Annotated in this window: 51 protein-coding genes (1 of these 51 only partly in view); 26 read left to right on the forward strand and 25 right to left on the reverse strand. The window is 73.9% G+C overall.

What is annotated here, in order from left to right; all coding sequences use genetic code 11:
* On the forward strand, positions 1-295 hold a 295-nt coding region (locus Ae505Ps2_RS32975; RefSeq protein WP_283160286.1), incomplete at its 5' end, for a transposase family protein.
* Between the two features lie 554 nt (positions 296-849).
* Here the strand turns inward: Ae505Ps2_RS32975 and Ae505Ps2_RS00075 are convergent.
* A complete protein-coding gene (locus Ae505Ps2_RS00075; protein WP_075310816.1) occupies positions 850-1626 on the reverse strand; it encodes a hypothetical protein in 777 nt (258 codons plus the stop codon).
* A gap of 157 nt (positions 1627-1783) precedes the next feature.
* Positions 1784-2152 (reverse strand): DUF4870 domain-containing protein, encoded by a 369-nt coding sequence (locus tag Ae505Ps2_RS00080; RefSeq protein WP_020627182.1) that lies wholly within the window; start codon positions 2150-2152, stop codon positions 1784-1786.
* A gap of 237 nt (positions 2153-2389) precedes the next feature.
* Between Ae505Ps2_RS00080 and Ae505Ps2_RS00085 the strand changes: the two genes are divergently transcribed.
* On the forward strand, positions 2390-3649 hold the full coding sequence (locus tag Ae505Ps2_RS00085; RefSeq protein ID WP_212567596.1) for an acyl-CoA dehydrogenase family protein: 1260 nt from the start codon (positions 2390-2392) through the stop codon (positions 3647-3649).
* 32 nt (positions 3650-3681) lie between these two features.
* On the opposite strand, the gene nhaA is transcribed toward Ae505Ps2_RS00085, so the two are convergent.
* Positions 3682-5022 (reverse strand): Na+/H+ antiporter NhaA, encoded by a 1341-nt coding sequence (gene nhaA, locus Ae505Ps2_RS00090; protein WP_075553300.1) that lies wholly within the window; start codon positions 5020-5022, stop codon positions 3682-3684.
* Between nhaA and Ae505Ps2_RS00095 the strand changes: the two genes are divergently transcribed.
* Together Ae505Ps2_RS00095 and Ae505Ps2_RS00100 are read left to right on the forward strand one after the other, a co-directional pair.
* Positions 5023-5589: a DsbA family protein gene (locus tag Ae505Ps2_RS00095; protein ID WP_020627179.1), complete on the forward strand. Its 567-nt coding sequence runs from the start codon at positions 5023-5025 to the stop codon at positions 5587-5589.
* 95 nt (positions 5590-5684) lie between these two features.
* On the forward strand, positions 5685-6329 hold the full coding sequence (locus Ae505Ps2_RS00100) for a TetR/AcrR family transcriptional regulator (RefSeq protein WP_075553301.1): 645 nt from the start codon (positions 5685-5687) through the stop codon (positions 6327-6329).
* 94 nt (positions 6330-6423) lie between these two features.
* On the opposite strand, the gene Ae505Ps2_RS00105 is transcribed toward Ae505Ps2_RS00100, so the two are convergent.
* Together Ae505Ps2_RS00105 and Ae505Ps2_RS30075 are read right to left on the reverse strand one after the other, a co-directional pair.
* Entirely contained in the window at positions 6424-8100 is a 1677-nt protein-coding gene (locus Ae505Ps2_RS00105) for a cholesterol oxidase substrate-binding domain-containing protein (protein ID WP_083695181.1), read from the reverse strand.
* An 85-nt stretch (positions 8101-8185) separates the two neighbouring features.
* On the reverse strand, positions 8186-8581 hold the full coding sequence (locus tag Ae505Ps2_RS30075; RefSeq protein ID WP_139320102.1) for a hypothetical protein: 396 nt from the start codon (positions 8579-8581) through the stop codon (positions 8186-8188).
* A 275-nt stretch (positions 8582-8856) separates the two neighbouring features.
* Between Ae505Ps2_RS30075 and Ae505Ps2_RS00110 the strand changes: the two genes are divergently transcribed.
* Positions 8857-10401 (forward strand): sugar transferase, encoded by a 1545-nt coding sequence (locus Ae505Ps2_RS00110; RefSeq protein WP_075310810.1) that lies wholly within the window; start codon positions 8857-8859, stop codon positions 10399-10401.
* The gene (locus tag Ae505Ps2_RS00115; protein WP_139318956.1) at positions 10398-11162 is read left to right on the forward strand and encodes a class I SAM-dependent methyltransferase; all 765 of its coding nucleotides are present in this window, start codon (positions 10398-10400) and stop codon (positions 11160-11162) included. The genes Ae505Ps2_RS00110 and Ae505Ps2_RS00115 overlap by 4 nt, the downstream gene beginning before the upstream one ends.
* 28 nt (positions 11163-11190) lie before the next feature.
* Here Ae505Ps2_RS00115 and Ae505Ps2_RS00120 read toward each other — a convergent pair whose 3' ends face one another.
* The 4 genes from Ae505Ps2_RS00120 to Ae505Ps2_RS30770 are packed head-to-tail and all read right to left on the reverse strand — an operon-like array spanning position 11191 to position 15567.
* Positions 11191-12138 carry a GNAT family N-acetyltransferase gene (locus tag Ae505Ps2_RS00120; protein ID WP_075333765.1) on the reverse strand — a complete coding sequence of 316 codons (948 nt, stop codon included), beginning with the start codon at positions 12136-12138 and terminating at the stop codon, positions 11191-11193.
* Complete coding sequence (locus tag Ae505Ps2_RS00125; RefSeq protein WP_020627172.1) at positions 12135-12917, reverse strand: FkbM family methyltransferase; 783 nt, start codon at positions 12915-12917, stop codon at positions 12135-12137. Before Ae505Ps2_RS00125 ends, Ae505Ps2_RS00120 begins: the two co-directional genes overlap by 4 nt.
* A complete protein-coding gene (locus tag Ae505Ps2_RS00130; protein ID WP_075553302.1) occupies positions 12914-14884 on the reverse strand; it encodes a glycosyltransferase in 1971 nt (656 codons plus the stop codon). The genes Ae505Ps2_RS00125 and Ae505Ps2_RS00130 overlap by 4 nt, the downstream gene beginning before the upstream one ends.
* Complete coding sequence (locus Ae505Ps2_RS30770; protein ID WP_075310802.1) at positions 14881-15567, reverse strand: hypothetical protein; 687 nt, start codon at positions 15565-15567, stop codon at positions 14881-14883. Before Ae505Ps2_RS30770 ends, Ae505Ps2_RS00130 begins: the two co-directional genes overlap by 4 nt.
* Before the next feature lie 279 nt (positions 15568-15846).
* On the opposite strand from Ae505Ps2_RS30770, the gene Ae505Ps2_RS00140 reads away from it, so the two are divergent.
* From Ae505Ps2_RS00140 to Ae505Ps2_RS00180, 9 genes are read left to right on the forward strand one after another with little or no spacing between them, the layout of a single operon-like run.
* On the forward strand, positions 15847-17112 hold the full coding sequence (locus tag Ae505Ps2_RS00140; protein ID WP_043281494.1) for a glycosyltransferase family 4 protein: 1266 nt from the start codon (positions 15847-15849) through the stop codon (positions 17110-17112).
* Positions 17109-18383: a hypothetical protein gene (locus tag Ae505Ps2_RS00145; protein ID WP_139318955.1), complete on the forward strand. Its 1275-nt coding sequence runs from the start codon at positions 17109-17111 to the stop codon at positions 18381-18383. Before Ae505Ps2_RS00140 ends, Ae505Ps2_RS00145 begins: the two co-directional genes overlap by 4 nt.
* Complete coding sequence (locus Ae505Ps2_RS00150) at positions 18380-19345, forward strand: FkbM family methyltransferase (protein ID WP_075553303.1); 966 nt, start codon at positions 18380-18382, stop codon at positions 19343-19345. The genes Ae505Ps2_RS00145 and Ae505Ps2_RS00150 overlap by 4 nt, the downstream gene beginning before the upstream one ends.
* A complete protein-coding gene (locus Ae505Ps2_RS00155; RefSeq protein ID WP_075553304.1) occupies positions 19342-20610 on the forward strand; it encodes an O-antigen ligase family protein in 1269 nt (422 codons plus the stop codon). Before Ae505Ps2_RS00150 ends, Ae505Ps2_RS00155 begins: the two co-directional genes overlap by 4 nt.
* Positions 20607-21683 carry a Wzz/FepE/Etk N-terminal domain-containing protein gene (locus tag Ae505Ps2_RS00160; protein ID WP_075553305.1) on the forward strand — a complete coding sequence of 359 codons (1077 nt, stop codon included), beginning with the start codon at positions 20607-20609 and terminating at the stop codon, positions 21681-21683. Before Ae505Ps2_RS00155 ends, Ae505Ps2_RS00160 begins: the two co-directional genes overlap by 4 nt.
* Positions 21655-22017, forward strand: coding sequence for a hypothetical protein (locus Ae505Ps2_RS00165; RefSeq protein ID WP_075553306.1), 363 nt, complete (start codon positions 21655-21657; stop codon positions 22015-22017). The genes Ae505Ps2_RS00160 and Ae505Ps2_RS00165 overlap by 29 nt, the downstream gene beginning before the upstream one ends.
* Entirely contained in the window at positions 22014-22781 is a 768-nt protein-coding gene (locus Ae505Ps2_RS00170; protein WP_020627165.1) for a methyltransferase domain-containing protein, read from the forward strand. The genes Ae505Ps2_RS00165 and Ae505Ps2_RS00170 overlap by 4 nt, the downstream gene beginning before the upstream one ends.
* 17 nt (positions 22782-22798) lie before the next feature.
* Positions 22799-23824, forward strand: a complete 1026-nt coding sequence (gene gmd, locus Ae505Ps2_RS00175) for a GDP-mannose 4,6-dehydratase (protein ID WP_075310796.1) — start codon at positions 22799-22801, stop codon at positions 23822-23824.
* On the forward strand, positions 23811-24743 hold the full coding sequence (locus Ae505Ps2_RS00180; protein ID WP_075310794.1) for a GDP-L-fucose synthase: 933 nt from the start codon (positions 23811-23813) through the stop codon (positions 24741-24743). The genes gmd and Ae505Ps2_RS00180 overlap by 14 nt, the downstream gene beginning before the upstream one ends.
* A gap of 25 nt (positions 24744-24768) precedes the next feature.
* Here the strand turns inward: Ae505Ps2_RS00180 and Ae505Ps2_RS00185 are convergent, their stop codons facing one another.
* Positions 24769-25464, reverse strand: coding sequence for a TetR/AcrR family transcriptional regulator (locus tag Ae505Ps2_RS00185; RefSeq protein ID WP_158071522.1), 696 nt, complete (start codon positions 25462-25464; stop codon positions 24769-24771).
* A gap of 141 nt (positions 25465-25605) precedes the next feature.
* On the opposite strand from Ae505Ps2_RS00185, the gene Ae505Ps2_RS00190 reads away from it, so the two are divergent.
* A complete protein-coding gene (locus Ae505Ps2_RS00190; RefSeq protein ID WP_083695190.1) occupies positions 25606-26457 on the forward strand; it encodes a hypothetical protein in 852 nt (283 codons plus the stop codon).
* Positions 26458-26485: 28 nt separating this feature from the next.
* On the opposite strand, the gene Ae505Ps2_RS00195 is transcribed toward Ae505Ps2_RS00190, so the two are convergent.
* Complete coding sequence (locus Ae505Ps2_RS00195) at positions 26486-27343, reverse strand: universal stress protein (protein ID WP_075553307.1); 858 nt, start codon at positions 27341-27343, stop codon at positions 26486-26488.
* A 178-nt stretch (positions 27344-27521) separates the two neighbouring features.
* On the opposite strand from Ae505Ps2_RS00195, the gene Ae505Ps2_RS00200 reads away from it, so the two are divergent.
* Entirely contained in the window at positions 27522-28970 is a 1449-nt protein-coding gene (locus Ae505Ps2_RS00200) for an NAD(P)/FAD-dependent oxidoreductase (RefSeq protein ID WP_075310792.1), read from the forward strand.
* Between the two features lie 71 nt (positions 28971-29041).
* Here Ae505Ps2_RS00200 and Ae505Ps2_RS00205 read toward each other — a convergent pair whose 3' ends face one another.
* Positions 29042-29329 (reverse strand): hypothetical protein, encoded by a 288-nt coding sequence (locus Ae505Ps2_RS00205; RefSeq protein WP_020627158.1) that lies wholly within the window; start codon positions 29327-29329, stop codon positions 29042-29044.
* Positions 29330-29763: 434 nt separating this feature from the next.
* Between Ae505Ps2_RS00205 and Ae505Ps2_RS00210 the strand changes: the two genes are divergently transcribed.
* Complete coding sequence (locus Ae505Ps2_RS00210; RefSeq protein ID WP_075310790.1) at positions 29764-30468, forward strand: MerR family transcriptional regulator; 705 nt, start codon at positions 29764-29766, stop codon at positions 30466-30468.
* Between the two features lie 25 nt (positions 30469-30493).
* Here the strand turns inward: Ae505Ps2_RS00210 and Ae505Ps2_RS00215 are convergent, their stop codons facing one another.
* Positions 30494-31399, reverse strand: coding sequence for a LysR family transcriptional regulator (locus Ae505Ps2_RS00215; protein ID WP_075310788.1), 906 nt, complete (start codon positions 31397-31399; stop codon positions 30494-30496).
* 131 nt (positions 31400-31530) lie between these two features.
* Between Ae505Ps2_RS00215 and Ae505Ps2_RS00220 the strand changes: the two genes are divergently transcribed.
* From Ae505Ps2_RS00220 to Ae505Ps2_RS00230, 3 genes are read left to right on the forward strand one after another with little or no spacing between them, the layout of a single operon-like run.
* The gene (locus Ae505Ps2_RS00220; protein ID WP_084786172.1) at positions 31531-32853 is read left to right on the forward strand and encodes an MFS transporter; all 1323 of its coding nucleotides are present in this window, start codon (positions 31531-31533) and stop codon (positions 32851-32853) included.
* Positions 32850-34349: an AMP-binding protein gene (locus tag Ae505Ps2_RS00225; RefSeq protein ID WP_083695193.1), complete on the forward strand. Its 1500-nt coding sequence runs from the start codon at positions 32850-32852 to the stop codon at positions 34347-34349. The genes Ae505Ps2_RS00220 and Ae505Ps2_RS00225 overlap by 4 nt, the downstream gene beginning before the upstream one ends.
* A gap of 5 nt (positions 34350-34354) precedes the next feature.
* Positions 34355-35008, forward strand: coding sequence for an RraA family protein (locus Ae505Ps2_RS00230; protein ID WP_020626095.1), 654 nt, complete (start codon positions 34355-34357; stop codon positions 35006-35008).
* Positions 35009-35017: 9 nt separating this feature from the next.
* Here the strand turns inward: Ae505Ps2_RS00230 and Ae505Ps2_RS31695 are convergent, their stop codons facing one another.
* The 4 genes from Ae505Ps2_RS31695 to Ae505Ps2_RS00245 all read right to left on the reverse strand — a co-directional run bounded on the left by Ae505Ps2_RS31695 (position 35018) and on the right by Ae505Ps2_RS00245 (position 37330).
* A complete protein-coding gene (locus tag Ae505Ps2_RS31695; protein ID WP_158071523.1) occupies positions 35018-35170 on the reverse strand; it encodes a hypothetical protein in 153 nt (50 codons plus the stop codon).
* Positions 35171-35215: 45 nt separating this feature from the next.
* The gene (locus Ae505Ps2_RS00235; RefSeq protein WP_198932332.1) at positions 35216-35956 is read right to left on the reverse strand and encodes an HAD-IIA family hydrolase; all 741 of its coding nucleotides are present in this window, start codon (positions 35954-35956) and stop codon (positions 35216-35218) included.
* Positions 35957-36018: 62 nt separating this feature from the next.
* Positions 36019-36834: a DNA-formamidopyrimidine glycosylase family protein gene (locus Ae505Ps2_RS00240; protein WP_020626092.1), complete on the reverse strand. Its 816-nt coding sequence runs from the start codon at positions 36832-36834 to the stop codon at positions 36019-36021.
* A gap of 25 nt (positions 36835-36859) precedes the next feature.
* Positions 36860-37330: a ribose-5-phosphate isomerase gene (locus Ae505Ps2_RS00245; RefSeq protein ID WP_020626091.1), complete on the reverse strand. Its 471-nt coding sequence runs from the start codon at positions 37328-37330 to the stop codon at positions 36860-36862.
* An 18-nt stretch (positions 37331-37348) separates the two neighbouring features.
* Between Ae505Ps2_RS00245 and Ae505Ps2_RS00250 the strand changes: the two genes are divergently transcribed.
* Together Ae505Ps2_RS00250 and Ae505Ps2_RS00255 are read left to right on the forward strand one after the other, a co-directional pair.
* The gene (locus Ae505Ps2_RS00250) at positions 37349-38023 is read left to right on the forward strand and encodes a DUF429 domain-containing protein (RefSeq protein WP_075310780.1); all 675 of its coding nucleotides are present in this window, start codon (positions 37349-37351) and stop codon (positions 38021-38023) included.
* 16 nt (positions 38024-38039) lie between these two features.
* Positions 38040-38888: an MBL fold metallo-hydrolase gene (locus tag Ae505Ps2_RS00255; protein WP_075553309.1), complete on the forward strand. Its 849-nt coding sequence runs from the start codon at positions 38040-38042 to the stop codon at positions 38886-38888.
* 318 nt (positions 38889-39206) lie between these two features.
* Here Ae505Ps2_RS00255 and Ae505Ps2_RS00260 read toward each other — a convergent pair whose 3' ends face one another.
* On the reverse strand, positions 39207-40793 hold the full coding sequence (locus tag Ae505Ps2_RS00260; RefSeq protein ID WP_075553310.1) for an MFS transporter: 1587 nt from the start codon (positions 40791-40793) through the stop codon (positions 39207-39209).
* A gap of 169 nt (positions 40794-40962) precedes the next feature.
* On the opposite strand from Ae505Ps2_RS00260, the gene Ae505Ps2_RS00265 reads away from it, so the two are divergent.
* Complete coding sequence (locus tag Ae505Ps2_RS00265; RefSeq protein WP_075553311.1) at positions 40963-43548, forward strand: carboxylate--amine ligase/circularly permuted type 2 ATP-grasp protein; 2586 nt, start codon at positions 40963-40965, stop codon at positions 43546-43548.
* 7 nt (positions 43549-43555) lie between these two features.
* Here Ae505Ps2_RS00265 and Ae505Ps2_RS00270 read toward each other — a convergent pair whose 3' ends face one another.
* Entirely contained in the window at positions 43556-44728 is a 1173-nt protein-coding gene (locus Ae505Ps2_RS00270) for an ROK family protein (protein ID WP_170917000.1), read from the reverse strand.
* Positions 44729-44733: 5 nt separating this feature from the next.
* Positions 44734-45903, reverse strand: a complete 1170-nt coding sequence (gene xylA, locus Ae505Ps2_RS00275) for a xylose isomerase (protein WP_075310770.1) — start codon at positions 45901-45903, stop codon at positions 44734-44736.
* Positions 45904-46159: 256 nt separating this feature from the next.
* Between xylA and Ae505Ps2_RS00280 the strand changes: the two genes are divergently transcribed.
* The gene (locus tag Ae505Ps2_RS00280; protein ID WP_075553313.1) at positions 46160-48019 is read left to right on the forward strand and encodes a prolyl oligopeptidase family serine peptidase; all 1860 of its coding nucleotides are present in this window, start codon (positions 46160-46162) and stop codon (positions 48017-48019) included.
* Positions 48020-48046: 27 nt separating this feature from the next.
* On the opposite strand, the gene Ae505Ps2_RS00285 is transcribed toward Ae505Ps2_RS00280, so the two are convergent.
* From Ae505Ps2_RS00285 to Ae505Ps2_RS00300, 3 genes are all read right to left on the reverse strand, one after another.
* Positions 48047-49609 carry a serine/threonine-protein kinase gene (locus Ae505Ps2_RS00285; protein WP_075310766.1) on the reverse strand — a complete coding sequence of 521 codons (1563 nt, stop codon included), beginning with the start codon at positions 49607-49609 and terminating at the stop codon, positions 48047-48049.
* Between the two features lie 139 nt (positions 49610-49748).
* A complete protein-coding gene (locus tag Ae505Ps2_RS30085) occupies positions 49749-50849 on the reverse strand; it encodes a transglycosylase family protein (RefSeq protein ID WP_170917001.1) in 1101 nt (366 codons plus the stop codon).
* 159 nt (positions 50850-51008) lie between these two features.
* Positions 51009-51635, reverse strand: coding sequence for a DsbA family protein (locus tag Ae505Ps2_RS00300; protein ID WP_043281316.1), 627 nt, complete (start codon positions 51633-51635; stop codon positions 51009-51011).
* Positions 51636-51734: 99 nt separating this feature from the next.
* Here Ae505Ps2_RS00300 and pepN point away from each other — a divergent pair, with 99 nt between their 5' ends.
* The gene (pepN, locus tag Ae505Ps2_RS00305; RefSeq protein WP_075553314.1) at positions 51735-54341 is read left to right on the forward strand and encodes an aminopeptidase N; all 2607 of its coding nucleotides are present in this window, start codon (positions 51735-51737) and stop codon (positions 54339-54341) included.
* A gap of 63 nt (positions 54342-54404) precedes the next feature.
* Here pepN and Ae505Ps2_RS00310 read toward each other — a convergent pair whose 3' ends face one another.
* The gene (locus Ae505Ps2_RS00310) at positions 54405-54728 is read right to left on the reverse strand and encodes a hypothetical protein (protein WP_075310761.1); all 324 of its coding nucleotides are present in this window, start codon (positions 54726-54728) and stop codon (positions 54405-54407) included.
* A 167-nt stretch (positions 54729-54895) separates the two neighbouring features.
* On the reverse strand, positions 54896-56119 hold the 3' portion of the coding sequence (locus Ae505Ps2_RS00315; protein ID WP_075553315.1) for a HAMP domain-containing sensor histidine kinase. Its footprint extends 339 nt past the window's final position; only the last 1224 of its 1563 coding nucleotides appear in the window; the start codon falls outside the window, past its right edge — the gene reads right to left on this strand; its stop codon occupies positions 54896-54898.

Below are 56119 nucleotides of genomic sequence, written 5' to 3' on the forward strand. Positions count from 1 at the left end.
CCTGGCCGCGTTCACCGACGACACCCACGCCGCGCTGGGCGACCTCGGCTACGAAGGCGAAGCCGACCGGCTCACCGTGCCCATCAAACTCGCCCCCGGCCGCGGGCAGACGGTCAACCAGCGCACCGTCAACACCCTGCACTCAGCCCTTCGTGCTCTGGCCGAACGCGGAAACGCCCTGCTCAAGACCACCTTCGCCGCGTTGCGGCGAGTCACGCTATGTCCCTGGCGCACCGGCGCGATCACCGCAGCTGCGCTCGTACTACTCCACACCGAGTACGACCGCACGACATGATCAACCCGCTACTGAGAACACCTCAGTACATCGCAATGCGGGCAGAATTCACCCTGCCCATGGAGCCAGAAGAGCTCACAATCATGTTCCGTGCGTCGTGCCTCAGGCATAGATGTGCCGATCCAGAATGAAGAATTGTCAGGGGTTGCAATTCTGCCCGCATGGGCGCGCGAAGCGCAGCCGGAGCGGCCGCGCCTGCAGAACGATCACATAGACGCCCGAACGGTCCGGGCCCATGACTGTGGCGTGATACACCATGCCTTCTGTGTTATAAACGAGTATCGCGCGGGATTATGTGGTTCCGCACCGCATGAAGACATCCTACGATACCGAGCAGATGCGTCAAGAGGTTCCACGGACTGCAGTCGCACGCATAGTGCGCTCCGAAATTTGCTGGATAGGGATCCCTTTTTAACGTGGTGGTCGTGAGATAAACGCCGGGCGACAAGCCCTGCTCGCTGTACTTCCAGCGGCGTTGTCGACGCCGTCGCAGGTGTGTAGCCAGCTCGGTGGTGCTCGGTCTGCCCCATGAGGGCGACCAGCTGATCCGGCCGTCAGGTGACCGCGGGCGGCCAGTCGCTCCCGCCCCGGCGGTCCCGGGCGGCGGTCGCGGCGGCGTAGAGCTGAATGTCACGCAGGCCGACGCCGACGCCGGCCCGGCGGAGGTGGTGCACCAGAGGTGTCACCTCGTCCGCCCACCAGCGCTCGGCGAGTGCCCGGCGGTCCGGCAGGGGCGCCCCGCGCAGGGTCTCGCGGAAGGCCCATGCCTCTGCCGCGTCGGCCAACCGCATCCAGTCGGCGGTGCGGTCGAGCCAGAGCTCGGTCCGGATCGGGTCGGGCAGCGGGATGCGGGTGAGGAACTCACGCTCGGCGGCCTTGCTGGGCAGGTGCATCGCGCGCAGGCAGGCCATCGCATAGGCCACGGTGCAGACCCACCGCACCCGGGCCGGGAGGGCGACGACACCGCGCGCACGGGCGACCGAGACACGGTGGTGCCCGTCGACGACGAAGTACATCTCCCCCAGCCGCATCAGCTCGACCCGCGGGACCATCTGGCCGGGCCGGGCCATCAGCTCGGCGACCGCATCCCATCGCGCACGCAACTGCGGGTTGCGGAGCTGGAACTCGGCGTCGAAGTCGTCGGCCCGCCCGACGGTGCCGACGATCCGTTCGACGCGGACGTCGTCGGGATACTCCATCATGTCGCCGTCGCGACCGAGAGCGCGCACGGCGTCGGCGTACGGAACCAGCCGGGCCTCCGCGGTGCCGGGCCGCGACGGAGGGAGCCGCAGCCGGTCGCGTACGGCGTCGAGGGGGTTCCGTGCCTTCATGTGTGCCGCCCGGGGCGAGGTCGACGGTGGACGTCACAGAAGAGTATTCCGGAGGTCGACATCGGGACGTGTGATCGTTCCGACGGGTGGATCGACCTCTTTCTCGGGGTGCCGCGGCGTCACAGCGCCCGACGCCGCTGACCCGCGCAACCCGGACTCAGGACAGCACGCGCAGCTGGAACGGGTAGTCGTAGGCCCGGTTGTTCGACGCCCGCACCGCGCCCTTGATGTGGCACCACGCGGAGACGACGAACAGCGCGATCATGAGGGGGATCGCCACGAGGATCCCCACCACGGTGAAGATCAGGATCCAGCTGACGATGAACAGCACCCAGAACGACAGGTTGAAGTTGAACGCCCCGGCTGCGGCCCGCCGCGCGAACGGGTCGTCCTTCTTGACCAGCCACACCAGCAGCGGGCCGACCAGGCTCAGCAGCCCGGCGCTCAGGATCGCGGCGATCGGCGCCGAGAGGTGGGCGAGGATCGCGGCGATCCGGCTGGATTCGGCGGGGTACGGCTGCGACATCGAGGTCCTTTCGGGTCCGGCCGGCTCGGTACCGGTGGGCCGACCACCCTGCCAGTCCTGGAGCCGGCCGGCCGGAACCGGGCGACACACCGGTGCCCGACCACCCGGACGGGTGCTCGGGACCCCGATCACGAGCCCGCCGCGCGGGCGGCGCGGACCGGGGCGCGTCGAGACACACACCACTAACAGTCAGCAATGACTGTTAGTGTGCGCCTGTCGACCGAGGAGGGACGTTCCGTGACGATCGCCGAGCAGGGACGGGGCACCGAGACCCAGGTGCCGCGCACGCAGGACCGCATGGCCCACGACGTCTGGCTGCCCGACGAGATCGTCGCGGTCCGCGCGACGGCCCGCGCCGCCGTCGAGAAGCGGCTCGCCCCGCACGCCCGCGACATCGGCACCCGTGAGGAGTCCGCCGACAGCTTCCCGTGGGAGGCGTTCCGCGGCCTCGCCGAGGAGGGCCTGTTCGAGGTGCCGTTCGGCGCCGACTTCGGCGCGGGGCTGGCGCACCCGATGCTCGCCACCTGCACGGTCACCGAGGAGATCGCCTACCACTCGAGCTCGATGGCGGGCGTCTACGACGGCCAGTGCATCCTCGTCCCGCAGACGCTCACCTACGCCTCCGACGAGCTGCGCGCCCGGCTGATCCCCGAGCTGACCAGCGGCCGCGCCGCGTTCTCCTTCGCCACGACCGAGCCGGAGACCAGCTCGGACCTCACCGCGGAGCGGATGCAGACCGTCGCCGAGCCGACCGCCGACGGCGACTACCTGCTCAACGGGCGCAAGCGCTGGATCACCAACAGCGTCGTCGCCGGCTGGGTGTCGGTGCTCGTGCGCGCCGGGGCGGGCAGCGACCGGGCCGCCATGTTCCTCGTCGACCTGTCCACCCCCGGGGTCCGGATCGGTGCCCCCGACCTGAAGATGGGCCACCGGGGCCAGATCACCGCCGACATCGTGTTCGACGACGTCCGGGTCCCCGCCGGGAACCTGCTCGGTCAGTGGGGTGCGGGGCTGGGTGTCGCCCTGTCCGCGCTCGTCCGGGGCCGGATCGGGATCGGCGCGGCGGGCGTCGGCGTCGCCCAGGCCGCACTGGACCTGGCCGTGCAGCGGCTGCGCACGCGGCAGGTCTTCGGCGGACCGCTCGGCGCGATGCAGCACTGGCAGTTCACGATGGCCCAGCGCGCGACCGAGATCGAGTGCGCCCGCACGCTCTACCAGAAGGCCGCGACCCTGCTCGACCGCGGCGACCGGTCGGCCGAGCCCGAGGCCGCCATGGCCAAGGCCTACGGCACCCGGCTGGCCAACGACCTCGTCCGCGAGGCGATCCAGATCCACGGCGCACTCGGCTTCGCCCGCCAGGTGTCGGAGTCCGGCGAGTCGGTCCGCCTGGAGGAGATGTACCGGGACGCGAAGATTCTGGAGATCTTCGAGGGCGCCAACGAGCTCCAGCAGTGGATCGTGGCCCGGCAGCTGATCGGGCGCGACGTCACCGGCTGACCCCGTCGTCGCACGCGGGCCGTGGCGGCCGGTCAGTCCACCGGCCGCCACGGACGCGGCGGCAGCATCGGCAGCCCGCTCGGCGCGCACTGCCCACCGCGCTCGCCGGCCAGCCGGAACACCAGCCAGCCCGACAGCGCCGCCAGCACCGACCCGGTGAGGATCCCGATCTTCGCCTCGGCGATGAGCAGCTCGTCGGTGAGCGCGAGCTCGGTGACGAACAGCGCCACGGTGAACCCGATGCCCGACAGCGCCGAGCCGCCGAGCAGCTGCCCCCAGCGCAGCGTGTCCGGCACCCGTCCCAGCCCGGTGCGCAGCGCGACCCACGTCCCGACGGCGACACCGATCGGCTTGCCCATCACCAGCCCGAGCACGATGCCCCAGGTCAGCAGCGAGGTCGCCGCGGCGGACAGGGTCTCCGACGAGAGCACCACGCCGGCGTTGGCGAGCACGAACAGCGGCACGATGACGTAGCTGCTCCACGGCTGGATCGCCTGCTGCAGCCGCTCGTTCGGCGAGACGGCGGCGACCGCGACCGCACGGGCGGTGCGAGCCCGCTCCGGGGTCGGGTCGAGCAGGAAGTTCTTGCCGATCCGCACCGCCTCGACCATCTCCGTGCGGCGGGGTGCGTAGGCGTTGACCAGCAGCCCGAGCGCGACGCCGACGACGCTCGGGTGCACCCCCGAGCGCAGCACCGCGACCCAGCACAGGATCCCGACGACGGCGTAGAACGGCGTCCGCCAGAACCGCACCCAGCGCAGCGCGAGCAGCCCGGCGAGCAGCACGACGGCGACGAACAGCGCGAGCAGGTCGATCTCGTCGGTGTAGAACAGCGCGATCGCCAGCACCGCGCCGATGTCGTCGACGATGGCCAGCGCCAGCAGGAACACCCGCAGCTGGTCCGGGCAGCGCGGCCCGAGCAGCGCCAATACCCCGAGCATCACCGCGGTGTCGGTGGAGATCGCGATGCCCCAGGCGCCCGCTGCCTCACCACCGGCGTTGAGCGCGAGGAAGAACAACGCGGGGACGACGAGGCCACCCAGCGCGGCCGCGGCCGGTGCGGCCAGGGCGCGGAACCCGCGCAGCTCCCCCAGCGTCGTCTCGCGGGCGATCTCCAGCCCGACCGAGAGGAAGAACAGGACCATCAGGCCGTCGTTGACCCAGTGCCTCAGGTCGAGGTCGAGTGCGGCGTCGCCGAAGGAGACGGCCAGGCCGGTGTGCCAGAACGACTCGTACCCGGCCCCCAGGTTGGCCCACACCAGGGCCACGACGGCCGCCCCGACCAGCAGGACCGCCGATCCGGACTCGGTCCCGAGGAAGCGCCTCGCGGCATCGGAGAGGTCGCCGCGCTCGGCTAGGGTCACCACCGCCATGTGCTGATCCTGCCCTGCGCGGGTCACGACGAGGAGGCCGCCATCAGTCTGGACCCACCCGTCGGACCGTACGACCACGTCCTGGGCCCACCCGAGGCCGAGCTGACGCTGGTGGAGTACGGCGACTTCGAGTGCCCGTACTGCCGGGATGCGGCGCCGGTCCTGGAGCAGGTCCGCGCCCGCTTCGGGGACCGGCTGCGGTTCGTGTTCCGGCACTTCCCGCTGCACGAGGTGCATCCGCACGCCATCGCGGCGGCGCTCGCCGCGGAGATGGCCGGCTTCGAGGGCCGGTTCTGGGAGATGCACGACACGCTGTTCGCCCCCGGCCCGCCCAGGCTGCGCCAGGACGACCTGCGGGAACACGCCGTCGCCGCGGGGGTGCGTCCGGACCGGGTCGTCTGGCCGGCGACGCAGCTGGCGGAGGACCGGGTGGAGGCCGGGTTCAACGCGGCCGTGCGTTCCGGGGTCCGCGGCACGCCGACACTGTTCGTGAACGGGGAGCGCTACCGCGGCCAGGTCGGCGTCGCGGAGCTCTCCGCCGCACTGGACCCCGCGCTCACCTCGTAGCGGACGGAGCGGTCGGCGTCACCGGCCAGCCGGCGCGCCGGGCCGGATCACCTGCGCACGACAGACGCTTGACCTACACGATGTAACCTTGACGAATGGCAGCTGGAGACGATCGGCCGGGCGAGGCTCATCCCCAGGACGTCCAGGGCTTCCGTCACGGCCGGGTCCCTCGGGCGGTACGCGCGCAACAGCTCCTGGACTGCGCGGAGGCGTTGTTCGTCGAGCACGGACTGGACGGTGTGTCGGTCGAGGACATCTGCCGGGCGGCCGAGGTGAGCCGACCGGTCTTCTACGACCACTTCGGCTCGCGGACCGGCGCCTACATCGCCTGCGTACGCCGCATCCGGCAGGAGTTCCAGGAGGGACTGCTCGGACTCATGCGCGCGGCGGAGCCGGCCGACCTGGCGACCGTGTTCCGGGTCGCGGGCGAGGCGTTCTTCACCCTCATCGAGCAGGCCCCGCATCGCTGGGCGATGCTCTACCCGGCCATGGGTCTGTCCCGTGAGTCGGCCGACCAGCTGGAGTCCCTGCGCGAGGAGACCGTGCAGACCCTGGTGGTGCTCATCCGGACACGCCTCCCGGAGTTCAGCACGACCGACGCCATGGTGGCCGCCCAGATGATCTCCGGCGGCGGCGAGCAGCTGGGCCGTTGGTGGCTCCGACACCGTGACGAGGCATCTCGCGACGAGGTCATCGACGCCTACCAGCGCTACGCCACCGCCGCACTGCTCGGGATGTGACGCACCGGCCCCCTTCCGGCCGCACCGACACCGTGTGACCCGCGGGACGCGGACGTGCACGGCGTCCCGCCGCCGGGTGGTGGAACGGTCCCGCTCAGATTCCGAGCGTGTCGTGCAGGTCCGCGGTGACGACCCGGTGCGGGTCGAACGCCGCGAAGGCGTCGCGCGCGGCGGCCCACCCCGGGAAGACCTGCGGCATCGAACCGATCACCTGGGAGTCGGTCCACGGGCCGCTCGCGGTCGTCGCCCACCGCTTGGCCCACTCCGGCCGCACGGTGGCGTACCCGCGGAACGCCGACCGCACGAACGCCTCCATCTCGGCGAAGAACTCGTACTCGTGCGGAGTACCGGGCAGGCCGAGGGCGTCGAGCCAGACGACGGTGTCGCGGTCGGGGTGGCCGGGCACCGGCTGCGATGCCGACAACGCCGGGACCACCGCCCCCGGGACCTCGCAGTCGGCCGGGTCGTCGACACCGGTCACCCGGATCTCCACGCAGGAGTTGAGCGGATAGCGCCCCTGCGCGGCGTACCGGGCCAGGGCCCCGGTGATGAACGAGCTGAACTCGTGCACGACCCGCTGTGCGTCGGCCCGCGCGACGACGACGGCGTGGCTGCCGGCGCTGACCCGCAGCGTCGTCGGCTTCACGAAGTGGATGGAGTCCTTCGCCGGCCCCCACATGTCGCGGGCGCCGACGGCGGTCAGTCCGGCGACGGTGGCGCCGTACACGGTCTTGCCGAACAGCGGCGCCACCTCCGGGTGACCGGACACGATCGCCGACAGCGGCTGCTCGACGACTGCGGGGACGTTGTCGGCGAAGGGGTAGTTGTACGGCCCGAGCGTGGGCCGCGACAGCAGCGGCCGCCGCGGGGTGACCGTCCACTCCTGGATCCACGGGTGGTCGGAGAAGGTGTACCAGATGGCGCCGACCCGCCCGGACCGGTCGAGCATCGACGACATCGACCGGGCGGTGGTGCGCCCCGGGGCCGCGAAGAACTCGGTGGCCGGGATGTCGGTGTGGTTCCGGCAGCGCAGGTCGTAGGCGGGCTGTACCCGCAGCCGGACCTCGGTGAGCACGATGCGCCCCAGCCCGGTGAGCAACGCGGCACACCCGGGGTCCGACCGGTCGAAGGTCCGCTCGGCGAAGCCGCCCCGCGCCGCGTCCCAGACCACGGCGGTCACCGCGGTCACGAGGTTGGACACGGAACCGAAGCTCTGCCCGCGCACCCGTCGCTCACCGGCCGCGGGCACCGAGGACCCGTGTCCCCCGACGGCCAGCACGCCGGCGACCGTCACGTCGCCCGGAGCGGGGGCGTTCGTGATCGACGCACCGTTGCGGTGCAGGAACGAGAGCAACCGGTCCATCCGGGCACCGGCCTGGACCCGCACCTCGCCCGGGGCGGTCATCGTCATACCGGTCAGCCCCTGGGTGAGGTCGGCGACGAGGATCTTCGCCCCCTCGTTCTGCCCCCGTGAGACGGCCAGCGGGGACCAGTTGTGGCGGTAGCCGCGCGGCCGCACCCGGTACCCGGATCGGTGCGCCCAGTCGAGCACCGCGACCACGTCGGCCGGCGTACGCGGAACGCAGGTCCACAACGGATCGGTCGTGATCACCCCGTCCCAGTTCTCGAAGACCTCCCGGTGCACCGGGACGCCGGCGGGGAAGTCGGGCAGGGACGTACCCATCTGGGCGGGCGTCCGGACACCGACGAGGACCGCCGTTCCGGCCAGTGCCGCACCACGCAGGACCGCCCGGCGTGTCAGTTCTCGCATGTTCGCTCTCCTCGATGTCGCGGCCGGCCGACCACCCGGCCCCGCCCGAGGCGGACGGGGCCGAATGACGATCGATCGGGTCAGCTCACTGGCGGGGCGACGCGCACAGCGCGGCCACGTCGCCCACCGTCGCCGGGACGTGGAACAACGTGTCGTTGACGGCGTAGATCGGGTACTGGAGCAGCGAGGTCTCCGCCTGGCCGAGGATCTTCCCGGGGTCGCCGCTCTGCAGGGCGGCGAGGTTCGCCGCGAGCTGGGCCTGGCCGTCGCGACCGTGGGCGGCGAAGTTCTTGTCCAGCCAGTCCAGTGTCGCGAACGGCCCCTGGCACAGGGGCGCACGCTGCAGCGAGGCGTCGTGCGAGGGGCTCCACACGCCGTCGCCCACCGGCTCGTCCGCCATCGCCGTGCCGGTGAACAGCAGACCGGCGACCACCACGCCGCCCATCAGTGCCGCAGTCCTCTTGAACCAGTTCGCATTCATGGCTTTTCCTCTCGTGGACTTCCGTGGAGACTTCACAGTAACCGACGCTACCGATATCTCCTACTGTCACGGACCTCACATGCTCCGGCGACCTCGAACCCCCCGCATCCAGGCCTTTTAGTACGACGGTCGAGCTCGGCGACGCTCAGTAGGCAGCCGGTCACCATTCGACAGGTGATTCCCACCTCGCCGCATCTCCGGTTTCGTATATCAATAGCGCTTGTTACTGTGGGCGTTCCGCTGACACGCGCCCCCGCCCGATCCGAGGAGCCCACGTGAGTTCCCAGCACCCGCTCGTCGTGGCCGCGGCGCCCGACCAGACCGCTCCACCGGTCCCCCGGCCCCGAGAGACCCTTCTCCGTCGGCCCCCCGGTCCCACGCCCCCGGTCACGCCCGTCTCCCGTCCGCACCGCCCGATCCGGCGGGCCTCCAGGGCGTCGCGCACCGCGGCCGCGGACCTGGCGACGATCCTGCTGACGGTGACCGGGGCGGTGGCGTCGGGGATCGGCGGGGCCCAGCCGGCCGACCGGCTCGCCGGCGCCGTCACCACCGCGGTGGCGCTCGTCGGCGCGCTGGCGCTGGTCCGCTCCTGGTCGCCGGAGGTCGTCGGCAGGAGGGCCGAGGAGTTCCGGCGGCTCGGGCAGGCGGTGCTGGTCGCCGGCGGCGTGCTGGCGGCCGGCGGACTCGCCGCGAGCGGGATCGCACCGACCGCGGACCCCGCGCGCACCTGGGCCCTGGTCGTCGTCCCGGTGACGGGGGTCCTGCTGGGGGCCGTCCGGCTGGTGCGCGACCGGTTCCTCCGACGGCGCCGACGCCGGGGAGTCGGCCTCACCCCGGTTCTCGCGGTCGGCCCGGCCGATGCCGTCGCCGACCTCGTCCGACGGGCCCGCACCGACCGCGGTTCCGGATGGGAGGTGACCGGGGTCTGTACGCCCGCCGCCACCCGTACGGGACCTGCCGCGGTCGAGGACGTCCCCGTACTCGGCGACCAGGACGACGCGGCGAGTGTCGCCCTGCGCCACGGACACCACGTCGTCGTCGTGTGCCGTTCGGCCGGTGCCGGCCCCGCCGAGCTCCGCCGCCTGGCCTGGTCGCTGGAGGACACCCCCGTCGAGCTGGTCGTCGATGCCGGGCTCGTCGACGTGACCGCCCGGCGGGCGTCCCTGACCGACCTCGACGGCCTCCCGCTGCTGCGCCTGCCCCGGCTGCGACTCGACGGGGCCGCGCGGACGCTCAAGCACACGTTCGACCGGGCGGCCGCGCTGGCGATCCTGCTCCTCACCGCCCCGTTGCTGCTGGTCGTCGCGCTGGCCGTGCGCTGCGGCGACGGCGGCCCGGTCTTCTTCCGCCAGGAGCGGATCGGCGTTCGGGGCAGGCCCTTCGAGATGCTGAAGTTCCGGACGATGGTGCCCGACGCCCCGCAGCTGCGCGCCGGGCTGCACGCGGTGGACGAGGGGGCGGGCCCGCTGTTCAAGATGCGGCGCGACCCACGGGTGACCCGGGTCGGGGCGGTCCTGCGTCGGTACTCGCTCGACGAGCTGCCGCAGCTGTTCAACGTCGTCGGCGGATCGATGAGCCTGGTCGGCCCGCGTCCGCCGCTGCCGGGCGAGGTGGCGACCTACTGCGACCGTGCCCGACGCCGGCTGCTCGTGCGGCCAGGGATGACCGGGCTCTGGCAGGTCAGCGGCCGCAGCACCCTGAGCTGGGAGGAGTCGCTGACACTCGATCTGCGCTACGTGGAGACCTGGTCGCTGTGGCTGGACCTGATCATCCTGGTGCGCACCGTGCGCGCGGTGCTGCGAGGGGACGGGGCGTGGTGAGCCGCACCCACCGGCTCGCGGACGTGCTGCGCGCCGAGCGACGACGGCTGGCGGACGACCTGCACCGGTCGCGGAGCGGGCTCGGGGAGAGCGGCGCACCGCGTGCGGTCGCCGGGTTCGTCGTGGCCAAGACCGTGGCACTCGGACACCGGTGCCTGCGCCGCGCCGCGGAGACCGCGGTCGACCGTCGCTACGGCATCCGGACCGCCGGAATGCTCCGGCCGGACTCCCCGGGCGACACCCCCGACCCGCACGCCGCCTACGCCTACCAGCCGGTGGGGCTGCGGCGCTTCCGCGCCGTGGTGGCGGCCTGTGCGACGACACCGTCGGTCACCACCTTCCTGGACCTGGGATGCGGACGGGGGCGGGCCCTGGCGCTCGCCCGAGCGCACGGCTTCGCCCGGGTCGTCGGGGTGGAGCTCGATGCGGAGCTGGCCCGCACCGCGCGTGCCAACCTGGCCGCGGGCGGATCCACCGCGGTGGTGGTCCACACCGGCGACGCCGCGACGACGACGGTCCCGGCGGGACCGCTGCTGGTGTTCCTGTTCAACCCCTTCGGCCCCGCCGTGCTGCGACGCGTGCTGGACCGTGTGGCCGAGCAGGCGAGCGGCCCGGTGACCGTCGGCTACGTCAACCCGGTGCACCGCGCCGTGCTCGACGACGACCCGCGCTGGGAGCGCACGGCCACCGCGCGCTGGTGGTCGGTGCACCGGCTGCGCCGACCGCCCGGGCCCCACCCGGACGACACCGGGTCGTCCTGAGCTCCGGGGTACTTCCTGAGATCCGGGGTCATCCCGAACGCAGCATCCGCAGCCCGGGCAGGGCCCGCTCCGCCACGGTGACCGGGTGCGACGTGCCGCCGAACTGCCGTTTGAAGCGGTCGATGCCCTCGTCCGGCACGCCCAGCAGGTCCAGCGTGTGCGCGCCCCGCCCGCACGCCCAGGCGATCGCGTCCCAGTACAGGAGCACCCCGGCCGGTGAGTCGCGGTGCTCGGGCAGGACCCCGCCCGCCCAGGTCACCGCGTACCCGTCGAGGCAGACGGTGGCCAGCACGGCGTGCACCCGGCCGTCGACGTCGCGGGCCTCGGCCAGGTGCACCGCCGCCGGACCCGCCGTCAGGTCGTCGTAGCGGGGTGGGAAGACGCCACGCAGCCCGTCGCGACGACCGCGGGAGGCGAACGCCGCCCGCACGGCACGTCCCAGCGAGCCGGTGTCGCGGACCGGGTGTACCTCGATGCCCCGTGCCCGCGCCCTGCGGACCTTCTTGCGGCACTGCGTACTCGTCCCCGCCCAGAGCGCGTCGACCCCGACACCGAGGTCCAGCAGGTAGGTGCGCTCGTGGGACACGGTGTACCCGCACGCACGGAGCACCTCCTCAGACGGGCTCTCCACCGGGGAGAACCCGTAGCGCTGCACCCCGACCCCGTGCCGGAACGACCAGCGGGTGGCGAGCTCCAGACCCTCCGCGAGGTCCGCGGCCGCGAGCACCGGTCCGACGTAGGGCGTCGGGGACCAGCTGACCAGGCCCAGCGGGCCGATCCGCCGGCACAGCAGGGGCAGGATGCCGATGGGCTCGCCGGACCGCTCGACGACCATCGGGTGCAGCATGGTCGCCGTCATCGCCGCGGCCGACCGGAGCCAGGTCAGGTCGTGGAAGGGGATCGGGGCGCGCCCCGAGGCGGCCCGTGCGGCATCCCACCGGGCGGGATCGGTGCACGGCCGCAGACGCGTGGTCACCCCGCTACCCGGCGGAAGGTCAGGTCGGCCTGGAGCTGCTCGCCGTCCACCCCGGTGCTGATGCCCGCGACATGGACCAGCCGGAACCCCCGGCCCGCCAGATGGGCGACGACGTCGCCCGCGAGCGGCTGACCCACGTAGAGCTCGACGAACGAGCACTCGCAGAGGATCTCCTGCACCGAGTCGAGCACCCGGGTGGCGCCGCGCAGCACCTCCAGCTCGTAGCCCTGCACGTCGATCTTCAGCAGGGCGGGCTGCGCGATGTCGGCGTCGAGGTGCTCGTCGAGGGTGGTGACCGGTACCTCGCGCACCCCGGCCTCCGCGGTGCCGTGGAACTCGTGGGCCTGCCGGCCGATCGGCAGCAACGAGGAGGAGTCGTCGGCGGCCGAGACGTGCAGCGTGCACCGGCCGGGCCGGGCTCCCACGGCGGCGACGTGCACCTCCACGGGGCCGTCCACCACTGCGCGGATCCGCCCCGCCGCCTCGGCGAGGGGCTCGAAGCACACGATCCGGGCGTCGGGGTGGCGGTCGCGGATCCAGGAGGCGAACTGTCCCCGCGAGGCCCCGACGTCGACGACGGTCGCGAACGGGCCGCCGAGACCGGAGTCCTGGTGGTCGGTGGCGGCCAGCACACCCTGGCGCAACGCGGCGCGCAGCCGGGGACGCCGGGCCACCCGGACGAGCTTGCGCACCCGCAGGCGGGTCCTGTCCAGCGTCGTGTGGAGGCGGGTGCGTCGGGTTCCCGGCGTGCGCGGGGGTGTGGTCACGTGCAGGGTCATTCCGGGTGCTCCCCGAGGGCGTCGACGGTTCCGGCGAGGACGGCACGGCGGACCCGGGCGTCGCGCCGGGCGACACGGTCGGGCAGGTAGCGGGCAGCGGCGGGGCCGGCGGCCGCGGCCAGCGCGGCCCGCCGGGCGGGATCGGCCAGCAACGCGGCGATCTCGCAGGACAGCGCCGCGCTGTCACCGGCCGGCACCACCACGGCGACCCCGGCGGCGGCGAGGTCGTCGCCGACGTAGACCTCGTCGGAGACGAGCACGGGCATCCCGGCCTGCACCGCCTCCACCGGGGCGATGCCGAAGTTCTCGTTGTCGGAGTGCAGGACGAACAGGTCCGCCGCGGCCAGGGCGTCACGTTTGCGCTGCCCCCCGAGGTACCCGACCAGGTGCACCGCCGACGGGTGGTCCAGGCCGGCGACCCGCGACCGCAGCTCCGTGGCGAACGCCGGGTCCCCGGATCCGGCCACGACCAGCACCGCGTGCGGGTCCTCGGCCCGGACCCTGTCCACGGCCTCGACCAGCCGGATCAGTCCCTTCTTGCGGTCGAGCCGGCCGAGGAAGAGCACGATCCGTGCCTGTGCGGTCAGCCCTAGCGAGGCCCGGAACCCGGCTCCGTCTCCGGGGCTCGACGGGGCGTCCACCGGCAGTGCGGTCACCACGGTGCAGGGCGCGGCGCCCAGGCCCGCCAGATTGGCCGACTCGCGCTGCGCGGTCAGCCAGACCGCCGCGCAGTCCTCCAGCAGCCGGCGCAGCGCGGGACGCAGCATCCGCTTGAGCCACGGGTGGTTGTGGGCCATGTCGTAGGGCTCCAACGAGCCGTGCGGCCGGATCACCAGGGGCACACCGGACCGGCGAGCGGCCCACCAGCAGGCGAGCGCGGGGATCGAGAACACCTCGTGCACCTCGAGCAGGTCGTAACGGTGCGCGTGCCGGCGCAGCCACCCCACCAACGACCAGGACAGCGCCCAGCAGCCGGGCCACGATCGCCGGCACGCCACCAGGTCCACGTCGCCCAGCTCCTCGGCGCCGGGCAGCTCGTCGGGCGAGCCGACCGTGGTCAGCAGGGTCGCCCGGTCGCCGACGGCCCGGGTGGTGCGGGCCACCGCCACCGCCGCGGCCGCCGACCCGCCCTGCTCGGCGCCGATGCGACCCAGCACGTGCAGCACCCGCAACGGCCCCCTCGGCCCCGGAGTGGTCCCTGCGGACCCGACTGCCGGCTCGGGACGCACCCGGACCCGGTGGAGGCGGAACCCCACCATCCGCTGGAAGTGACGCAGCCCGTTCGGGAGCCCGACCGGCGACCGGTTGTCGACCAGGTAGCGGACACCACGTGCCACCAGCTCGCACTGCAGACGGTGGACGGCGAGGTAGCGGGCACCCGACCGGTCCGGGCCCGGGGCCAGGGTGCGGAAGTAGCGCACGCACCCCCACCCACCGTCCACCGGAGCGACGGACAGCAGCAACGGCAGGCCCTCCGCGGAGTAGACCGCCAGCCACAGGTCGAAGCGCACGAGGTCCCCGTTGTCCGCGTCGGGATTGCGGTAGGCCCCGGGCTGGGAGCGCTCCCACTCGTCGGCCAGGGCCACCAGCCGGCGTCGCTCGTCGGGATCGTCGACGGTCTCGCACCGCAGTCCGGCGGCGGTCGCGTGGCGTACCTGGCGGCGCAGGGTGCGGTTGGGCCGTCCGGACCCGACGTCCTCGACCCGGTCGGGCAGGACGACGACCGAACGATGCTCCCAACGCCCGAACCGGACACGTCCCTCGCGGAAGACCGCACGCAGTGCCCGGCCGTCCGGGCCCGCGGAGAAGCGGGCTTCCAGCACGGGCAACGCCGCGATCGCGCGCACGGCCCGCAGGACGTCCCCGGGGTTGTGCAGCAGATGCCCCAGTGGCGACCCCCCGGACGCCACGTGCTCCTGCAGCCGACCGTAGATCTCGGAGAGCTCCGACTCGGACACCCCGCTCATCGGGCGATCTCCTCGTCGGCCACGAGGAACCCCGTGTCCGGGGCGAGGGTGCCCAGCGCCCTCGCGGGGACACCGCCGTAGAGGTGGTGGCTCCCGTGCAGCGGGCGGACCACGACCGCACCGGCCGCGACGAGACTGTGCCCCGCGACCTCCGCCCCCGGCAACACCGTGACCCGTGCCGCGAGGACGGTGCGCTCCCCCACCACGATCGGCTGCGCGGTCTGGCTGTGGGTCGCCGGGTCGAACGAGTGGGTCATCAGCAGCGACTGGTAGCCGGCGACCGTCGCCCGCTCCCGGAGCTCGATCCGGGCCGTGCAGTCCAGCAGGTGCAGCACCATGATGCGGGCGCACGGGCCGAGGACCAGCTCCGGTGACCGGTCGACCCCCTGGAGGAAACCGCGGTCCCGCCGGACGGCGTTGACCCAGTTCAGGTGGGCCAGGACCGCCGACCTTCCGAGGGTGACCCGGTCCAGCCCCCGGACGACGTTCAGATGACCGATCTCGGCCCCGGGCCCGAGTTCCAGGTGACCGACGTCCACCAGGGAGAAGCCGACCCTGGCCGTGGGATGGATGCTGTGGCCCAGTACGTGCACCAGGATCGGACGACGCACCGCCCACGGCAGGGCGGCCGCGAGCAGCGCGCACGCGGTACGCAGGCGCCGGGACCGGACTCCGAACGGCATCGTGACTCCCTGTTCGAGCAACGAGACTATCAGTAACAGTCGTTACTGCTTATAAAGATAATGCCCGTTCTCGACCACATCAGCAAGCATGAGCGACAACCCGGACCCTTCCGGAGACACCCGGAAAGGAAACGTAAACATCGCGGAGCAACTGTGTCGACCGCCACTTCACTGTTAACGTAGCGACAGTTACCGTCGACAAGGACATCAAGGGATCAGTCCTCCTCGCAGGGCAAACGCCCCCACCCCACCCGAACGACCCGTAAGCAGGAGGCCCATATGAAGCGCCTTGACATCCTGATAGTGGGCCTCAACTACTCTCCGGAGCCGACCGGAATCGCTCCGTACACGACAGGTATGGCGCACGCCTTCGCAGAAGCCGGACACCAGATAACTGTCGTTACTGGGTTTCCACACTACCCCCGGTGGCGAAGCGAGGACGGCTGCCGGGTCCGCCGTCAGGAGTGGGACGGGCCGGTGCGGATCACCCGGGTGCCCCACCCCGTCCCCCGCGACGGCGGCCCGATGGGCCGCATCGCGATGGAAGCCGTGTTCGCCACGGCCGCGGCGAGGGTCGTTCCCGATCCGCCCGACGTCGTGGTCGCGGTGAGCCCCGCCCTGCTCGGCGTGGCCGCCGCGCAGGTGCAGCGCCGCCGCGGCCGCCGGGCCGGACGGACGACGGCGCTCGGGGTCGTCGTCCAGGACCTCTACGGCGCGGGTGCCCACGAGCTCGGCGGGGCGCGCGGCCCCCTGAGCAGCGTCGGCCCGCGGGCCCGACACGTGCTGGCCGACCTGGTCACCCGCACCGAGACCGCGCTGCTGCGTCGCGCCGACGGGATCCTCACGGTGCACGAGGTGCTGCGCGACCGGCTCGTCGCCCAGGGGATCCCCGGTGCGGACGTCGACGTGGTGCACAACTGGACCCACGTCGCGGGCCCGGTCCGCGACCGCGACACCGTCCGCTCCCGGCTGGGGCTGCGGCCCGACCGGCACGTCGTGATGCACGCCGGGAACATGGGGGCCAAGCAAGGGCTCGACGGGGTCGTCGAGGCGGCCCGGCTCGCCGAGGGCTGGGACGTGCCGGTCGAGTTCGTCCTGGTCGGCGACGGCAACCAGCGGGCCCGCATCGCCCGGGCCGCCGAGGGATGCTCACGGATCCGGCTGCTGCCGCCGGTCCCCGAGGACGACTTCCCCGACGTGCTCGCCGCCGCCGACGTGCTGCTGCTCCACGAGCGCCCCGGTCTGCGCGAGACCTGCGCACCCAGCAAGCTGACCTCCTACTTCGCCGCCGGCCGGCCGATCGTGGCCGCCACCGACGCGCGCAGCCCCGCCGCGGCCGATCTGCGTACCGCGGAGGCCGGCGTCGTCGTCGGGCCGGGTGACCCCGGCGCGCTGCTCAGCGCGATCGAACGGCTGATCGGCCAGGACACCACCGAGCTGGGCCACCGCGGCCGGGACCACGCCCGCGAACGCTGCTCGGCCGCGCAGGCCCACGCGGGATACCTCGGCTGGCTCGACCGCCTGTGCCGGAGCGGGGTCGCATGATGCCCGAGACCCTGCGCACGGCCCGGCCCGTCGGACTCGGGCACCATCTCCCCACCGTCCTGGGCATCAGCTCCCAGCTCGTCAACGCCGGGACCAACGTCGCCACCGTCTACCTGGCATCGCTGTTCCTCGCCCCCGACGCCTTCGGCACCTTCGCCGTCGGGTTCGCCGGGGTGACCGTCGTGCTCGCCTGTGCCCGCGGGCTCATCGGCTCCTCCCTGCTCGTCCACCTGCCCGCCGTCGAACCGCACCGCAGGGCGCCACTGGCCCGCTCCGCCCTGGGGCTGGCGTGGTGGGGCACCCTTCCCGCGGTGGCGGCCCTGCTCGTGCTGGCCGCGGTGATCGACGGCACGCTGGTGTGGCTGCTGCCCGGTGTGGTGTTCAGCCTCGTCCAGGACGTCGGCCGCTCCACCTTCCTGGCCGGGGGACGACCCGGCGCCGCGCTGACACTCGACTCGGTGTGGGCCGTGGTCCAGGGTGCCACCCTGGTGCTGGGGCACTGGGCGCTCGGACAGGTCTCGGCCGGCCCGGTCGGCCTCCCGCTGCTGGCGCTCTCCTGGGGTGCGGGCGCGCTGGCCGGGGTGCTGGCGCTGCTCTGCCTGGCCGGGGTCGACGGCCTGCCGTCGCCCCCGGGCCCCTGGATGCGGGCCAGTGGGGACATCGCCGGCTGGTTCACCGCCGTGGCGGTCGTCGCCCAGGTCGAGCTGTTCCTGGTGCTCGCGACGGTGGGGCTGGTCCTCGGTCCCGCCGACGCGGGCGGGCTGCGTGCCGTGCAGCTGCTCGTCTCCCAGCCCGCCACCGTCGTGCTCGGGGCCATGCTGGTCCTGGCGACCCCGACGGTGGCCACGGCCGCACAGGGCCCCGGCGGTACGTCCCTGCGCACGGTCCACCGACAGGTGGTCCGCCAGGTGGCCCCGGTCGTCGTCGGCGTCGCCGTGGTCGCGGCGCTGGCCGGCCCGTTGATGCAGCTGCTGTTCCCGCGGTGGTCCGGCTACGCGCCGCTCGCGCTGCCGGTGGCTCTGCAGACCGGACTGCTCGCGTGGTGCATGCCCGCGATGGCCCTGCTGAACGGCACGCGGCGCGGTCGGGTCTCGCTCGCGCTGCACCTGTGCCGCAGCACCGTCGTGGTGGCCGGGACCGCGCTCGGCGGTGTGCTCGGCGGCGCCGCGGGGGCCGCGTGGGCGCTGGCCGTCGTCGCCGCGGTCGTCCTGCTCGGGACCGCCGCGGTCGTCCGCCGGGAGCTGCGCAGGACACCGGGCGGTGCCCGATGACCGGCCCGAGGCTCTCCTTCGTCGGCCGGTCCAGGGTCCGTGCCCGCCGGCTGCTCGCCCGGCTGCTCCGTGCGGTGCCCGGCCGCACCGTCGACTGGGCGCACCGACACTGGATCACCGACGACGGCAGGACCGACCCCCGTTGGGCGCCGGTGACGCGGCTGCTGTTCCACCGGCCGCTGCACCAGACCGTCGTCACGGTCCCCGGCAGCGGCGGCATCCGCCTGCACGTCGTGGGGGCACGGCTCGAACGGACGCTGTACTGGTTCGGGGAGCAGGGCTACGAGCCCGGGGAGGCCGCCTGGTGGCGGCTGCTGTGCAGCCGGGCGACCGCGGTCCTCGAGATCGGCTCCAACATCGGCTGGTACACCACGGTCGGCGCCGCGGCGGCCCCGGTGGGGGGCTATCTCGCGGTCGAGGCCAACCCCGAGGCCGCCCGCGCCACCCGTCGCAACCTCGAGCTCAACGGGCTCGGCCACGGTGCGGTGCTGACCGCGGCCGCGGTGGGACAGGGTGCTCCCTCGTCGCTGTACCTGGCGCTGCCCGACCAGGAGTCGTTCTCCGCGGCACCGACCGGGTCCTACCTGCGCGGGCACACCGAAGGGACCGCCGACCGCGCCGCACGGCGCTCGCTCACCGTCCCGACCCTGTCCGCCCGGCATCTCATCACCGGCCGTGACCTGGTCAAGCTCGACGTGGAGGGGGCGGAGGCCGGGATCCTGGAGTCGGCCCTGGACATCATCCTGCGCGACCGGCCGATCCTGCTGGTGGAACGGATGCCCGACACACCGCGGCTGGACCGGGTGCTCGAACAGCTCGTGGGCGGCGGGTACCTCGTGCTGCGGCTCGGGACGCAGCTGCAGCCCGCCGGCCCGCGCCCGCCGGTCGACGAGCACTACGACGTGCTGCTCGTCCCCGCCGAGCGCGGTGCGGTCCCGGTACACCTGGGGGACCTCCGATGACCGGCCCGGACCCGCGGGCGGGTACCGCCGCCGCACGCATCGGAGAGCTGCTGCTGGCCGCCGCGGTGCTCAGCGCACCGTGGAACGCCCTGGGCTGGAGCCCGTTCAAGCCGGCCCCGCTCCTGCTGGCCGCGGCCTGCCTGGCGCTGGCCGTCGACGCGTGCCTGCGATGCCGGCCACTGGTGGTACCGGCCTGGGTGTGGCCGTTGAGCGCCGCGATCGCGCTCGCGACGGTCACCTCGGTCCTGTTCCACCCCACCGGGGCCTACCTGGCCGGACGCTATCTCCCCGACCACGTGCCCTCCGCCGACGAGATCGGTGCTGCGCCGGTGCTGGGCCTGGTCGCGGGCCTGCAGTGGCTGGTCGCCGCGTTCGCGCTGCCCCTGGCCGTCTGCGTGGCGGCACCGGGGCGACCGCAGCTGATCGGGCGCCTGTGCGCGGCCTGGCTGCTCGGGGCCGCGGTGAACGCGCTGGTCGCGGTCGGCGACGCCACCGGGCTGACCTCGATCTCGGCGAACCTGATCGACGCCGTCGACGTCGGGGGCAGGCAGACCGGGCTCTCGGTCCAGCCCAACCACCTGGCCATCGCCTCGGCCCTCGCCCTGCCCCTGGCGGTGCACCGGACACTGCACGGTCGGCACCGCGGCGCCGCGCTGCTGTGCATCGCCGCCCTCGTCGGCGGTCTGGTCGTCGCGCAGTCCCGCGGCGGGACCGTGCTGGCGGTCCTGGGGGCGCTGGGGGTCCTGGTCACCGACCGGTGGGCACGCGTGCGTCTGCTCGGACCGGGGCTCCTGGTCGTCGCGGCCGGACTCGTCACCGTGCTCGTCGCGGGCGACCGGCTGCCCACGGTGGCGTCGCAGCTGCGCATCACCGGTTCGGCCTCGGCGCAGGCCAGCGACACGATCCGGGCCTCGATCCTGCAGCAGGCCGTCGACGACGCCCGGCACAGCCCGGTCACCGGGGTCGGGCTGGCCGTCCTGCCCCAGGGCCACTCCATCTGGGTGCAGCTCGTCGCCGCCGGAGGGGTGCTGCTGCTGGTCGGTTTCGTCCTGTCCGCCGCCGGGATGCTCGCCGACGCCCACGCCCTGCGCGGCCGGTACGAGGGTCTGTCCCTCGCCCTCGGGGTGAGCGTCGCGGCCTGGCTCGTCGGAGGCCTGGTCGAAAACCAGCTCGCCGACCTCTACCTCTACACCGCCCCCGCCCGCCTGGCGGGGCTCCACGCGTCCTCCGCGACGCCCGTCCCCTCCGGGAAGGCCCTCGTATGACCTCCGCGACCCTGCTGCACGTCCTGTCCGCCCACCGCCGTCTGCTGCTCGCCGGAGCGCTCCTCGGCGTCCTGCTGGCGGCGCTGGCGGCCCTGTTCGTCCCGCCCACCTACGACGCGACGACCAGCATCTACGTCACCGCCCGCGCCTCCGGCGACGATTCGACGTCGGCCTACCAGGGCACGCTGCTCTCCCAGGACCGCATCGCCTCCTACCGCGCGCTCGCGACCTCCCACCGGGTGCTCGTGCCGGTGGTCGAGCAGCAGGGCCGGGCCGAACCGGCCGAGGACCTGGCGGGCCGGATCTCCGTCACCGCGGCGCCGGAGTCGACCGTGCTGTCACTGACCGTGTCCGGCCCGGATCCGGTACAGGACGCGGAGACGGCGAACGCCGTCGCCGGCCGGTTGGTCGCCGTCGTCGGGGAGCTGGAACGGTCCGCCCGCTCCGGCGTGCAGCTGGAGACCGTCGACCCGGCGCGCCCGGCCGTCCGGCCCTCGTCACCGGGGCTCGCGACGACGGCGCCGGTCGCCGCCGTCGCGGGGCTGATCGTCGCGGCGGGGGTGGCCCTGGTCCGGCACACGACCGACCGCAGGGTCGGCCACCGGTTGCCCGCCCTCAGCGGGGCACCGTTGCTCGGCAGGCTGCCGGTGCACCCCCGGCGGGCACGCGACGGGAGCCGGCTCGGCTCCCCCGAGGTCACCGACGGTGCCCGCCGCCTGCGCACCGCGGTGACCGCCCGTGGCGGCAACCGGGCGGTGCTGGCCGTGGCGAGCGCCGTGCGCGGAGAGGGCCGCACGACCACCGCGCTGGCCCTGGCCGCGGCGTTCGCCGGCACCGAGCGGGTGGCCGTGGTCGAGGCGGACCTGCGGAACCCCGGGATCGCCGGGCTCCTCGGTCTGCCCCCCCGACCGGGGTCTGGCCGAGGTCCTCGCGGGCCGGGCGACGCTCGGGGACGCGATGCTGCGGTGGGACGCGGCCGGGGTCGACGTACTGGTGGCCGGCGGCCCCGGTGCCGGGCTCGGGGCCGATCTTCAGGGCCCGGCCATGGCCGGGGTGCTGGCGCTGCTGCGTGAGCGCTACGACGTGGTGCTCGTCGACGGCCCCGCGGTCCGGGAGTCCTCCGAGGCGGTCGAGCTGGCCCGCCTCGCCGACGGTGTCCTGCTGGTGTGCCGCACCGACTCCACCGGCGCCGACGAGCTGACCGCGGCGGTCGACGAGCTGGGCGCCGTGCACGTGACGCCGATGGGGTCGGTCGACACCGGAGGGCACGCCTCCGACCGGGACACGGAACCGACCGCCGCCCCGACACGGGACCCGGACGTGCTGGAGCCGGACCCGGACCGTCCCGGGGACACCGGCCGCTACCGGCACCGCGCCCGTCGTGCCCTGCCCGGGAGGTCCCGATGAGGGCCCCGCAGGAGGCGACCGGACGGCTGGAACGCCACCGACACCGCACGCTGCCCGAGCTCGGTGCCGGCGGGTTCTCCCGGCTCGACGGGGCGGTGGAGTTCTACCAGCGGGTCCGGGCCCTCGTCGGGCCGGACGACGTGGTCCTGGACCTCGGTGCGGGCCGTGGCTGCTTCGTCGAGGACCCCGTCGAGCACCGCCGGGAGCTGCGACGACTGCGCGGCAGGGTCGGGGCGCTGGTCGGCGCCGACGTCGACCCGGTCGTCACCACCAACCCGACGCTGGACCGCGCCCACGTGATCGGGCCCGACGGGTTCCTGCCGCTGCCGGACGCCTCGGTCGACGCGGTGGTGGCCGACTTCGTCCTCGAGCACGTCCGGTACCCGGCCCGGACCGCCGCCGAGCTCACCCGGGTGCTGCGGGTCGGGGGCTGGATCTGTGCCCGCACCCCCAACCGCTGGGGGTCGATCGCCCTGCCGGCCCGGCTGGTCCCCGACCGGCTGCACCGCAGGGTCCTGGCCCGGGTGCAGCCGGGCAAACAGGAACGCGACACCTTCCCGACGGCGTACCGGATGAACACCGCGGCCGACCTGCGCCGCTGGTTCCCCGAGACGTCCTTCCGCCACTGCTCCTACACCCACGACAGCGAACCGGCCTACGTCGGCCGGTCGGTGCTGGCCTGGTCGGCGTTCCGCGCCGTCGCGGCGATCACCCCTCCGCCCCTGCGGTCCATGTGGATGGTCTTCATCCAGCGGACCGCCTGACCCCTTCAGGAGTCCCGATGTCCCACACCCCGCCCCGCGCGCTGATCACCGGCATCACCGGCCAGGACGGCTCGTACCTGGCAGAGCTGCTCCTCGCCAAGGGCTACGAGGTGCACGGCCTCATCCGCCGCGCCTCCACCTTCAACACCAGCCGCATCGACCACCTCTACCAGGACCCGCACGAGCCCGATGCCCGGCTGTTCCTGCACTACGGCGACCTGACCGACGCCTCCCGGCTCGTCACGCTGATCGAGAAGATCCACCCCCGCGAGATCTACCACCTCGCCGCCCAGTCCCACGTGCGCGTCTCCTTCGACGAACCCGAGTTCACCGGCAACACCACCGGCATGGGCACCACCCGCCTGCTCGAGGCCATCCGCATGGTCGGGCTCGACTGCCGCTTCTACCAGGCCAGCAGCTCGGAGATGTTCGGTGCCAGTCCGCCGCCGCAGAACGAGTACACGCCCTTCCACCCCCGCTCCCCCTACGGTGCGGCCAAGGTCTACAGCTACTGGATCACCCGCAACTACCGCGAGGCGCACGGCATCTACGCCGTCAACGGCATCCTGTTCAACCACGAGTCCCCCCGACGCGGGCCGACCTTCGTGACCCGCAAGATCGCCCGCGCCGCCGCCCGCATCTCCGCGGGCCTGCAGGAACACCTCCACCTCGGCAACCTCGACGCCGTCCGGGACTGGGGCTACGCACCCGAGTACGTCGAGGGCATGTGGCGGATGCTCCAGGCCGACCAGCCCGGCGACTACGTCCTCGCCACCGGCACCGCCTACACCGTCCGCGACTTCGCCCGGTTCTGCTTCGACCACGTGAACCTGGACTGGCGCCAGCACGTCCGGTTCGACCGGTCCTACCTCCGCCCCTCCGAGGTCGACGCGCTCGTCGGGGATCCGGGCAAGGCCCACGACGAGCTCGGGTGGACGCCCCGGGTCACCGCCCCGGAACTCGCCCGCATCATGGTCGACGCCGAGCAGCCCGCTCCGCGTGCGACCCGCCTGGTCGTGGAGGGTCTCGATGCTGCCTCGTGACGCACGCCTGTACGTGGCCGGGCGACGCGGTCTGGCCGGCTCCGCGGTCGTCCGGGCCGCGCAGGCGGCCGGGTTCACCGACGTCGTGGGTGCCACCAGCGACGAGCTCGACCTGCGCGACCGGGCGGCGGTGTTCGAGCATCTGCTCGACCTGCGTCCCACGGCGCTGGTGCTGGCCGCGGCGAGGGTCGGCGGCATCCTGGCGAACAGCTCCCGGCCCGCGGACTTCATCTCCGAGAACCTGCAGATCCAGGTCAACGTGATGGACGCGGCGGCCAGGGCCGGGGTCCGACGGCTGCTGTTCCTCGGCTCGTCGTGCGCCTACCCGAAGTTCGCCGGGCAGCCGATCCGGGAGTCCAGCCTGCTGCAGGGCTCGGTCGAGCCCACCAACGAGGCCTACGCCGTCGCCAAGATCGCCGGGTTGATGCAGGTCAGGGCGGTCCGCAACCAGCTGGGGCTGCCGTGGATCTCGGCGATGCCGACGAACCTCTACGGGCCGGGGGACAACTTCGACCCGCACGACTCACACGTGGTCCCCGGGCTGATCCGGCGGCTGCACGACGCCGAGCGCCACGGTGCGGGCACCGTCGAGCTGTGGGGTTCGGGCACGCCGCGCCGCGAGCTGCTGCACGCCGACGACCTGGGGAGCGCGGTGATCCACCTGCTCGACCACTACGACGATCCCGAACCGATCAATGTCGGGAGCGGGTTCGACGTGGCGATCAGCGACCTGGCCGCGATGATCGCGGGCGTGGTCGGCTTCCGGGGGCTGATCGTGCCCGACCGACGGCGTCCGGACGGGACGCCCCGCAAGCTGCTGGAGACCACCCGGATCCGGGGACTCGGCTGGCAGCCGACGGTCGAGCTGCGCGACGGGCTCGCCGACACCTACGCCTGGTTCCTCGAGCATGCGTGCTGAGGTGCGCGTCCGACCGACCGCGGCCTCACCCGGTCGGCGGGGGCAGCAGACGGGCGAGCCAGGGTGTCCAGCGGTTGGCGCAGCCGTCGAAGGACGGGTTCGGGGCGTCGAGGATGTCGACCGCGAGCTGACGCAACGCGTAGACGACCACGAGGAACACCTCGGACTCCAGATCGTCCTCGACACCGCCCGCCCACTCCCGGCGGCGCACCTCCAGCAGCGCCGCGATGCCCTGCATCGCGAGCCGGTTCCGGTGCCGGGCCTCCCGGCCCAGCGGTTCGAGCTCCACGAGGAAGGCACGGGCCACGACGATGTCGCGGCCCAGCAGGTCCAGGTAGACGAGCGTGAAGTGCCGGATGATCGAGGTCCAGTCGTCGGAGCGGTAGTGGACCTCGGCGAAGCCGCCGACGATCACGTTCACGAACCGGTCGAAGGCCGCGAACATGCACTCGTCCTTGTCCGAGAAGACCTCGTAGAAGGCCGTCAGGGACACCCCGGCACGGGCGCAGATCTCGCGGACGCCGATGTTGCGGTAGCCGTCGCCGGCCAGCAGCTCGGTCGCGGCGATCATCATCCGCTCCCGGCGCTTGGTGTAGACCTCCTCGCGGCTGAGCCGGTGTCGACCTCGGGGCAGGGCGGGTGGGGTCGTGAAGAACACACCCTCCGCAATCGTCGTCGGTGTGCGCTCCGCGCCCACCGCGTCCGACACCGACTCTGCCACCGCGACCGTCACCTCTTCCGCTCGACCTCGCCACCCTACTGGGTGGTCCATGTACGGCAGGCCACACTCGACCGTATAAGTAACGTTGGCTATCTTTGCTTATCACGGTCGCGCCCGGCATCACCCGACGGAGGAACAAGCGTGCGTGTCACTCCCCTGCTCACCGCGGTGCTGTGCGTCGGCGCCCTGCTCGGCCCGGTCGCGGCCGCACAGCCCGCGACCGCCGCGACCGGTCGGATCGCACACACCGCGACCACGACCACGACCGCTCCGATCGACCGTTGGAGCGCGCCGGGTCCGGAGGAGGTCACCGAGGAGATCGGGGCGACCCACACCGTGTTCCGGCCCGCCGACCTCGGTCCACCCGGCACCCGGCACCCGGTCGTGACCTGGGGCAACGGCACCGGCGGCATCCCCGCCGTCTACCGGGGCCTGCTGATCCACCTCGCCTCGCACGGCTACCTCGTCACCGCCGCCAACACCCCGCTGGCCAACAGCGGGCAGGAGATGCTCGCGGGCGCGCGCACGCTCGTGCGGGCCGACGCCGACCCCGGCAGCCCCTACTACCAGCGGGTCGACACCTCGGCGATCGCCGCCACCGGGCACTCGCAAGGGGGCGCCGGTGCGATGGTCGCCGCGGCCGACCCGCTGATCACGACCACCGTCGCCGTGCAGCCGGGGCCGCTGGCGGTGCCGCAGCGCATCCGGGGCCCGATCCTGTACCTGGCGGGCGAGCGGGACACGACGGTGCAGCCGGAGCTGATCGTGGAGCCGTTCTACGAGAACACCCCCCAGGTCGAGGCGGCCTACGCCGAGTTCGCCGGGGTCGGCCACTTCGAGCCGCTCCCCGACGGAGGCCGGTTCCGCGGTCTGCTGACCGCCTGGCTGGACTACCAGCTGCGCGGAGACACGGCCGCCGCCGCACAGTTCGTCGGCGCCGACTGCGGAGCGTGCACCGACCGGGCGATCGTCGACTACCGCCACCACGGCTGAGGAGAGCACCCGACGTGGGGCGCCGCGCTCACGTCGCGGCGGCCGGACCGACCAGCATCACCGGGCAGTCCGCACGCTGGACCAGGGCCAGACCGGTCGACCCCAGCAGCAGCCCGGTGAACCCGCCACGACCCCGGGTGGCGACGACGACCAGCCGCGCCGCACCACTGCGCCGGGCCAGCGCCCGCCCCGGCTCCTCGCGCTCGATCACCCGCTCCACGGCGACGTCGGGATAGCGCTCCGACCAGCCCGCGAGCCGCTCGGCGAGCGCGCGCTCCTCGGCGTCGCGCAACCGGTCGAAGACCCCGGCGGCACGCAGTGCCGGGGAGCGGCCGTCGTGCCAGGCGTACAGGGCGACCAGGCCGGTGCCGTGCTCGGAGGCCGCGGCGAAGGCGTGCTCCAGGGCCGCGTCGGACAGCGGACCACCGTCGACGCCGACCAGCACCGGTCCCTCCGACGAGGTGTCGCGCACGACGACGACCGGACACTGGGCGTGCGAGGCCACCGCCAGGGTCACCGATCCCAGCGCGGTGCCCATCGCACCGCGCCCGGCGGACCCGAGCACCAGCAGCTCGGCCGTGGCGGACCGTTCGACCAGCGCCGTCGACGGCGCCCGCCGGTCCTCCGCGAGGTCGACCGCGACCTCGGGTGCGGCCTGCGCGGCGGTGTGCCGGGCCGCGTCGAGGGTCGCGCGGGACTCCTCGCGGATCGAGGTCTCGACGTCGTCGAGCAGGGGTGCGACGGCGGCGTCGGCGTAGAGACGGGCCACGTCGAAGGCCTGTACGAGCAGCAGGTCGGCGTGCCGGGTGGCGGCCTCGCGAGCCGCCCAGGCGACGGCGTCCAGGGCCGCGTCCGATCCGTCCACGCCGACGACGACGGTGCTCATCACTGTGCTCCGTTCCCGGCCGGCCCGGTGTCGGCCTCTCACCCTCCACTGTGCTCCGATCCGCGCCGCCCCGCACGTGTCCGGAATGTGAGGTGGCAGACGGCCCGCGCGGGCCGGGACGGGCCCCCGGGGCCCCGCGGGCGATCGTTACCGTGACCGGCGGCGACAGGGAGGTCCCATGCACGCACCGAGCGTTCTCATCGTCGGCGCCGGATTCGGTGGCATCGCTGCCGCGATCGAGCTGCGCGCCCACGACATCCGCGACGTAACGATCGTCGACGCCGCCGACGGCATCGGCGGCACGTGGCTGCACAACACCTATCCGGGCGCGGCCTGCGACGTCCCGAGCCACCTGTACTCGTACTCGTTCGCCCAGCGCACCGACTGGTCGCGGCTCTGCTCACCGCAGCCGGAGATCCTGGCCTACCTGCGCGGCGTCGCCGCCGAGTTCGGGATCGACGAGCTGGTGCAGACCGGTGTGCGGATCGTCGACGCCCGCCGCGACGAGGCCGACGGACCGTGGACGGTCACCGCGGACGACGGCCGCACCTGGACCTGCGACGTGCTGATCGTCGCGACCGGGCAACTCAACCGGCCGGTCTCCCCCGACCTGCCCGGAGTCGACTCCTTCACCGGGACGATGTTCCACTCCGCGCGCTGGGACCACGACCACGACCTGCGCGGACGCCGCGTCGCCGTGATCGGGACCGGCGCCAGCGCCGTGCAGTTCGTGCCGGCGATCGCCCCCGAGGTGGGGCACATGACGGTGTTCCAGCGATCCGGGAACTGGTTCCTGCCGCGGCGGAACCGGAGGTTCCCGGCGTGGTGGCGGGCCGCGATCGCCCGGGTGCCCGGCCTGCAGGCCGCGCGCCGTCGGTTCATCACCGAGTACTGCGAGACGCTGACGCTGATGATCCGCCACCCCGCCACCTGGGGACGGCTGGGGCGGCTCTGGTCGACGCTGTTCATGCGGGCCCAGCTGCGCGACCCGGAGGTCCGCCGCAAGGTCTGGCCGGACTACACCTTCGGCTGCAAGCGCATCCTGTTCAGCTCACACTGGCTGCCCGCGCTGCAGCGGCCCAACGTCGAGGTCGAGACGTCGCGGATCGCCGCGATCGAGCCGACCGGGGTGCGCACCGAGGACGGCACGCTGCACGAGGTCGACACCATCATCTGGGGCACCGGCTTCGCGGCGACCGACTTCATGTTCCCGATGGAGATCAGTGGTCCGGGTGGGCGGTCGCTGCGCACCGAGTGGTCCGACGGCGCGCACGCCTACCTGGGGATGACCGTGCCCGGGTTCCCGTCGCTGTTCGTGCTCTACGGCCCCAACACCAACACCTCGGGCGGCTCGATCATCCGGTACCTGGAGCACCAGGTCCGCTACGTCCGCGAGGCCCTGCAGGAGGCGGCCCGGCGCGGCGCGTCCGGCATGGAGGTCCGCCCCGAGGTCGAGCGGGCCTACGACGAGGAGATCCAGGCCCGGTTCCCCGGCACCGCGTGGACCCGGTGCGACTCCTGGTACCGCGACGACACCGGGCGGATCGTCACCAACTGGCCCGGCTACATGCGCGAGTACGACGAGCGCACCCGCCGTGTCGAGCCGTCGGACTACGTCTTCCACTGATCCCACCCCGGCACGGAACCGCCCCCTGCACCCCGTGGCGGCGGGGTGCAGGGGGCGGAGGCGTGTGCGGGTCAGTCACACTTCGTGGGGTTGTCCCGGGTCTGGGCCGCGCCGCCACCGAGGATCCCGAGGACGTTGCCCAGGGTCGCGTTGATGCCCGGGCAGATGTTCGCGTTGTTGAGGACGTTGACGTCGTCCAGGTTCACCAGGCCGAACTGGTCGCCCCTGGTGTTGCCGACGTCCTGGACGAAGGAGTCACCGTCGTCGTCCTTCGGCGCGGGCGCAGCCGACGCCAGCGGGCTGAAGGCCACCATGGTGGCGATGACGGCGACGCCGGTGACCGCGAGCTTCCTGCGCATGTCGTTCTCCCCGATCGTGTCCGGTGGGACGGACGTGCCTCACGATTCCCGTGAGCACCACCGGGACGCCTGTGCGTCACGGCAAGCGGACAGTAGGCAGGTGCTCACCGGCGGGGATACGCGAACGACACCACCGGGTGACACGGTCACCACGGGTACCGAACGTGTGGTGTGAACCGGACGGAACGGGTTCGTCCTGGACGCCGGACACCCTCCGTCCCCACGGACGGGGCGACGGACGCGAAGCGTGACGGGATGCCCGACCCGTGGACGGAGCCCGACCACCCGCGGGGGTGAATTCGTGACCGGCGTGTCGCCAAGTCCGGCGTGTCGCGGCAGAACGGTGCCGGTCGGGGCTTGCACCTCACGCGACGTGAGGCGGCACCGTCCATCATGCCGCCACGACGTGGCGGTGCGACGGGGAGGGGCACGGGGTGAAGGTCGGCGAGCTGGCCCGGGCGACCGGGCTGACGGTGCGCACCCTGCACCACTGGGAGGAGCGGGGACTGGTCGTGCCGTCGGCACGGACGTCCTCGGGTCACCGGGTCTACGACGACCAGGATGTCCGCAGCGTCTACCAGGTGGTCGCTCTGCGGGAGCTGGGGCTGCCGCTGGACGCCATCGGCGGGCTGCTGTCGTCGGGGTCCTTTGCCGAGGTCCTCACCGCGCACCTGAACCAGGTCGACGCAAGACTGGCCGCGCTGCACGCCCTGCGGGGCACGCTCGCGGCGGTCGTCGACCGGCTCCGGGAGGCTCCGGACCCCGACCCGTCGGACGTGTTGATGATGATCGACGAGGTGAGCAGGGTGAACGACACCTTCGCGCAGTACTTCACTCCCGAGCAGGTCGCCGCGCTCCGGGCGCGACGTGCCGAGGGCGAGACGACCGCGGCCGCGTGGCCGGGGCTGATCGCCGCCGTCCGGGCCGAGATGGACGCCGGCACCGACCCGTCGGAGCCGCGCGTGCAGGCGCTCGCGGCGCGGTGGTCGGAGCTGCTGGCGGCCTTCCACCACGGCGACGAGTCGTTGCGCCGGCAGCTGTACCGGCTGCGGGACGAGAACCCCGGCGAGGTGGCCGCGGCGGGAGGCCCGGACCAGGCGATGATCGACTACATGGCCCGGGCCGGCGTCGGCGGCTGAGCAGGCAGAACGGCCGTGCGGGGTGTCAGCCCGACCCGACACCCCGCACGGCCGCCCCACCCACACCGGCCGCCTGCAGCAACGCCGCCAGCACCGGGTTCACCGTGCCCGCCTTCCACGCCAGCGCCAGCGGCACCTCCGGCGGGTCGGTCAGCGGCACCAGTACCACCCCCGGCGTGCGCAGCTCGGCCGTCGCCTCCAGCGCCAGCCCCACCCCGACACCGGCACCCACCAGCGACAGCAGGGTGTGGGTCTCGGGGGCCTCCTGCTCGATGCGCGGCAGGAACCCCGCGTGCAGGCACGCGGCGTCGACCGAGGTCCGCATGACGGCCATCCGACGTGCCGGATAAGCGACGAACGGGTCGTGGGCCAGCTCGGCGAGGCCGATCACCTCCCGCCCGGCGAGCGGGTGCTCCTCGGACAGCGCGGCGACGAGCCGGTGCCGGTCGATCTCGTGCACGACCAGGCCGTCGGCGTCGACCGGGGTGCGGATCAGTGCGGCGTCGACCCGGTCGGCGCGCAGGTCCTCGGCCAGCTCACCGGAGAACCGGCCGGTCACCAGCACCAGCCGGGCACGGGGACGGTGCGCGCGGAACCGGCGGGCGGTCCGGTACAGCCAGGCGTTCGAGCTGGGCCCGGCGAACCCGAGCCGGACCGACCCGGTCCCGCCGGCGGCCGCCTCGCGGGCGGCTTCCTTCGCCTCGTCCGCGGCGGCGAGGGCGCGACGGGCCCGGGGCAGGAACGCCGTGCCCGCCGGGGTGAGCGCGACGGCACGGGTGTGCCGGTCGAACAGCGTCGTGCCGACCTCCCGTTCGAGCCGGCGGATCTGCTGGGACAGCGGCGGTCCCGAGACCTGCAACCGGGCCGCGGCCCGCCCGAAGTGCAGCTCCTCGGCGACGAGGACGAACGACTCCAGCTGCCGTAGCTCCACCGCGCCATCATGTCGACCGCCCGACAGGAACGGAAGCCAGAGCGTCCCGATGACGTCGCAATGCTGTTCTACCGTTGCGTGGCGGCGGTCACGACGGCGTGGGCGCGCGACGAGTGCAAGGGGGCACCGGGTTGAGCACGAGCACACCGTCGATGCGCCGCAAGGCGGGTATCGCCTCGTTCGTCGGCACCACCATCGAGTGGTACGACTTCTACATCTACGGCACCGCCGCGGCACTGGTGCTGGGGCCGCTGTTCTTCCCGAACGCCTCCCCCGCCGCGGGGGTGCTGGCCTCGTTCGCGACGTTCTGGGTCGGGTTCCTCGCCCGGCCCGTCGGCGGGATCGTCTTCGGCCACCTCGGTGACCGGCTCGGCCGCAAGACCGCCCTGGTCGCGACGCTGCTGCTGATGGGGGTCTCCACGCTCGCGATCGGGTTGCTCCCGGTCTACGACGACATCGGCGTCCTCGCACCGGTCCTGCTCGTCGTGGCCCGGCTGGTGCAGGGTCTCGCGGTCGGCGGCGAGTGGGGCGGCGCGGTGCTGATCGCCTCGGAGCACGCGTCGAAGAACCGCCGGCTCCTCTACGGCGCCTTCGCCCAGCAGGGCAGCCCCGCCGGGCAGATGCTCGCCACCGGCTCGTTCGCGCTCGTCGCGATGCTGCCGGAGGACTCCTTCCTCTCCTGGGGGTGGCGGGTGCCGTTCCTCGTGTCCGCGGCGCTGGTCGTCGTCGGGCTGGTGATCCGGCTGCGGATCGAGGAGAGCCCCGCGCTGGTCGCGATGCGGGCACGGGGCACGACGGCACGGTTCCCGCTCGCGGAGCTGCTCCGGGAACGGACCACGCTGGTGGTCGTCTCGGTCGGTGCGTGCGCGCTGGTGGCCGCGGCGGCGTACTTCAAGAACACGTTCGCCCTGTCCTGGGCGGTCAACGACCTCGGATTCGACCGGCAGGTGTTCCTCAACGTCGTGCTGATCAGCTCCACCGTGCAGTTCTTCACGCAGCCGATCGGGGCGTTCATGGCGACCTGGTGGAACCCGCGGACGGTCGTCACCGCGCTGCTGCTGATCGAGCTCCCGCTGTTCCCGGTGATGTTCTGGCTGATCTCCACCGGGAGCTTCGGGCTGGCCGCGCTGGGCATGGCGCTCGCGACGCTGCCGCACACGATGTACTACGCGATCCTGGCCGGGATGCTGGCCGAGGCGTTCCCCGCCCGGATGCGCTACACCGCGATCTCGCTGTCCTACGCGCTGGCCGGCACGTTGTTCGGTGGCACCGCTCCGCTGGTGGGGCAGTCGCTGCTGGCCGCGACCGGGTCGATCGCGCCCGTCGTCGGGTACTCGCTGGTGATCGTGCTCGTCTCGCTCGCGGCGGCCCGGTACGTGCTCGCCCGCGGTCCGGTCCCCGACGACGAGCGGCTCGACCCCGCCGTCACCGGAACGACCGGGAGGACCGCATGACCGCACCTGCCCCCGTACCTCGCTTCCCCGAGCCCGAGGTGCCCGCGGGCGCGACCGCGCTCGCCGCCCGGCTGCGCGCGCTCGTCGCCGCCGACCCGGACCGCCCCATGGTCACCGAGGACAGCCCCGACGGTACCGGCGTGGTGCGCTCCCGCGCGGAGTTCGACGCCCGTACCAACCTCCTGGCCAGGGCGTTCGCCGACCGCGGGGTCCGGCGCGGGGACCTGGTGTCGATCGCGCTGCCGAACACCGCCGCGCACCTCGAGTGCTCGGTCGCGGCGTGGAAGATCGGTGCGGTGCCCCAGCCGCTGTCGGCCCGGCTGCCCGCCGCCGAGCGCGACGCGGTGCTCGCGGTCGCCGCGCCGGCGCTCGTCGTCGACACCCCGGTCGACGCCGACGGGTACCCCGACGGCCCGCTCCCCGACGTGATCGGGCCGAGCTGGAAGGCACCCACCTCGGGCGGGTCGACCGGCACGCCGAAGGTGATCGTCGCCGGTCAGGCCGCCTGCGTCGAACAGGTCCTGGCCCGCGCCGACGGGCTGCGCATCGACCGCGACGGCGTGTTCGGCTGCACCGCACCGCTGCACCACAACGCCCCGTTCATGTTCACGCTGATGGCGTTGCTGCAGGGCCACCACGTCGTGCTCATGGGCCGGTTCGACGCCGCCCGGGCACTGTCGATGATCCCCGCGTACGGCGTGACCTGGCTCTACGCGGTGCCGACCATGATGAGCCGGATGCTGCGCCTGCCCGACGCGGACTGGGCCGCCTGCGACCTCAGCACCCTGCGGACCGTGCTGCACGTCGGCGCGCCCTGCCCGCCGGAGGTCAAGCGCGGCTGGATCGACCGGGTCGGCGCGGAGACGGTGCTCGAGATCTACTCCGGCACCGAGTCCCAGGCCGGTACCGCGATCGACGGCCGCGACTGGCTGGCCCACCCGGGTTCGGTCGGACGGGTCACCCGCGGCGAGATCACGGTCCGCGACGACGACGGCCGCGAGCTCGGCCCCGGCGTCACCGGCGAGATCTGGATGCGGTCCGGCGGGGCGCCGACGTACCACTACCTGGGTGCCTCCGCGCGCGAGCGGGACGGCTGGGAGTCACTCGGCGACATGGGCTCGCTGGACGCCGACGGCTACCTGTACCTGGCCGACCGACGTTCGGACATGATCCTCGTCGGCGGCGCGAACGTGTACCCGGCCGAGGTCGAGGCCGCGCTGACCGCGCACCCCGGGGTGCGCGACGCCGTCGTCGTCGGGCTGCCCGACGCCGACTACGGGCACGTCGTGCACGCCGTGGTGCAGGCCGAACCGGGCATCGAGAACGATCTCCGCGAGTTCCTCGACGGACGCCTGAGCAGGGCGAAACAGCCACGGAGCATCGACGTCGTCGACCACCCGCTGCGCGACGACGCCGGGAAGGTGCGCCGCTCGGAGATCGCCGCGCGCGCCGCCGACGCTCGACGACGCGCAACGGCGGGAGGTGCGACAGGATGACGTCCATGCCCGATCTCCTCGACCGTCTGCGCGAGCTGCAGGTGTCCTCCCTGTGCGACGCCGACAAGTCGCTGCCCGTGGTGGACCCGGCGATCCGGGCCCTGGTCCCGGACGTGTCGATGGCCGGCCCCGCGGTGACGGTCTCGTGCGTGGACGACCACCTGCCGATGTTCGCGGCGCTGTCCGCGGCCCGCCCCGGCTCGGTGCTCGTCGTCGCCGGGGCCGGTGGTCACCGCGCCGTGTCCGGTGAGCTGTTCGCGACGGAGGCGAAGCGGCGCGGGCTGGCCGGGATCGTCGTCGACGGGCTGGTCCGCGACATCCGTGGGCTGCGCGGGATCGGGCTGCCGGTGTTCGCCCGCGGGACCTGCCCGGCGTCGGGCAGCACGAGCGACCCCGGCACCGTCGACGAGATGGTGTCGTTCGGCGGGCTCGTCGTGAGCCCGGGCGACCTGGTGTGCGGCGACGACGACGGGCTGCTCATCGCCGCGCCGGACCGGCTCGCCGAGGTCGTCGAGACCGCCGAGGGCATCGAGGCCGCCGAGCGCGCGTTGGTCTCGGCCATGCGCAACGGCCACGACCTGCACTCGCTGACCACGGTCGTCGAGCACGTCGCGGCGCTGCGCCGGGGCGAGCCCAGCGCGCTGGGGTTCAAGATCTGAGCGGGTCGCTCAGGCCGCGACCGCGTCCCAGCTGAACTCCTCGGTCATCGAGCCGGGACAGTCCGGGCACGGGACGGCGACGCCCGCCGTCTCGTCACCGGGGAGCTCGGCCTCCGCGCCGCAGGCGGCGCACCGCTGCCAGGACACCAGTTCTCCGTACATGCGTTCGAGGGTGAACCACATCGGTGTAGTTCGCAACCCCGCAGGTCAGACGTCGTCGATCAGGTCCGCGACCGAGGAGACGACCCGGTTCGGGCGGAACGGGAACCGGTCGATCTCGTGCTCCTTGGTGATCCCCGAGAGCACCAGCACCGTGCGCATCCCGGCCTCCAGCCCGGCGAGGATGTCGGTGTCCATCCGGTCGCCGATCATGACCGTGGACTCCGAGTGCGCACCGAGCCGGTTGAGCGCGGCCCGCATCATCAGCGGGTTCGGCTTGCCGACGAAGTAGGGGTCGACCCCGGTCGCCTTGGAGATCATCGCGGCGACCGAGCCGGTCGCGGGGAGGATGCCCTCGGGCGACGGGCCGGTCGCGTCGGGGTTGGTGGCGACGAACCGGGAGCCCTGCTCCACCAGGCGCATCGCGGTGGCGATCGAGGAGAAGCTGTAGGTGCGGGTCTCGCCGAGCACCACGTAGTCGGGGTTGCGGTCGGTGATGACGTAGCCGATGTCGTGCAGCGCGGTGGTCAGGCCGGCCTCGCCGATCACGTAGGCGCTGCCCTGTGGGCGCTGCTCCCCGAGGAACGCGGCCGTGGCGAGCGCGGAGGTCCAGATCGACTCCTCCGGCACGTCGAGGCCGGTGGCCTGCAGCCGGTAGCGCAGGTCGCGGGGGGTGTGGATGCTGTTGTTGGTCAGGACCAGGAACGGGACGCCCTTGTCGCGCAGCCGCGACAACAGGGTGTCCGCCCCCGGGACGATGGTGCCCTCGCGGACGAGGACGCCGTCCATGTCGGTCATCCAGCACTCGATCGGCTTCTGCTCCACCACGGCCGCCACCCTAGGCCGCCTCCCTAGACGGCTGCCGGTTGGCAGCGCGGGCACCAGAACAGGTTGCGGTTCTGGTGCTCGGCGTGCCGCACCGGCGTCCCGCAGACGAGGCAGTCCATCCCGGCGCGGCGGTAGACGTAGACCTCCCCGCCGTGCCGGTCCGTGCGCCCGGGCTCTCCGCGGCGGCGCGGGTCGTGCTCGGGGCGGACGGTGTCGATGCGGCCGGTCCGCACGCCGTCACGCATGAGCACGACCAGGTCGGCCCACATCGCGTCCCACGTCCCCCGGTCCAGCGCCCGGCCCGGGAGCTGCGGGTCCAGGCCGTGCCGGAACAGGACCTCGGCGCGGTAGACGTTCCCGACGCCGGCGAGCACCTTCTGGTCCATCAGCAACGTCGCGAGCGGGCTGCGCGAGGCCGAGATCCGGGCCCAGACCGTGTCCGGGTCGGCGTCGGGACGCAGCGGGTCCGCACCCAGCCGGGCCCGCAGCGCGCGGGCCTCGGCCGAGGTGAGGAGCTCGCAGGCGGTCGGGCCGCGCAGGTCGGCGTAGTGGGTCTGCCCCACCAGCCGCATCCGCAGCTGCCCGACCGGTTCCGGCGCGGGCAGCGGCTGTTCGACGAACGTGCCGTACAGCCCGAGGTGGACGTGCACGACGCGGTCGCGGCCGTAGCGGTGGAACAGGTGCTTGCCGTGCGCCTCGGCGCCGGTCATCACCTCGCCGTCGAGCAGTGCCGCGGAGGCGGCGAAGCGGCCCTGCGGGCTGGAGACGCCGACCGGCCGGCGGACGAACAGCTTCCGGTGCAGCCGGGCCAGCCGATGCAGCGTGTGTCCCTCGGGCATCTCGGCTCCGGGTCAGGACTCGGGATCAGGACGCGGGGAGCTCGATCTTCCCGGTCCGCTCGTAGTCGAGGACCTGGTCGATGCGGCGCTGGTGGCGCGCGTCGCCGGAGAACGGGGTGGCGATGAAGGCGTCGACGATCGCGACGACCTCGGTGAACGAGTGCTGCCGCGCGCCGATGCCGATGATCTGGGCGTCGTTGTGCTCGCGGGCGAGGGTGGCGGTGGCCTCGTTCCACGCCAGCGCGGCGCGGATGCCCTGCACCTTGTTGGCGGCGATCTGCTCGCCGTTGCCGGATCCGCCGAGCACGATGCCGAGGGACGTCGGGTCCTCGACCACGCGCCGCGCGGTCTCGATGCACCACGCGGGGTAGTCGTCGAGGGCGTCGTAGGTCGGCGCCCCGACGTCGATCGCCTCGATCCCCTTCTCGGTCAGGTACTCGACGAGCTTGCCCTTGACCTCGAAACCGGCGTGGTCACTGCCCAGGTAGACGCGCACGGGGCACGATCCTCCCCCATGCGGATCGGCGGCGTGGACGGGGTCCCGGGTGGCTGGGTGGTGTGCGTGCTCTCCGGCAGCGGAGCAGCACGTGAGGTGAGGTGGACGGTGGTCCCCGACGCGGCGTCGGTGCTGGCCGCGACGGCCGGGTGCGACGCCGTGGGGGTCGACATCCCGTTGTCGGTCCCGGCCGGTGCGCAGCGGCGCGAGGCCGAGGTCCTCGCGTCGGCGCGGCTGGGCCGGGCGCGGTCCTCGCTGTTCCCCACCCCGCCCGCTCCGGTGCTCGACGCGCAGACCTACGAGGAGGCCTGTGCCGCCGCCCAGGCCGTCACGGGGAAGAAGATCAGCCTCCAGACCTGGCACATCGTCGACAAGATCCGGGAGTTCCAGCGGGTGCGGCTGCCGTCGTCGGTGGTCGAGACGCACCCGGAGCTGTCGTTCCGCACGATGGCACCGGCGGTGGCGTTCGCGTCGAAGAAGACCGCGCGCGGGGCGGGCCAGCGGGTCGCGGCGCTGTCGGGGTGGGTCCCCTCCGCCGCGTCGCTCGGTGACCTGCCCACCGCCGCCCGGCTCGACGACGTCCTCGACGCCCTGGCCTGTGCCTGGACGGCCGAGCGGGTGGCCCGTGGGACCGCTGAGGTGCTCGGCCCGGGAACCGACGCCCTGGGCCGGTCCGCCGCGATCGCGGTCTGAGCGCGAGGATCACCGGATGGACGGGCAGCGGGCGGACGGGCAGCGGGCGGACGGGCGCTGGGTGGAGCTCGCCGACGGTGTGCTCGCTCGCCGGCACGACGAGCTGGACCTGACCACCGGCCTCGTGCTCGGCACCTCCGCGGCGCTGGTGATCGACACCCGCGGCGACACTGCCCAGGGCGCCGAGCTCGCCGCCGCGGTGCGTGCGGTGACCGCACTGCCGGTCGTCGTGGCCCTCACCCACGCACACTTCGACCACTGCTTCGGCACCGCCGCGTTCCCCGGCGCCCCGGTGTACGCCCAGGCCGGCTGCGCCGGCGCGCTCCTGGCGACGGCCGCCGCGCAGCGCGCCCACTGGGTCCGGCACTACCGCGACTCCGGAGACACCGGGGGCACAGGCGGCTCGACCGCCGCCGCGACGGCCGACGCGCTCGCCGCCACTGTCCCGGTGCTCCCCGACCGCCCCGTCTGTCCCCGCGCCGGCTCGGTGCACCCGGTCGACCTGGGCGGACGCGTCGTGCAGCTCGTGTATCCCGGCCCCGCCCACACCGGACACGACCTGGCGGTGCACGTCCCCGACGCGGGCGTGCTCTTCGCCGGGGACCTGCTGGAGAACGGAGCGCCGCCGTCGTTCGGGCCGGACGCCTACCCCCGGGACTGGGCGGCCGCCGTGGGGCTGCTGCTCGACGTCGGCACGGCACCCTCGGCCGTCGCCACCCGGGTGTTCGTGCCCGGGCACGGCGACCCGATGACGCCCGACGAGGCGGCAGCGCAGCACACGGACCTGCGGCGGATCGCCCGGGCGGCCGGGGGTTCCGGTGCCGCGGTTCCGGATGTCCCCTCTGCGAATTCGCTTACCGGGTAAGCGAATTCGCAGAACAAGGGTCTGCCGATCACGCCGCGGGAGCCGGGCGGTGCCGAGAGCCGGGCGGTGCCGGGAGCCGGGAGCCGGGAGCCGGGAGCCGGGAGCCGGGAGCCGGGAGCCGGGAGCCGGGAGCCGGGAGCGATGGTGCAGGTCGTCACCGCTCGGGGTCGCCGACCTCGGGTGACGGCGCCCCTCGAGTGGATTCGCTTACCGGGTAAGCGAATCCCTGCACGACCGGCCGGGTGCGGTCCGTTGCGGGCTCCGCCCCGGCGCCGCGATCCCGGTGGCCGCCGCGGCCTGCCTGCCGATGCTCCGGGGTCACTCGCCCGGTCGGTCCCGCCGTCGCGGAGCCGCACTGGTGCCCCACCTCGATCGGCGGGCGGCCGACGGGGCCGTGTCGGGCGGGACGCCGTCGAGCCGGGGAGCGACCGGCTGGGCTGCGTTCGGCTGGGCTGCGTTCGGCTGGGGAGCGACCGGCTGGACAGCAGCCGGTGGGGCGGCGCCCCGGGACCGGTCGGACAGCACGCGCGCGACTCGGCCGGCGACACCGGACGGGTCGGGTTCCACGCCCGCCGCCCGGCGCAGGCGGTACAGCTCCACGGTCGGCGGCCCGGCCACCACCCGGGGCAGCGGCGCGGTCGGGTGGTCGTCCGTCGCGATCCGGGGGAGCTCGACCGTCGGCAGGCCCATCGGAAGGCCCGCGGCGGGGCCGGCCGAGGGGGTGACCGAAGGAGCCGGCGCGGCGGGCAGGTGCCGGCGCAGTCCGAGCACCGCGGGCAGTCCCAGCGCCGGGCCGACGGCGAGCACCACGAGCGCCGCCTGCCATCCGACCGCGGCCGCGACCACCGGGACCGTCGCGATCCCGGCGACGGTGAGCAGGAACCCCAGCGCGGTCTGCACGGTCAGGGCGGTGCCGGTGTAGCGGGGGTCGGCGATCTCGATCGTCGCCGTCGTCAGGACCGCGGAGTCGGCGACGGCGGCCGTGCCCCACAGCACACAGAACGCACTCACCAGCAGGGGCGCCGCGCCGATCACGAGGGGGGACACCAGGCAGCAGACGCCGCTGACCAGCAGCGCCGTCGCGATCACCGGGACGCGTCCGTAGCGGTCCGCGGCGCGGCCGCCCAGCACGCAGCCGGCGGCGCCGCCCAGACCGGCCGCCACGAACACCAGCAGGTGCTCCGACGGGCCGGGGTCGCCACCGGCGAGTGCGGCGCCCAGCCAGGTCCAGAGCGCGTACAGCTCCCACATGTGCCCGAGGTAGCCGAGCACGACCAGCCGCGGGCCGGGCTCCCGGAGCAGCCGCAGCGCGTAGCCGGTGTCCGGGGGCGGGGCCGGGGCGAGCGCCGGTCCGGGACGCAGGCACCAGTGGGCCAGCGCGGCCGCCGCGAGCCCGCACAGCGCGGCGCCGGCGAGCACCCCGCGCCACGGCAGCCCGGGCAGCCCACCGATCAGGTGCGGCAGCGCCGACCCGACGGTCAGCGCGCCGACCAGCACGCCGAGGTCGCGGGCCCGGCGCGACCGATCCGACCAGGACGTCATGATCTTCATGCCGACCGGGTAGACGAGCGCGAGACACACCCCGGTCAGCGTCCGCAGCACCAGCGCCGCCACCGGCCCGTCGACGACGGCGGCGAGCAGCAGCGTGCACGCCGCGGCCGCGGCCGCGCCGGCCGCGAGCAACCGCTGCGGCGGGACCCGGTCGGCGAGGGTCAGCACCGCCGAGACCACCGCGCCGGCGGCGAACCCGAGCTGCACCGACGTCGTCAGCCAGACCCCGGCCGTCGCGGACAGGTTCCACTCGGCGCGCAGCTCGGGCAGCACCGCGGACGCGGAGAACCACACGGCGAGCCCGAGCACCTGGACCAGGGCGACCAGGGCCCGCGCGCGGCGGCCGGCGGTCATGGCGGCTCCGTGGGGTCGGCGGATCCGGACACGCTAGCGAAAACACCCAGTGGAAACTGGTCCGGACAGACGATTCGGTACCGCCGTCCGGCCCAGCGGCCGACGCAGTGTCGGGCGTGATCGCCGCGGGACACACGGACGTAACAGGAGCCACCTAGCGTCACCGGCCGTGGGGAACGTGCCGCTGGTGGGGGTCGAGGAGGAGTTCCACGTGGTCGGCCTGGCCGACCGCCGGGCCGCGCCCGACGCGGAACGGTTGCTGGAGCACCTGGACGGGGCGGAGTTCTTCCCCGAGCTGCAACGGTCGCTGGTCGAGACCAACTCGCCCGCGACCCCGTCGCTGGACGAGCTGCGCGCCCACGTGCGACGCCTGCGCAACCGGCTGCGCGAGGCCGCCGAGCCGCTGGGGCTGGGTGTCGTCGCGGCCGGGACGGTGCCGCTGGTCGACCTGTCCGGCGACGACATCTCGGCCGGCGCCCGCTACGAGCGGATGCAGCACGAGTACCAGATGCTGGTGCGCGAGCAGCACATCTGCGGGGTGCAGGTGCACGTCGACGTCCCCGACCGCGACACCGCCGTGCAGGTCTCGCGCCGGGTCGCGCCCGCGCTGCCGACCCTGCTCGCGATCACCGCCAGCTCGCCGTACTGGCGCGGCCACGACACCGGCTACGCCAGCTACCGCAGCATGATCTGGCAGCGCTGGCCCACCGCGGGACCACCCGGTGACGTCACCACCGCCGCCGAGTACGACGCGATGATCGACGAGCTCATCGCGTCCGGGACGATCAGCGACGCCGGGATGCTCTACTTCGACGTCCGCCCCAGCGCGCACCTGCCGACCGTCGAGCTGCGACTGTGCGACGCCTGCCCCGACGTCGACGACGTCGTGCTGGTCGCGGGACTGTTCCGTGCCCTGGTCGCCCGCGCCCGCGCCGACACCGAGGCGGGCAGGCCGCTGCCCCGCGCCCGGTACGAACTGCTGCGCGCGGCCGGGTGGCGGGCCGCACGGTCCGGGCTGGAGGGCGACCTCGTCGACATCGGCCGGGCCCCCGGCGGTCCCCCGACGCTGAGCTCCCCGTCGATGCAGCTGCGCGGGCTGGTCGAGGAGCTGCGGCCGTGGCTGGAGGAGGTCGGCGACCACGACCAGGTCGCCGAGCTCGCCGAGGGCGTCCTGGCCCGCAGGTCGGGCGCGGCGGCGCAGCGGCGGGCCTTCGGGCGTCGCGGCTCGCTGGCCGACGTCGTCGACGACCTGCTGGCACGCACGCACGGCGAGCGGCCGCCGTCGGCCCCCGCGGAGACCGTGCCGTCCGCGCCGGAGCTGCTGCACGGCTACGTCCCGCCCCGCTACGACGAGGCCGTCGACGCGACCGGCGCCGTCCGGCCCGGCTACGGCTGGCTGTTCCGGTCCCTGGAGCGGCTCGGCCCGCGCGGCCTGGCCGCGGCGGAAGCCGCCCTGCGCACCGAGCAGCGCGCCCGCGGGGTGACCTTCCCGGTGCCCGGCGTCGAGCCCGGCGACGACGGCGAGCGGCTGTTCCCGCTGGACCTGGTGCCACGGATCATCGAGGCCCAGGACTGGGCGCACCTGGCGTCCGGGCTGGAGCAGCGGATCCGGGCGCTCGAGTGCTTCGTCCGCGACGTCTACGGCCGCCGCGAGATCGTGCGGGACCGGGTCGTCCCGGGGTCGGTGGTCGAGCAGGCCCCCGGTCGCACCCGCTCCGGCGCGCTGGTGCCCCCGGACGCCGTCCGGATCGCCGTCGGCGGCATCGACCTGGTCCGCGACGACGCCGACGGCTGGGTCGTGCTGGAGGACAACCTGCGGGTCCCGTCGGGCATCGGGTTCTCGATGATGAGCCGGCGGCTGATCCGCAGCGTGCTGCCCGACCTCGAGTCGCCGTCGGAGGTCCGCCACCTCGACGACGTGCCGGAACGGCTGCGCGCCGCGCTCGCGGCGGGCGACCCCGACGGGCCCGACGGGGAGGCAGCGCTGCTGACCGCGGGCGAGGTGGACCCGGCGTTCTTCGAGCACCAGCTGCTCGCCGAGGCGATGGACGTCCCGCTGGTGACCCCGGCGCGGCTGCAGGTCACCGACGGCGCGGTGTTCCTCGTCGGCGGCGGGCGGCGGCGCCGGATCACCACCCTCTACCGTCGGATGGACGAGAACGAGCTCGCCACCGCCCGCGGCGCCGACCACCGGCCGCTCGGTCGTGCGCTGTGGGCGGCGATGGCCCGTGGACGGGTCGCGCTGCGCAACGCGCCCGGCAACGGCGTCGCCGACGACAAGCTGGTCTACGCCTACGTGCCGGAGATGATCCGCTACTACCTCGGCGAGAAGCCCGTGCTGGCCTCGGTGCCGACGCTGCCCTGCGTCGACCCGGCGGCCCGTGAGCAGGTCCTGGACCGGCTCGACCAGCTGGTGCTCAAACCCGTCGACGGCTACGGCGGCGCCGGGATCGTGATCGGCCCGTACGCCGATCGGGCCGAGCTGGACCGGGTGGCCGAGGCGATCCGGGCCACCCCGGCCGGCTGGGTCGCCCAGGACCTCGTCGGGATCTCCACCCACCCCACGTTCACCGACGGTGCCCTGCAGCCCCAGTCCGTCGACCTGCGGGTCTTCGCGGTGCAGTCCCCCGGTGCCGGCGGAGTGCCCGAGGTCGACGTGCTGCCCGCGGCGCTGTCGCGGGTCGCCCCGCCCGGCGGGATGATCGTGAACTCCTCGCGCGGCGGCGGGGCGAAGGACACCTGGGTGCTGGCCTGAGGCCGGCTCAGCCGGCGAGCAGCAGGTCCGGCTCGCCCAGCACCCGGTCGGCGACGGCGCGGGCGGTACCGGTGACGGTGGCCGCGCGGCCGTGCGGGGACACGACCACCGCGACGTCCGGCCCGGTCGCGACACCGCGCCGCACCAGCTCCGCCCGCACCGCGGGGGCCAGCCAGGTGCCCAGCTCCGCGTAGCTGCCGCCGAGGACGACGGTGCCGACGTCGACGACGTGGAGCACCGACGTCAGCGCCGTCCCGAGCGCGGTGCCGGCCCGGGCCAGCGCCTCCGTCGCGGCCGGGTCCCCCGCGCGGGCGGCGGTCCGCAGCGCGGCGACGTCGGCGACGCCCGCGTCGCCGAGCAGGGCGGGCAGGCCCGCGTAGACCTCGACGCAGCCGGTGCCGCCGCAGCCGCAGCGCCGCCCGTCGCGCTCGATCACGACGTGCCCGATCTCCCCGGCGACGCCGCGGGCACCGGGCAGCACCCGCCCGTCGACGACGATCCCGCCGCCGATCCCGACGTCGGCGGAGACGTAGACGAAGTCGTCGGCCTGGCCCAGGTGCGCGAGCGCGCCGAGCGAGGCCTCGTTGCCGACGAGCAGCGGCACCCCGCCGAGCGCGTCGGTGTGCTCGGCGGGGCGGCAGCCGTCGAGCAGGGGCAGGTTCGGGGCCCGCAGCAGCACCGCCGCGCCGTCGGAGCCGTGCACCGGTCCGGGGACGGCGATCCCGGCCCCGGCCACCGGGCGTCCGGTGCGCGCGGCCAGGGTCGCCACGGTCCGAGCGGCCCACCCGAACACCGCGTCCGGATCGAGGCCGCGGTGGTCCCGGCGCCGGCGCGACCGACGCACCACCTGCCCGTCCAGGCCGGTGACCAGCGCGTCGACGCCGTCGACCTCGACCGACACGGCCAGCACGACGGGCCCGGTGCCGGCGAACGCCAGCGGCGTCCCGGGCCGCCCGACCCCGCTCCGGTCCGGCTCCCCCTCCGCGAGCACCCCCGCGGCGACCAGCGGGTCCAGCAGCCCCGCGACGGTCCCGCGGGTCAGCCCGGTCGCCGCGGCGAGCGAGGCCCGCGACGACGGGGCCGTCCGCAGGACTCCCAGCAGCAGCCCGAGGTTGTGCCGGCGCACCGTCGGGGGACGCGCGGGCAGGGACTGGGCACGGGGAGCCGGTCGGTCGGGCACGGAGGTCATCGTGCTCCGGCGAGGTGCTCCACCACGAGCTGGTGCAGCCGGACGAAGCCGTACCCGCGACGGCCGAGCGCGTCCGGGTCGACGGTGTCCAGCGCCGGGTCGGCGAGCAGGTCGGCCGCGGTCTCCCCGGCCCCCAGCGTCGGCTCGGACAGCGCGGGCACCCCGGCCTCGGCGAGCGCGGCGACGACCTCGGGGTCGGCCCGGAACGCGGCCGCCCGCTCACGCAGCAGCAGGTAGGTCCGCATGTTCGCCTCGGCGGAGTCCCACACGCCACGGCGGTCCTCGGTGCGCGAGGGCTTGTAGTCGAAGTGGCGGGGGCCGTCGTAGCCCGCGGTCTCGAGCAGGTCGACCAGCGCGAAGGCGTTGAGCAGGTCACCGTGGCCGAACACCAGGTCCTGGTCGTACTTGATGCCGCGCTGGCCGTTCAGGTCGATGTGGAACAGCTTCCCGGCCCATAACGCCTGGGCGACGCCGTGGGCCATGTTGAGCCCGGCCATCTGCTCGTGCCCGACCTCGGGGTTGACCCCGACGAGCTCGGGGTGGGCGAGCCGCTCGACGAAGGCCAGGGCGTGCCCGACGGTGGGCAGCAGGATGTCGCCGCGGGGCTCGTTCGGCTTGGGCTCGATCGCGAACCGGATGTCGTGGCCCTGCTCCAGGACGTACCCGCAGAGCAGGTCCATGGCCTCTCGGTAGCGGTCCAGGGCGGCGCGGACGTCCTTCGCGGAGTCGTACTCCGAGCCCTCCCGTCCACCCCAGAGGACGAAGGTGCGGGCACCGAGCTCGGCGGCCAGCTCGACGTTGTGCAGCACCTTGCGCAGCGCGAGCCGCCGCACGGTGCGGTCGTTGGAGGTGAACCCGCCGTCCTTGAACACCGGGTGCGAGAACAGGTTGGTGGTGATCATCGGGACGGTCATGCCCGTCGCCTCGCACGCCTTCCGCAGGCGTGCGATCTGCCGGTCCCGGTGGGCCGGGTCCGGCGCGAAGCCGAACAGGTCGTCGTCGTGGAACGTGAGGCCCCACGCGCCGCGCGCGGCGAGCTCCTCGACGGCCTCGACCACGTCGAGCTCGGGGCGGGTGGGCGAGCCGAACGGGTCGGCTGCGGTCCAGCCGACGGTCCACAGTCCGAAGGAGAACTTGTCGGCGGGGGTCGGGGCGGGGACGGCCATCGTCTGCTCCTGGAGGTGGGGGTCCGGCTCCGGCGAGCATGCTCCCGGGGCCCGTCCCGGTCCAGAGTTTGTTCGTTTTACCTACGAACGAATCCCTCGTTCGCCGTAGTGGTCGTCATCACCCCGAAACGCTGTGGGTCTTGCACGAGCGGCCCGGCGCACGTGAGGTGGAACCCGGCGCGGACCCACCGGGTAGTTTCGACGTCCGGCCAGGCGGAACCGCAGGACACGAGGGCAGAACCGGGGGGTGTGATCGGTGGAGGCCGGGCAGACCGGGCAGATCACCCAGACCGTCCCCGACCGTGACGGCGCCGGGGCCGCACCCGGACACCACTCCCCCGCGGTGTCCCCGGACGGCACCCGCATCGCCTGGATCTCCGACCGCACCGGGCGCCCACGGGTGCACGTCGCGACGCTGCCGCCGGACGGGCCCATCGACCCGGACGAGGCACGGGTGCTGTCGGCGCCCGGCCCGTACGCCGACGTGACGGCGCTGTCCTGGTCCCCCGACGGCAGCCGGATCGCGGTGCAGGTCGCCCCGTGCGGCGGCGACCGCACCCGGGTGGCGCTGCTCGACCCCGACGGCGGTCCGGCCGTCGGGATCGCGACGCACGCCACCGCCGTCGTGCTGGGGTCCTGGGCCCCGACCGGACGGTCGCTCGGCGTCACCGTGCTGTCCGACGCGACACCGCGCGGCAGCGAGCCGGGCGACGGCACCGCCTGCCTGGTCGACGTGCGTGACGGCTCCTCCACCGTCCTCGGGTCCGGGCAGGCGGCCGTCGTCCAGGCGGTGTCGGCGGACGGCCGCCGGGTCGTGCTGCGCACCGGGCGTCGTGGGGAGCGCGCCCTGGAGCTGGTCGACCTGCACCGCGGCACCCGGGACCGGGTGATCGGCGGGCCCGGCGGTGCGCTGACCGCCGCCGCCCGCTTCGGCTCCGCCCCCGGCACGCTGTGGGTGCACACCGACGCCGACCGCGAGCACGCCGCGCTGCTCGCCGTCGCACTCGGCCCCACGGCCGAGCACCGCCTGTCCCCCGCGCGCCCGGTCGCCGTCCGGCCCGGCGCCGACCTGGAGGTCGTGGCACTGGACCCGGGCGGCCCGCGGGCCGCGCTGGTGTGGAACGTCGGCGGGCGCAGCCAGGTCGAGATCGCCGACCTGCGCGGCGGGAGACCGGAGCGACTGCCCGCGCCGTGCGACGTCGTCACCGGGGTGACCTTCGCCCGCGACGGCGTGTCGCTGCTGGTCGCGGGCCACTCCCCGGGGGTGCCGCCGTACGTGGTGCGGCTGCCGCTCGACGCCCGCCCGGCCACACCGCTGCTCGGCGGGACCCCGGTGACGCCCCGGCCCCCGCGCCCGGAGGCGGTCGGCTTCCCCGCCGAGGACGGGCTGCGGCTGGCCGGGTGGCTGCACCGGCCGTCGTCGCCGACGGGGGTGGGGTTCGTCTGGCTGCACGGCGGCCCCGAGTCCGAGGAGCGGCCCGGCTGGGCGCCCCTGCTGCACGCGCTGGTCGCCGCCGGGGTCACCGTGCTCACGCCGAACGTGCGCGGCTCCTCCGGGCGGGGGCGGGCCTTCGCCCGGCTCGACGACGGCCCGCTGCGGCCGGAGTCGATCGCCGACGTGCGGGCCGCGACCCGGCTCCTGGCCGGGGTGCCCGACGTCGACCCGCGCCGGATCGTCGTCGGCGGCCGGTCCTACGGCGGGTTCCTCACCCTCGCCGCGCTGACCCGGTTCCCGGAGCTGTTCGCGGCCGGCGTCGACGTGTGCGGCATGTCCGACATGGCCGCCTTCTTCGCCGACTCCGAGCCCTGGATCAGCGGTCCCGCGACGACCGAGTACGGGAACCCGGACCGGGACCGCGCGTTGCTGGAGGAGCTGTCCCCGCTGCGGACGGCGGACCGGATCGCCGTGCCGCTGCTGGTCGTGCACGGCGAGCACGACACGAACGTCCCGCTCTCGCAGGCGCTCGCGATCCACGCGGCGCTGGCCGGGCGCGGCGCCCCGGTGGAGTTGCTGCGCATCCCGGACGAGGGCCACGAGGTGCACGACCGGCACACCCGGGCCGCGGCGAACGCCCGGATCGTGGACTTCGTGACCGCGACGACGGCCCGTGGCTGAACGGGCGCCCCGGCCCGGCCGAGCGGGTCAGGCCGTGCTGAACGACTGCAGGATCTCCTGGCCCTCGCTGTTGGTGCCGACGACGAACCGGTAGTTCTCCCGGGTCGTCGTGCCGTCGTTGCGCATGAACACGACGGTCGCGGTGACCGTGTTCGGGCCGGCGTTGCGCAGGTTCTCGGCGTAGACGTTGCGCACGGTGCTGTAGAAGGACCGGAAGCCCTGGATGCCCTGGCTCTGGGCCTGTGCCTGCGGGCTGAGCATCGCGAACGCGCCGTCGATGTCGTCGGGCAGCATCCGGTAGTAGTTCTGCACGAACGAGACCGGGTCCTGCACCTGCCCGGTGCCGGTGGTCGGCGTGGGCGTCGGCGTCGCGGAGGTGGTCGGCGCGGGCGTGGTCGTCGGGGTCGCGCTCGGCGACGGCGACCCGCTCGTCGGCGGGGCGGCGATCACCGGCGGGGTGCCCTGCTGCTGGTTGGTCGAGTAGATGCCGAACGCGACACCGCCGCCGACGACGAGCAGCACGGCCAGCGCACCCAGCACGACCGGGGTGCGACGGCCCCGCCCGTCCCGGGAACGGGGGGCACCCTTCCGGCGGGCACCGCGCCCCCCGGGACCGGGGATGACCTGCGGCGCGGGGACGGCCGGGGCGTCGACGACCGTCCCGCCGCCCTGCGCGGCGAGCCCGTGCGGCGCGGCCACGGCGTCACCGGTGTCCATCACCGCGGACGCCGTCGACGGCGTCGCGAGACCGGCGACGGACTGGCCCGCGGCGATCCGGGCGAGCGCGTCGCGGGCCTGGGCGGCGCTGGGCCGCTCGGCGGGGTCGTTGGCGAGCAGGCGCATCAGCAGCGCGGTCAGCGGGCCCGCCTCCCGCGGCGGGGTGATCGCGCCGGTGGCGACCTTGTGGAGCAGGGCGTAGGCGTTGTCGTCGAGGCCGAACGGCGGCTCGCCCTCGACCGAGGCGTAGAGCATCGCGCCGAGCGCGAAGATGTCCGAGGCGGCCGTCGGCTCCTGGCCGCGGGCGACCTCGGGGGCGAGGAACGCCGGCGTGCCGGCGATGACGCCGGTGCGGGTGAGCTGCACGTCGTCGACGGCGCGGGACACACCGAAGTCGGTGATCTTGGCCCGGCCGTCCTCGGCGATCAGGACGTTGCCCGGCTTGATGTCACGGTGCACGACACCGGCGGTGTGCGCGGCGGCCAGCCCGTCGGCGACCTGACGGCCGATCGCGGCGGCCTCCCGCGGCGGGATCGGGCCCTTCTCGGCGAGGACCGCGGCCAGCGAGCGCGACGGCAGGTACTCCATGACCAGCCACGGACGGTCGTCGTGGACGACGACGTCGAACATACTGATCACGTGCGCGTGCTGCAGGCGGGCACCGATCCGGCCCTCACGCAGGATCCGCTGGCGGGACTCCTCCAGCTGCTCGTCGGACGGCAGCGCCGCCGCGAGCAGCTCCTTGACCGCCACCGTCCGGTTCAGCAGCTCGTCCGTCCCCCGCCACACGGCACCCATCGCACCGGCACCGATCCGCTCGTCGAGCCGGTAGCGGTTCCCGATCCGGGGCGTGTCGGGGGTGGGCGAACTCATGAGGTCCAAGGGTAGGGAATCGAGGCCGGGCCGCCGTCGGCAGGGCAGGTGCTGCGGACGACCGGGAGAGGGACCACGGACCCTACGCGTCCACCGGTCCCGCAGCCAGTAACCGTACGCCACACCACAGGACGCCCGATCACCTCGGAAGGCCCAGTTTGTTGGCACACGCCGGCCACGATCCGTAACCACCGCGGGCGTCGCGGACCTTGGTCGCGATCTCGATCTGCTGCTCCTTGGTCGCACCGTCGGCGGTGGGGGCGTACTTCGTGCCGCCGAAGTCGCTCCAGGTGCCCTTGTCGAACTGGAGACCACCGTGGTAGCCGTTCCCGGTCGAGATGGCCCAGTCGCCGGAGGACTCGCACTGCGCCAACCGGTCCCAGGTGCCGTCGGCCGCCTTCGCCGACGACGACGGCGTCGGTTCCTTCTTCTCCTCCCGCTCCGGGGCCGGGGCCCGGGGTGCCGGGGCTCGGGGTGCCGGGGTCCCGCTGTCGCCTCCACCGCCCTCGGCCCCGCTGTCCTCGGTCCCGCTGTCCTCGGTCCCGCTGTCCTTCGCTCCGCTGGCCTCATTCCCGCCGGAGCCGTCGCCGCCGGACTTCTCGCCGCCGGACTTGTCGTCGCCGCCGGTCTTGTCGCCGCCGGGCTTGTCTCCACTGGGCTTGTCTCCACCGGAGTCGTCGCGACCGGACCCGGAGCCGGCGCGGTCCGGATCCGCACCGGACCCCGCCTCCGCCACCGCGGCGCGCACCCGCTCCCCCACCGCCCGCGCGATGGCGTCGGCGTCGGGGGCGCCGTACCCGGCGGCGACGTCGTCGACCACCAGCACCCAGTCGGCGCTCCCGCCCGTGCCCTGCGGCACCGGGAACCGGGCGATCCCCGAGCTCGACAGCTGGGCCAGCTCCAGGGTCGTCCCGGTCGCGGGCTGCACCCACCACGGGCGCGCGGTGTCGCCGGAGAGCAGGTCGAGGTCGAGGACGACGTCGCTGCCCGCCGGGGTGTGGCCGAGCACGTAGGAGCCGTCCTCGGCCCCGGCGATGTCGACCCGGCTGTCCACCGCCGCCGCCCGCACGGTGAACGCGCCGTCGGAATACGGGCTCAGCGACGTGCGGGGCACCGCGTCGGCGAGTGCCCCACGCTCCAGCACCGCACCGACGGCGATCTGCCCGCCCGCGAGCGTCCCGGCGACCAGCGCCACCGCCCCGAGCACCGACGTCGTCCGCCGCGAGAACCAGGTGTCCACGGCCGAGCACTGTGCGCCCCCGCGGGGCCCGCCACGGCCGAACGGGCCATCCCGTTCGCGATCGCGAGCAGCCGTCGTCGGAGATCACCGGCGGTGAGCGGATCGGTGCCGGATCCGGCACCGGTCCCCTCGGCCGCGGCGATCACCCGCCGGAGCCGGTCAGTAGTCGAAGGACGGGTCCTCGGTGCGGGTGCGCTTGAGCTCGAAGAAGTGCGGGTTCTCGGCCAGCAGCCGGGCGCCGTCGAACAGGCGGCCGGCGTCCTCCCCCTTCGGGACCCGGGAGATGACCGGCCCGAAGAACGCCACGCCGTCGACGTGGATCGTCGGGGTGCCGACGTCGAGACCCACCGGGTCCATGCCCTCGTGGTGGCTGGCGCGCAGCTTCTCGTCCCACTCGGTGGAGTGCGCGGCCTCGGCCAGCGACTCCGGCAGGCCGACCTCCTTGAGCGCGCCGGCGACGACGTCGTCGAAGTCCTTGTTCTGCTGGTTGTGGATCCGCTCACCGAGGGCGGTGTAGAGCGGCGCGAGCACCTCGGTGCCGTGCTGCTCGGCGGCGGCGATGCACACCCGCACCGGGCCCCACGCCTTCTTCATCATCTCCACGTACTGCTCGGGCAGGTCACGGCCCTCGTTCAGCACGGCCAGGCTCATCACGTGCCAGGTGACGTCGACGTCACGGACCTTCTCCACCTCCAGCACCCAGCGGGAGGTCAGCCACGCCCAGGGACACAGCGGGTCGAACCAGATGTCGATGCGGGCCTTGCCGTCAGCAGCAGCAGTCGTCATGTACGGCACAACGCACGCCACGCGCCCCCGATTCCTCGGACCGCGCCGCGCCCACCGTGATTGGATGCCGGACGACACCACTCCCCGGAGAGGACCTACGTGACCCCGCCCAACCTCACCCGTACCCAGGCCGAGGAGCGCGCCGCGCTGCTCGACGTGTCGACCTACGACGTCACGATCGACCTGACCGACGGCGCCGGAGCCCCCTCCGAGCGGACGTTCGCGGTGACCACGACGGTGCGCTTCACCGCCACCGAGCCCGGCGGGAGCACCTGGATCGAGTGGGTCGGCGACGGCATCACCTCGGCCACCCTGAACGGCGCCGACCTCGACGTCTCGGGCTGGACCGAGGAGGACGGCCTCGCGCTGCCCGATCTGGCCGCCGACAACGAGCTGACGATCGTCGCGACCGGCCTCTACACCAACACCGGCGAGGGCCTGCACCGCTTCGTCGACCCGGTCGACCAGGCCGTCTACCTGTACTCGCAGTTCGAGACGGCCGACTGCAAGCGGCTGTTCCCCTGCTTCGACCAGCCCGACCTCAAGGCCCGCTACACCCTCACCGTGACCGCGCCGGAGGACTGGAAGGTCATCTCCAACGCGCCGGCGACCGTCGAGGGCGGGGTCCACCGCTTCGAACGGACCGAGATCCTCTCCACCTACCTGGTGGCGCTGATCGCGGGTCCGTACGCGAGCTGGCACGACACCTACCGCGACGAGCACGCCGAGATCCCGCTGGGCATCTACTGCCGTGCCTCGCTGGCCCCGCACATGGACCACGAGCGGATCTTCACCGAGACCCGCCAGGGCTTCGACTTCTACCACCGCAACTTCCGCGTGACCTACCCGTTCGGCAAGTACGACCAGCTGTTCGTCCCCGAGTTCAACGCGGGCGCGATGGAGAACGCCGGTGCGATCACGTTCCTGGAGGACTACGTCTTCCGGTCGCGGGTGACCCGCACGCTCTACGAGCGCCGCGCCGAGACGATCCTGCACGAGATGGCGCACATGTGGTTCGGCGACCTCGTGACCATGCGCTGGTGGGACGACCTGTGGCTCAACGAGTCCTTCGCGACCTGGGCGAGCGTGCTGTGCCAGGCCGAGGCGACCGAGTACACCGGCGCCTGGACGACGTTCGCGAACCTCGAGAAGTCGTGGGCCTACCGGCAGGACCAGCTGCCTTCGACGCACCCGATCGCCGCGGACATCCCGGACCTGCAGGCCGTCGAGGTGAACTTCGACGGCATCACCTACGCCAAGGGCGCGTCGGTCCTCAAGCAGCTCGTCGCCTACGTCGGGCTGGAACCGTTCCTCGCCGGGCTGCGCGACTACTTCGCCGCCCACGCCTGGGGCAACGCCACCTTCGACGACCTGCTGGGCTCGCTGGAGAAGGCGTCGGGTCGGGACCTGTCGGACTGGGGCGCGCAGTGGCTGCGCACCACTGGCCTGAACCTGCTGCGCCCGTCGTTCCAGATCGACGACGCCGGCAGGTTCACCTCCTTCGACGTCGTGCAGGGCGGGGCCCGGCCGGGCGCCGGCGAGCTGCGCACGCACCGGATCGCCGTCGGCGTCTACGACGACGACCCGGAGACCGGCAAGCTCGTCCGCACCCACCGCGTCGAGCTCGACGTCTCCGGCGAGCGCACGCCCGTCCCGGACCTGGTCGGGGTGCCCCGCGGCAAGCTCGTCCTGGTCAACGACGACGACCTCACCTACTGCGCGCTGCGCCTGGACCCGGGCTCGCTCGCGACCCTGGTGGACCGCATCGGCGACATCGCCGACTCGCTGCCGCGCACGCTGTGCTGGTCCTCCGCGTGGGAGATGACCCGCGAGGCCGAGCTGAAGGCCCGCGACTTCGTCACCCTGGTCGCCGGCGGGTTCGACACCGAGTCCGAGATCGGCGTCGTGCAGCGGCTCCTGCTGCAGGCCCAGACCGCGACGGCGTCGTACTGCACCCCGGAGTGGGCGCACGGCCGCGGCTGGCCGCTGCTGACCGACGCGCTGCGGTTCCGCCTGGACACCGCCCCGCCCGGGTCCGACGTCCAGCTGGCGGTGGTCAACGCGCTGACCGCGTCGGTGCTGCCGGAGAACACCCTGGACCGGATGAAGGGCTGGCTGCTCGACATCGACGTGCCGAAGGGCCTGACCGTCGACGCCGACCTGCGCTGGCGGCTGCTGCACGCACTCGTCGCGCACGGGAAGGCCGGCGAGACCGAGATCGCCGAGGAGGCCGAGTGCGACGCCACCTCCACCGGGGCGCGGCAGGCCGAGCGGGCCCGCGCGCTGATCCCGACCGCGGAGGCCAAGGAGCGGGCGTGGCAGCGCGCCGTGCACGACGACTCCCTCCCGAACGCGATCAACGAGTCGGCGATCTCCGGGTTCTCCCACCCCGCGCTGTCCACGGTGAACCCCGGCCTGCTCGACGGCTACGTGCGGCGCTACTTCGACGAGATCGACGGCGTGTGGGCCCGCCGGACCTCGGAGCTCGCGCAGAACGTCGTCGTCGGGCTGTTCCCGTCCTGGGCGGTCGCGGAGCCGACCGTCGCGGCGGCGGACGCCTGGCTCGCCGACGAGTCGAAGCCGGCGGCGCTGCGCCGGCTCGTGTCCGAGGGGCGCGCCGGGATCGTGCGCGCGCTGGCCGCCCGCGAGTTCGACGGTCAGGCCACTCCGGACCCGGAGCGGACCACCGCGGTCCAGCAGCCCTGACCCACACGAACGGCGCCCCGGAAGCACGTGCTTCCGGGGCGCCGTTCGTGTGTCGGGGTGTGGTCAGCGGCGGCGCAGCCACCGCCTCAGGGGGTTGGCCGGCGCCGGTTCGTCGGCGGAGCGGAAGCCCGCGCAGACACGCGGCCCGCAGCTGCCGCAGTCGGTGCCCGGGCGGTAGTGCTCGTGCACCTCCTCCGGGTGGCCACAGGTGCACAGTCCCACCTGCGGTACGGCGGGCGCCGGCGGACCTGCCGGGGTCCGGGGCTCGGACGGGGTGCGCGGCCGGGGCAGCGCCGGGACGGGCTGCAGGCCCGTCGGCGGTGTCAGGACCGCGGCCGTGGGGGCGGCGGGGGTCCCGCGGTCGGTGCCGTCGTTCTCGTGCGCCATGTGACCTCCTTCGTGCCGGCGAACGGCAGCGCGGACGACCATTGCGTCATCGCACCGTGCCGCTGCGTCACCAGTATGAGATCGCGTGGGGCGCGTGGGAATGGCTCGGAGCGACGAATAGACCTTCCGTGGACGGATCGGCAGCTCACGGACACGGCATCACCTGATCAGCGGGCCACCGGAAGTGTGAGTACGGCGAGACAGCCGCGGGGTGCGTGCACCGTACGGAGCACCAGGTTGCCGCCGTGCTCCTGAGCCAGCTGGGCGCTGATGTGCAGCCCGAGCCCGGAGCCGCCGGCGGCCTCGTCGTGCCGCCCGCGGACGATCTCGAGCTGCTCCTGCCCGCCGGGCAGGCCGGGGCCGTGGTCGCGGACCTCGACGGCCACCAGCCCCGGCTCGTCGGCGAGCCGGGCCCGCACCACCACCGGGGTCCGGGGCGCGTGCCGGTCGCAGTTGGCCAGCAGGTTCGTCACGACCTGGCGGGTCAGCGACTCGGGCGCCGCGACCGGGGGCAGGTCGTCCTGGGTGTCGAGGGTGATGGAGCGGCCGTCGCGCAGGTCCACCAGGGTGCGCAGGGCCGCCCCGACGTCGTGCTCGCCGCCGGTGTCCGCCCCCGGCGGGGAGGCGACCGGGGCGTACGCCGGGCCGAAGTCGAGCAGGGCGGCGTCGCTCCGGCCGGTCGTCGGGTCGGCCGCGGCGTCGTCGACGGCGACCGGGGTCTGCAGCATCTGGCGCAGCCGGTTCAGCTCGGCGAGCACCGCCTCCCGCATCCGGTCGACCTGGGGGTCCTCGCCGCCGGGGCGGGTGGTCAGCAGCTGCGCCGCTCCGGCCAGACCTGCCAGCCCGTTGCGCAGCTCGTGGTCGCGCTCGGCGGTCTGGCCGGTGGCCCGTTCGAGCAGCGCCGAGGCCTCGCCGAGGGTGTCCTGGAGCTGGTCGTAGTCGTCCTGCATCCGGGTCACCGTGCGCAGCGCCATGGTCAGCAGCGCGGCGAGCACGACGCCCATCCCGAGCACCCGCAGCGACGGGTAGACCAGGCCGGCCATCGGCTCCTGGCCGGGCACGATCGCCCGGTACAGCTGCGACACCGCGATGATCAGCAGGCCGAGCCCCATGCGGGCCCGGACCCGGCTCGGGCGCCGGTAGCCGTCGAGCAGGAACAGCACCGCGACCAGGGCCCAGCCGCTCTGCACCACGACCGAGTACAGCGGCGAGGTCGCCAGCATCCGGGTGAACGGACTCTCCGTCTGCAACGCGACGACCCCGCCGACGACGAGACCGACCGCGGCCAGCGCCCAGCCACCCCAGGCCCCGAGGACCGGCGGCGGCCGGAGCCCGGCGACCAGGATGCACAGGCTGATCACGAACATGGTCAGCACGGCCAGCCGCGGGGT

Origin of the sequence: Pseudonocardia sp. Ae505_Ps2 (assembly GCF_001932425.1) — a bacterium.
Classification (GTDB): Bacteria; Actinomycetota; Actinomycetes; order Mycobacteriales; family Pseudonocardiaceae; genus Pseudonocardia.

Coding starts and splice junctions, on each gene's coding strand:
- Ae505Ps2_RS00300 (WP_043281316.1), bottom strand. CDS start 51,635: ATGACGACTGCTGCTGCTGACGGCAAGGCCCGCATCGACATCTGGTTC.
- Ae505Ps2_RS00285 (WP_075310766.1), bottom strand. CDS start 49,609: ATGAGTTCGCCCACCCCCGACACGCCCCGGATCGGGAACCGCTACCGG.
- Ae505Ps2_RS00225 (WP_083695193.1), top strand. CDS start 32,850: ATGACCGCACCTGCCCCCGTACCTCGCTTCCCCGAGCCCGAGGTGCCC.
- Ae505Ps2_RS00130 (WP_075553302.1), bottom strand. CDS start 14,884: ATGAGCGGGGTGTCCGAGTCGGAGCTCTCCGAGATCTACGGTCGGCTG.
- Ae505Ps2_RS30075 (WP_139320102.1), bottom strand. CDS start 8,581: ATGAATGCGAACTGGTTCAAGAGGACTGCGGCACTGATGGGCGGCGTG.
- Ae505Ps2_RS00145 (WP_139318955.1), top strand. CDS start 17,109: ATGATGCCCGAGACCCTGCGCACGGCCCGGCCCGTCGGACTCGGGCAC.
- Ae505Ps2_RS00140 (WP_043281494.1), top strand. CDS start 15,847: ATGAAGCGCCTTGACATCCTGATAGTGGGCCTCAACTACTCTCCGGAG.
- Ae505Ps2_RS00165 (WP_075553306.1), top strand. CDS start 21,655: ATGGCCGGGGTGCTGGCGCTGCTGCGTGAGCGCTACGACGTGGTGCTC.
- Ae505Ps2_RS00080 (WP_020627182.1), bottom strand. CDS start 2,152: ATGTCGCAGCCGTACCCCGCCGAATCCAGCCGGATCGCCGCGATCCTC.
- nhaA (WP_075553300.1), bottom strand. CDS start 5,022: ATGGCGGTGGTGACCCTAGCCGAGCGCGGCGACCTCTCCGATGCCGCG.
- Ae505Ps2_RS00155 (WP_075553304.1), top strand. CDS start 19,342: ATGACCGGCCCGGACCCGCGGGCGGGTACCGCCGCCGCACGCATCGGA.
- Ae505Ps2_RS00240 (WP_020626092.1), bottom strand. CDS start 36,834: ATGCCCGAGGGACACACGCTGCATCGGCTGGCCCGGCTGCACCGGAAG.
- Ae505Ps2_RS00180 (WP_075310794.1), top strand. CDS start 23,811: ATGCTGCCTCGTGACGCACGCCTGTACGTGGCCGGGCGACGCGGTCTG.
- Ae505Ps2_RS00125 (WP_020627172.1), bottom strand. CDS start 12,917: ATGACCCTGCACGTGACCACACCCCCGCGCACGCCGGGAACCCGACGC.
- Ae505Ps2_RS00100 (WP_075553301.1), top strand. CDS start 5,685: ATGGCAGCTGGAGACGATCGGCCGGGCGAGGCTCATCCCCAGGACGTC.
- Ae505Ps2_RS00250 (WP_075310780.1), top strand. CDS start 37,349: ATGCGGATCGGCGGCGTGGACGGGGTCCCGGGTGGCTGGGTGGTGTGC.
- Ae505Ps2_RS00075 (WP_075310816.1), bottom strand. CDS start 1,626: ATGAAGGCACGGAACCCCCTCGACGCCGTACGCGACCGGCTGCGGCTC.
- Ae505Ps2_RS00195 (WP_075553307.1), bottom strand. CDS start 27,343: ATGAGCACCGTCGTCGTCGGCGTGGACGGATCGGACGCGGCCCTGGAC.
- Ae505Ps2_RS00235 (WP_198932332.1), bottom strand. CDS start 35,956: ATGGACGGCGTCCTCGTCCGCGAGGGCACCATCGTCCCGGGGGCGGAC.
- Ae505Ps2_RS00230 (WP_020626095.1), top strand. CDS start 34,355: ATGCCCGATCTCCTCGACCGTCTGCGCGAGCTGCAGGTGTCCTCCCTG.
- Ae505Ps2_RS00205 (WP_020627158.1), bottom strand. CDS start 29,329: ATGCGCAGGAAGCTCGCGGTCACCGGCGTCGCCGTCATCGCCACCATG.
- Ae505Ps2_RS00200 (WP_075310792.1), top strand. CDS start 27,522: ATGCACGCACCGAGCGTTCTCATCGTCGGCGCCGGATTCGGTGGCATC.
- gmd (WP_075310796.1), top strand. CDS start 22,799: ATGTCCCACACCCCGCCCCGCGCGCTGATCACCGGCATCACCGGCCAG.
- Ae505Ps2_RS00105 (WP_083695181.1), bottom strand. CDS start 8,100: ATGCGAGAACTGACACGCCGGGCGGTCCTGCGTGGTGCGGCACTGGCC.
- Ae505Ps2_RS00170 (WP_020627165.1), top strand. CDS start 22,014: ATGAGGGCCCCGCAGGAGGCGACCGGACGGCTGGAACGCCACCGACAC.
- Ae505Ps2_RS31695 (WP_158071523.1), bottom strand. CDS start 35,170: ATGTACGGAGAACTGGTGTCCTGGCAGCGGTGCGCCGCCTGCGGCGCG.
- Ae505Ps2_RS30770 (WP_075310802.1), bottom strand. CDS start 15,567: ATGCCGTTCGGAGTCCGGTCCCGGCGCCTGCGTACCGCGTGCGCGCTG.
- Ae505Ps2_RS00160 (WP_075553305.1), top strand. CDS start 20,607: ATGACCTCCGCGACCCTGCTGCACGTCCTGTCCGCCCACCGCCGTCTG.
- Ae505Ps2_RS00255 (WP_075553309.1), top strand. CDS start 38,040: ATGGACGGGCAGCGGGCGGACGGGCAGCGGGCGGACGGGCGCTGGGTG.
- xylA (WP_075310770.1), bottom strand. CDS start 45,903: ATGGCCGTCCCCGCCCCGACCCCCGCCGACAAGTTCTCCTTCGGACTG.
- Ae505Ps2_RS00150 (WP_075553303.1), top strand. CDS start 18,380: ATGACCGGCCCGAGGCTCTCCTTCGTCGGCCGGTCCAGGGTCCGTGCC.
- Ae505Ps2_RS00310 (WP_075310761.1), bottom strand. CDS start 54,728: ATGGCGCACGAGAACGACGGCACCGACCGCGGGACCCCCGCCGCCCCC.
- Ae505Ps2_RS00260 (WP_075553310.1), bottom strand. CDS start 40,793: ATGACCGCCGGCCGCCGCGCGCGGGCCCTGGTCGCCCTGGTCCAGGTG.